A 56,291-nucleotide genomic window follows, 5' to 3' on the forward strand; every position below is an offset into this window, starting at 1 on the left:
CGGGGGACACGACGACCGCGTCGGCCATCACGCCGCGGGTCAGGTCGCGCACCAACTCGAGCGCCTCGGCCGCCGTTGCCGCGGTGTGGGTGGCCCCGAAGCGCGGGGCGGACTCGCGCTTGAATTCGTTGACGTCGACCGCGACGATGCGGGCGGCACCGTTGATGCGGGCGCCCTGGATGGCCGCGGTGCCGATGCCGCCGGCGCCGATCACGACCGCGGTGTCGCCGCCGCGCACGCCCGCGCGCCGGGCCGCCGAGCCGTATCCCGTCGGCACCGCGCAGGCCAGCAGTGCGGCGGGCACCAGCGGGACGTCCCGATCGATTTTGACGAGCGAATCCGCCGCCACCACGGTGTGTTCGGCGAACGCACCGATCTTGGACACATGCCCGAGGTCACGGCCGTCGGCGGTGTGGTGGCGAAACGTGCCGTCGGTCGGCATGCCGGGGGTCAGCGTCCCTGCCCCCTTGTCGCACAGGTACTCCATCCCCGAGGCGCACCATCGGCACTGTCCGCACACCGCGAGGAAGGACGTCACCACGTGGTCCCCCGGCGCGAAACCGGTGACGCCCGAACCCACTTCGAGGACCACGCCGGAACCCTCGTGCCCGCCGATGGTCGGCGACATGGCGGGCAGTCCCAAAGAGTTCAGCACGTCGGAGGGCGGCGCGAGCTTGCCCTGTCGGATGTGCTCGTCGGAGTGGCACAGGCCGGTGGCGGCCAGCTTCACCAGCACCTCGCCGGCGCGCGGCGGGTCGAGCTCGAACTCCTCGACCGACCACGGGCGCCCGTACTCGTAGAGAATGGCCGCGCGGCTTCGCATCGATGCTCAGCCGTTCGCGGCGGCCACCCGGGCCCGCTCCGTCATCGAGGCGGTCACGCCGCCGTCGTTGAGGATGTCGGTGCCGGTGAGGTAACCCGCTTTGTCGCTGGCGCAGAACGCCAGCAGCTCGGCCATCTCCTCCGGTTTGCCCCACCGCGGGACCGCGGCCTCGGTGACCATCGCCCCCGCCCCGGCCTGTTCCTCGAGCCTGCCCATCTCGGTGTCGATGGACCCCGGGGACACCGAGACGATGCGCAGGCCGCGCGCGTTGAACCGTTCCGCCTGCGACTGGCTGTACCACCGCACGAAGCTCTTGCTCACCGCGTAGGCGATGCCGGATCGCCCCTCTTCGGGCACGATGTCGCACGCCGCCAGCATGGCGTCCAGGAAGGCGTCGGCGTCGTGCAGCGCCAGCGGAAACTGGCTTGCGGGAATGAGTTCCGCGGGCAGCAGGTGGGCCGCCATCGACGCCACGTTGACGATCACGGCGCCCTCGCCGGCCACCGCGTGGAACACCTCGTTGACGTGCAGGGTGCCCAGCGCATTGGTCCGCATGACGTAGTCGGCCGGGCCCATGCTCGGGCTCACCCCGGCGGCGTGGATGACCGAGACGACGGTTCCGAGGCCGTTCGCGGTGTCGAACAGGTCCGCGACCGCGCGCCGGTCGGTCACGTCGCAGTTCACGAGCGTAGGTGTCACGCCGTGTTCTTGCAGCGTCGCGGCCGCGGTGGTCAGGCGGTCCTGCCTGACGTCGCAGAGCACCACGGTGTGGTCGCGGCCGACGACTGCGGCCGTGGCCAGGCCCATGCCACCCGCACCGCCTGTGATCACCGACACTCGAGTCATACGTGGACCGTATACGCCGGGGCGCTACGTCGGGAGCCGGGGTTCGGGCACCGCGTCGTGCGGGTGACCGCTGTGCCGAAGGGCGTTGGTGAAGAACGGTGCCCGCACGGTGGCGGCCAGATGGCGGCGGTTGACGGCCAGCCCGGCGAGGGCCACCACGGTGTAGACGCCGCACAGCAGCAGCCGCCCGTGCGTCGAGGCGATCGGGAACTGGACGACGAACAACACCAGCAGCGCCCACGCCGTGGCCCGGTGGAAGCGCAGCCCCATGAGCAGCGCCACCCCCATCATGGTCTGCGTGGCGGTGAGCAGGATTTCCTCGACCTGCCGCGGGTCGAGGGCCAGCGAGGGTCCGCCGCCGCCGAGCAGGTGGGCGAGCGGCAACGACCCGATCAGCAGGGACCACTGGTTCACCTTCGCCGAGATCAGCATGGCGATGGCGGCCGTGCCCTTGCCGCGCGCGGCGAGGATGGTCGCGATGATGAACTCCGGGGCTTCGGAGGCCAGGGGCGCGAGCCACTGCACCAGCAGGAACCGGTCGATCCCCAGTTCACCGCCGGCGGCGACCAGGTTGTCGGCGAACGGTTTGGCGCACAACAGGATCACCGCGCCCGACGTCGCGAACAGGCAGACGACGGCCAGGTGGCGGCGGCGATCGGGCAGCTCGCCCAGGGCGGCGGCGGTGCCGATCAGCGCGGGCTCCTCGACGTCGCCGTGGCTGACCTTGTAGAGGTAGAAGCCGAACCAGGCCAGCAGCGCCACCCCGGAGGCCAGGTGGATCTGCGAGCTCGCCGGGATGACGAACGCGAACACGCCGGCGATCAGCAGGAAGCCGAGTTCGACGCGGTTGGCCGGCTGCAGCGCCAGCCCGCCGGGTCTGTCGGCGCCGGCCCGGCGCGCCACGAGGATGCCGATCAGCACGACGACGGGCCAGCCCAGCCCCATCAACAGCCGGTTGGACCCGGTCATGTTGGCCGAGGCGTACTGGGTGTACTCGGGGTGGTGGCCGGACACGTACGCGTAGTAGAGGTCGACGGCGTATTCGGGCAGCACCGCGATCAGAGCGAGCACCGCCGTCGCCAGCCCGCTGGAGACGTCGATCTGGGCGGCCTCGGCCGCCCAGGCCAGCAGGAAGCTGGCCGAGACCACCGCGGCCCCGAAGATCAGGAGGGCGGCCACCGGGTCCGGATGCAGGCCGGCCACGGCCACGACGACCGCGGGGGCGATGAACGTCGCCGTGATCAGCGCCGAGCGGCTCAGGGTGCGACGCCTGTGACGCGAGGCCCCGGCGGCCGCGGGCCTGTCTGTGGCGAGCATCGTCATCCTTCGAACTCTTCGAGCGCGGCTACCGTAGCGAATCCTTACCTAAGCTACCCGCCGAGTCGGTGGTCAGCAATGCGGCGCGCGACCCAAGCGTCAGTGGGTCGCCTTTTCCCACAAGGGGATCCGAAAGTTCGGGTGGGCCAACTCACAACTTAGGCAAACCCCTGCTGTCGCGTTGGCCCACACTTGAGTCCGACGGGCCGGCGGCCCGCATGGTTCCGTCCGGCCCGGGCGTCCGTGCGCGGCCTACTCGGGCCGATCGGCGCCCATCGCCGCGGCGCTGGCCTGCGCCATGAGCCGCACCAGTTGGTTGCGCGTCAGCGATCCCATCATCTGCGTCGCCGCGCGCAGGTCCTCACCCACGAACCAGGTCGGGCCGTTGGCCAGGTTCTCGAACGCCTCCGCGATCACGTCGTCCACGGCGGCGGCGCCGGGGGGCACGTCGTCCGGCGAGTCGATCTGGCCGCGGCTGTGTTCGAGCCGCCGCAGCGCGGGCGTGTCGGTCTTGCCCAGGATCAGGCCCAGGACGTCGACGCCCTTGTCGTGCAGTTCGGCCCACAGCGCCTCGGCGAAGACCATGTCGAACGCCTTGGAAGCGCCGTAGGCGACCATGTTGGGCCCGCCGGCCAGCCCGGCACCCGACCCGAAGATGACGATCCCGCCGCGGGCGCGCGCGACCATCGCCGGCGCGAAGTGGTGGCACAGCTGCATCGGCACCATGCAGTTGCGCTGCACCATCGCCTCGGCGGCCGCGAGCGGGCCGGCCAGGAACGGCTTGAAGTCGGGGTCGGCGCCCGCGCAGTACACGAGGAACCCGATCTCCAGATCGCCGGTGCCCTCGGCGATCGCCGCCGCGGCGCCCGGCTGCGCGAGATCGATTGCCAGGGTGCGCGTCTGGGCCGACGTGCGGGACGCTATCCCGGCGGCGACCTCATCCAGCACGTCCTGGCGCCGGGCCAGCAGCACCACGTTGACGCCGCGCTCGGCGAGTCCCGTGGCGAAGGCGGCGCCCACCCCGTCCGACGCGCCCGCGACGAGCGCCCACGGCCCGTAGGTGTCCGCGAACGTCATCTAAGCGTTCCCGACCGTCGCGACGCGCACCGCGGTGAACCGGCGCCGGGCGATGCGCCACCCGTCGGGGGTCCGCACGATCTCGTCGTCGTAGAAGCCGATCCCGTTGGCTCCGGATTGGTTGTCGCCGAACATGATCAGCGCATCGACGTAGGTTCGCGCCATGGCCTTGTCGCCGTCGAGGGTGATGGCCTGGTTGGTGAGGCGGTGCAGCGTGTGGCCCGCCGGGGCGTGCACCCGCTCCATGAAATCGGTGACGGCCTCCACCCCGCTCCATGCGCCGATCTCGCCGTAGTCGAGTTCGCAGTCGTCGGTGAACACGGTGCGGAACAGCGGCCAGTCGCGGCGGTCGATCCCGGTGGCATAGCGCACCAACAGATCGGAGATGTCCTGGCGATCTTGCTGGTCGGTCATGGGGCGTCTCCGTTCGGATGGACCACGATCGGGGCGGGCCGGGCGAAACGCAGTTTCTCGAATAATCGATATTAAATCTCGAATGTTCGGGATAACCTTACGAAGGCCGGAACAAGGGAGTCAAGCGATTCGTGGGTCGACGTCCGCGCCGACCGCCCGGGTGCTCGATGTGGTGGAGCTCCTGACGCGGTCGGCGAATACGCGCCTGCGCTTCTCCGACGTCGTGCGCGAGCTCGACCTCACGCAGGCGACGGCGCACGCCATCCTCAAGACGTTGTGCGACCGGGGCTGGGCCACCCGCGACCCCGTGACGAAGACGTTCGCGCTCGGGCCCGCGCTGGCCGTGGTTGCCGCCCGCACGGACACCGCCCGGCCGTTGGCGAACGCGGCCCGTTCCGCGTCGCTGCGGTTGTCCAAGAGGGTCGGCTACGCCAGTTCCGTGGTCGAGCGGTTCGGTGATTCACTGGTGGTGACCGCTTTCGAGAACGAAGCCGCCACCGCGCCGGCGGGAATCCCGGGCGACCGGATCCCCTATGCGCCGCCGTTCGGTGTGGCTTTCGCCGCCTGGGACACCGACGAGGAACAACGCGCGTGGATCCGCCGCGGTGCCGGCGACAACCCGGAACGCACCCACCGGCTCGAGCAGGTGCTGGCACACACGCGCGAGCGTGGCTTCGACGTCGACTGGACCACGCCCACGCTGGCCCAAGCCGTGCAGGCCGTAGCCACCCTGGACAGCGACGAAATGCCGTCGTCGGTGCGCCCCATCGTCGACCAGTTGCTCGTCGAGTTCACCGCCATAGGTTTTCTCTCCGACGACAACCCCGGACGCCGCAAGCAGCCGGTGGTGACCATCTCCGCACCGGTCTTCGACCATCGCCACCACGTCGGCCTGATGGTCGCCGTGCATCCCCTGTGCCCGCTCAGCGCCCGCCAGGTCCGGACGATCGGCAAGCAGCTCACCGACGAGACGACGGCCATCAGCGAGTCCCCGCCGCCGGGCGCCGTCGAGCGGGCCGGTTGAGACGACCCGATTCGGTCGTGGCGGACCTCGCCGACTTCGTGGTCGGCGCACAGCAGCCGGACCGGTGCGGTTCCCGCTCGCGCGTGTCGACGTCACACCCGCCGCCGACCTGACCGCCGGCTACCCGCAGCGCACCGCCGCACGCGTGCGCGTGGTGACGCGCGAAGACCGCGAATTCGGTTGCGAGCGAGGAGAATACGAGGGGTCTCCCAACCGGCCGATGTCCTGGGCACGCGTGGTGGGCAAGTCCCACTGGCTCGCCGAACCCTGCTGCGGCGAGGCGCCGCGCGCCGAGATCGTCGACGCGGTCGACCACCTGGACGACATACCCGTCGCCGGGCTGACGGCCCTGCTGGGCGAGGCGAGCCCGGTACCGGTGCGCCCACGCGGCAAGCGGCGCTTCTGACCGCCCCGCGCGCCCTCTTGCGTCTTTTGCCGACCGCCCTGGATGATCGGTGGTCATGCACGTAGATCGCGGTGGCGACCGTTGGGAGTTGGTGACCTGCGGCCTCGCGGGGCACGCCACCTTCGTGCCGGACGACGAGGCGCTGGCCGACCGGCTGCGCGGCGACACGGCCGTGGGACCGGTGTGGCGCTGCCTGCGCTGCGGGGAGTTCGTTCTCGGCGAGCCGCGCCGCCGCGGCGCCACCACGGACGCCCCGACGGTCTTGCGCGGCAAGGCTTTGCGCCAGGCGATCATCGTCCGGGCCCTCGGGGCCGAACGCCTGCTGCGGGCGCTGCTGATCGCGCTGGCGGCCTACGCCGTGTGGAAGTTCCGCGGTGCGCGCGGATCCATCCAGGCCACGCTGGACCGCGACCTGCCCCTGTTGCGCGCCAGCGGATTCCAGGTCGACCAGATGACGGCGGTGCACGAACTGGAGAAGGCGCTGGCGGCCAAGGCATCCACGCTGACCCTGCTCACCGTGGCGCTGACCGTCTACGCCCTGGTGGAGGTCGTCGAAGGGGTCGGGCTGTGGTTGTTGCAACGCTGGGGCGAGTACTTCGCGGTGGTCGCCACCTCGGTGTTCCTGCCGCTGGAGATCTCCGAGCTGGCCAAGGGGGTCACGACGACCCGGGCGGTCACCTTCACAATCAACGTGGCCGCCGTCGTCTACCTCGTCGCGTCGAAACGGCTGTTCGGGGTCCGGGGCGGCCGCACGGCCTACGCGGAGGAGCGGCGTGGCGAGCAGCTCCTCGACGTGGAGCGGGCGGCGACGAGGGCCGCGGCATGAGCGAGAACTCGCGCGTCGTGGCCTGCCCCCACTGCGGGAGGAAGAATCGCGTGCCGGCAGCCACTGCCGGCAAACCCCGCTGCGCGCAGTGCCGGCAGTGGCTGCCGTGGATCGTCGATGCGCGTGACGACACCTTCGCCGACGTCGCCGAGAAGGCGTCGGTGCCGGTGCTGGTCGACCTGTGGGCGACGTGGTGCGGTCCGTGCCGGACGGTCAGCCCGGCCCTCGAGCAGCTGGCGCGGGAACGGGCGGGCGGGCTGAAGCTGGTCAAGGTCGACGTCGACGCCGCACCCGCGGTGTCTCAGCGCTTCGCGGTCCGCGCGGTGCCGACGCTGCTGCTGATGCGGGACGGCCGGGTGCTGTCCCGGCAGTCCGGTGCCGCGCCGCTGCCCGCGCTGCGCGCCTGGGTCGACGACACGCTGAAGTGAGGGTCAGCCCCGGTACTGCCTGGGCAGGATGAAAACGCCCTCGGCCTCGACGGTGAGGCCGTCCTCGGCCGCGAGGTGGCCGACGGCGAAGATCTTCACCCCTTCGGTGCGCTCGATACGCGCCTCCGCGCGCAGCGGCCGCTCCAGCGGCGTCGGCCGTCGGTAACGCAGGGTCAGCGTGCCGGTGAAGGCGGGCCTGTCCGGTTGGTGGGCCACCGCGCCGAGCACATGGTCGAGCACCAGGGCACACACGCCGCCGTGGACCTTGCCCGGCGGTCCCTCGTAGGCCACGCCCAGTACGAACTCCGACCACACCAGCCCGTCCGGGTCGTGATGGATCACCAGGGGCGGCGCGACGGGGTTGCGCACACCGACCACGGCGTTGCCGCATGCGATGGTCTGGCCGTCGGGCATCCGGTGCACACCGAACGGCCCCGGCCGCAGCGCCCGGCTCAATTCGTCTGCGGCACTGTCGATCCGGGCCTTGGCGGCCGCCACCTCCGCCGCGCCCGCCTCGGTGCGGATGCTGACGTCGATGAGCCGGCGGATCGACTCGGCCAGCGGCACATGGTCCGACTCGAGCCGGCCGGGGTCGACGCAGGGCATCTGGTTGTGCATCCCCGCAACCTAACAGTGGGGCCCCGGCGGCATACTTCCCCTGGCAGGAACGGAGATTTCATGGGCACTTACGCGATCACCGGATCGGCGTCCGGGATGGGCCGCGAGACCGTGCAGCGGCTGCACGGCGACGGCCACACCGTGATCGGCGTCGACGTCAAAGACGCCGACATAATCGCCGACCTGTCGACGCCGCACGGGCGCCGGGAGGCCGCCGACGCCGTCCTGGCGGCCGCGGGCGGCAGGCTCGACGGCGCGGTGCTGGCGGCGGGTCTGGGTCCGAGCCCAGGCCGGGACCGGGTGCGCCAGATCGCCCAGGTCAATTACCTGGGGGTCGTCGAGCCCCTGGTCGCCTGGCGGCCGGCGCTGGCCGCGGCCGGGCGCGCCAAGGTCGTCGTCGTCGCCAGCAACTCCACGACGACCGTGCCCGCGGTCCCCGGCCGGGCCGTGCGGGCCCTGCTGGCCCACGACGCCGACAAGGCGGTACGGGCGGTGCGGTTCTACGGGCCGGGCGCACCGACGATGATGTACGCGGCGTCCAAGATCGCGGTCAGCCGCTGGGTGCGCCGGCACGCCGTGCTGCCGGAGTGGGCGGGGGCCGGGGTGCGCCTGAACGCGCTGGCTCCCGGTGCCATCATGACTCCGCTACTGCAAGAACAGCTTTCGACGCCGCGGCAGGCCAAGGCGGTGCGGTCGTTCCCGGTTCCGCTGGGCGGGTTCGGCGAGGCCGGGCACATGGCCGACTGGATGTGTTTCATGCTGTCGGACTCTGCGGATTTCCTCTGTGGCAGCGTCGTGTTCGTCGACGGCGGATCGGACGCGTACTTCCGTGCCGACGACTGGCCTACGGCGATCCCGGCGCACCGCCTGGTCGGCTACCTGCGCCGGTTCCGCGCGCGAACCGCCGGCCCGGTGTGACGGGGCCGGCGCGGTGCCCGCGATTGTGTCCGACACCACAACCGGCTTCTCGCGCCGTTTACCCGGTCGCCGTGCGACCGTAAAACGACCGCGGTGCAATTCAGTGAGGTCAAGCGGCCGAACAGATTTAAGGGGAGGCACCCATGCCTACGCTGCAGGACTGGATCCCTCAGGACCCCACCAGCCTCGATGTCGTCGCGCCCCTCAGGGCGCGGGCCTGCGACGCGTTGCAGGCCGTGCTGAAGAGAAGGCGGCGCCCGGCCCCGGGCCCCGCCGACGCGCGCCTGATGCGCAGGGGCGCCGAACGCTGCTGAGGGCGCGGACCGGTCGAGGCGCTTCGGGCGGGGTGAGTCGCGACGTGTTTGGATAGCGGTATGTCCGACTTCGAGGAACGCATCGTCAGCGCCACCCGCGTCATCTCGGCCCGCGCCGAGCGAATCTTCGAACTGATCGCCGACCCGTCGCGGCAGCCGAGCTGGGACGGCAACGACAACCTCGCCTCGGCTGCCCCCGGACAGCGCGTGCGCCAGGTCGGCGACATCTTCAGGACGACGCTGACCAACGGCGCCGTGCGGGAGAACCACGTCGTGGAGTTCATCGAGGGCAGTCAGATCGCCTGGCTCCCGGCAGAAAAGGGCAAGCAGCCGCCCGGCCACCTGTGGCGCTGGCAGCTCGAGGCGCTCGCCGGTGACCTCACCAGCGTGACCCACACCTACGACTGGACCGCGCTGACCGACCAGAGCCGCCTCGAGCGGGCCCGGTCGACCACGCCCGAGCGGTTGCGGGCGTCGCTGGACCGGCTCGCCGAGCTGGCGCGGGAAGCCTGAGCCCGGCGAGCCGGTGTCCTCAGCGCCGGCTCAGCCCTTCTTGCCGCGCACCCATTGCAGCGTCCCGAGGTTCGTGACGCGCACGCTGGCGAACCCGTTGTCCTCCAGGATGTCGCCGATCTCGTCGTCGCCGAACGCGCGCACCCCGATGTTGGGCAGCATCTGCCACAGCCGCGCGGCGCGTCCGGCTGTCGGGACCATGACGGCCAGCCTGCCGCCGGGGCGCAGCACCCGGGCCATCTCGGCCAGGGCGGCCGCCGGATCCGGGATCAGCTGCAGCACCGCGATCGAGGCGACCGCATCGACGGTGTTGTCGCGCAACGGAAGTCGCTGAGCGTCGGCGCGGATGAAGCCGACCTGCGAGCCCGCCTCGTTGCGCACGGCCCGCGCCAGCATCGCCTCGGAGATGTCGACACCCAGCGCCAGCCCGTCCGGGCCGGCCGCGCGCGCCAGCGACGAGGTGACGTTGCCCGGGCCCGAGCCGACGTCGAGCGCCGTGCCCCCGGCCGGGATGTTCAGCCACTCGACGGGGTGGCGCCAGGCGCTGATCAGCCGCCGCGACAGGGCCTGGGCGTTGTCGTAGAGCATCGACCCGATCGGCGATGCCCACGCGGCCTGGATCGGGCCGGTGTTCTTGGCGACGCCGGCGTCCCCGGCCGGTGCGGTGCCGAGCAGATCCAGATATCCCCTGCTGACGTCCGGGTCGGCCGGGGGATCGGTAAGCAGGTCCATCGCGCGGCGCAGCGCGGGCGGCAGCGAGACGTGCACATCGGTCATGGGTGCTCCTTCGATCAAATGCCAAGCTGTACGCCGCAATTGGCGCTCTCGGCTCGGATGTCCCTCATGTGTAGCCTACGCCGGGCGGTGGGCGCCGGACTGTCCGGCGAATGTGGGATGAGTTAACGCCTGACGATGGCTTGCCCGCGGGACAGGGCGTACAGGCGCCACCGACCCGGCACCCCTTTGAGCGCGCTCTCGCCGCGGTCGTCGAACCGGTGCCGCGACCCGGTGACGATGTCGCGCACCGTGGAGGACACCAGCACCTCGCCCGGGCCGGCCAGTGCGCCCACCCGCGCGCCGATGTGCACGGCCATGCCGGCGACGTCGTCCTTCGCGGCGCCACGCACCTCGACCTCGCCCGCGTGAATCCCGACCCGCACCTCGACGCCCAGCACCCGGACGGCGTCCACGAGGGCGTCGGCGCAGGCCAGCGCGGCACTGGGACTGCTGAACGTCACGACGAATCCGTCGCCGGCCGTGTTGACCTCGCGGCCACCGAACCGCTGCAACTCGTGGCGCACGATGGCGTCGTGGTTGTCCAGCAGGTCGCGCCACCGGCGGTCGCCGAGCGCGGCGGCCCGCTCGGTGGAGCCGACGATGTCGGTGAACACGATGGTGGTGAGCAGCCGCTCGGCGTCGGAGCCGCCGCGCACCCCGGTGGCGAACTCCTCGATCTCGTCGAGCATCGGGCCGGTGTCGCCGACCCAGTACAGGGCGTCCCCGCCGGCGAGTTCGACCAGGCGCGATCCGGGGATGCGCTCGGCGAGGTAGTGGGCGTGCGCCACGGGGCTGAACGCCGGATTGTCGCGGTGCAGGATCAGCGTCGGCACGGCGATGCGGCCGAGGCGGTCGCGCACGTCGCCCTCCCTGATCTTGCGGACGAAGGCGCGCGCCATGCTCGGTGACGCCGCCCGGTTGCCGGCCATGTCCCACCAGGCGCGGAAGGCGTCGTCGTCGGCGACGCTGGGCGCGATGATGCCGAGGAGGTCGAAGCCCTGCTCGACGGCGTCCGGCTCCATGGCGGTCGTCGTGTACGGGTCGGCCGCGCTCAGGTCGGAGCCCATCGGGTAGTCCGGGGCGCGCAGCGTGCGCGCCGCGCCGTTGACGGTTACCAGGCCGCTCACCCGGTCGGGGTGATCGGCGGCCAGGACGATGCCGGCCAGCGACGTGAAGCTGGGTGCCAGCACCGTCGCGCGCTCGCACCCGGCCGCGTTCATGACCGCGATCGCGTCGTTCGCCCAGGACTCCGGTCCGATCATGTCCGGCGACGGGACCCGCGAGGACAGTCCGATCCCGCGGTGGTCGAAGCGGATCACCCGGGCGAACGAGGCCAGCCGCCGATGGAAGCGGTACATCGACGGCTCGTCGTCGACGCAGTCGATCGGGATGAACGGCCCCGGCAGCACGAGCAGGTCGACCGGGCCGCCGCCGAAGACCTGATAGGCGATGTCGATCTCGCCGCAGCTGACGTACCTGGTCCGCGTTACCGGCACCACGCGTCCAGGCTAATCCAGGTCGCCGACGGGGTCTGCCCTTTGCCGACCGCCGATGATCGGGACCAGGTAGCGGGCGGCGTAGGCGCGCACGGCGGCCGGGTCGGCGGTGTCGAGTCGGTCGGTGGGGAACACGATGATGCCGAGGGCGACCCGCAGCAGGATGTCGGCGACGTCGGCCAGCTCGGGGTCGGGCAGATCGGCGCCGCAGCGCCGCAGCGTGTGGGCGATCCCGTCGGCGAACTGCCGGATCGGGAAGACCTCGGAACGCGAGAACAGCCCGAACAACTCCGGTTCGCTCTCGGCGATCCGGGAGTACAGCGGTGAGTCCTGCACCAGGCGCACCCCCAGGGCGAACGCCTCTACCACGGCCTGCTGCGGGGTGCATCCGGCGGTGGCCCGGTCCAGCGTGGCGAAGAAGTGGCCGGCTTCGCGGCGGACCACCTTCTCGAACAGGGCGTCTTTGCTGGGAAAGCGCCGGTAGATGGTGCTGCGGCTGACCCCGGCGCGGGCGGCGACGTCCTCGATGTTCGCCCGGCGCACGCCGTAGGTTTCGAACACCGCCCGCGCGGTGTCCAGGATGACCCGGTCGACGTCGGCTTTCGCGGCTTTCTCGGCCTTGTGGGCCTTCTCGCCGAGGTCGCCGCCAGGGTTGTCAAACCGCATGGATCACGACCCCCACTGCAATCTCGACGTAGAAATGTTAGCCTGACACAAAGACACTATTTTGTGTCAATGAATCACGCAGGGCACGCGCCGACGAGGGGTGAGCATGACCGCCGGATCCCGGTTCGACCGTGATGTTCGCGAAGCGGTGCCCGTGCTGGTCGACGACGGCCCCGACGCGACACCGCGGCTGGGGCCCGACTCGCTGATCTGGAAGTTCTACGGCGATCACCGCACGCAGTTCTTCGGCTTCCAGCGCACGGCCGGGGTCGAGAACTGCATCGAGCAACTCGCCCAGGGCGTGCTCGACCACTCGGTGGTGTTCAGCGACACGCTGGGCCGGGCGCGGCGCACCGCGCCGCCCCTGATGGAGACCGTCTACTCCGGCGACCCGCACACGTGGGGCCGCAAGGTCCGCGACTTCCACAGGCCCATCAAGGGGACCGTCAGCGACGGCTCGCGGTACCACGCGCTGAATCCCGAGCTGTTCTATTGGGCGCACGCCACTTTCGTCGACCAGGTCATCTACACGGCCGACACCTTCATCCGCCGGTTGTCCCGCGCGGAGAAGGAACAGATCTTCGACGAGGGCAAAACCTGGTACGGCCTCTACGGGGTCAGCGACCGCGGGCAGCCGCAGACCTACGACGAGTTCCTGGCCTACTGGGATGCGATGCTCGACCGGTTCGTCCCCCACAAGACCGTTCTGTACGGCACCGGCTACATCCGCAAGGGGATACCGGGTCCGCGCCGGATCCCTGCGCCGATCTGGAAGGTCCTGTCCGCGCCGCTCAACGCCTACACCCGGCTGGTCCTGGTGGGCACCCTGCCCCCGCAGATGCGTGCGGTGTGCCAGTTGGACTGGAACGACAAGAAGGAGAGGCGCTTTCAGCGGTTCGCCGCCACCATGCGGGCGCTGAACCCGCTCATCAACCGCCTGCCCCTGTCGATGGTCTATCTGCCCTGGGCGGCCAGAGCGTGGCGCCGCGTGGGGGTCGATCCGCGTGGGCTGCACAACGGCGCCTGAACAGTTGAACGGCGCGTGACCGGAAGCGAAATTCTCTGTGCCGTAAGCCAATCGGCAGCCGAAGCCATTTGCCGCGCGGGTCCTGTGACAGGATCGGTGGCATGGCCGACATCGACTTCGCGCTGCTGGACGTCCCCAGGACGGCGCCGATCGACGACCCCGAGGCCTACCTGCGGGCCGCGATCGCCTGGCATTTCGGTCCGGACACCGGTTCGGCGTTCTGGCTGCGCACGGCCGAGGCGCTGGACTTCGACCCGCGTAGCGACGTCACGACCTTCGCCGACCTGCGCCGGTTTCCCAACCTGGTCAACGAACTGCGCGCCGTGCCGGTCGAGGACCTGGTTCCCCGCGGCTACGCCGCTCAGGGATACCCGGCGCCGCTGCCCCGCATCTTCGAGTCCGGCGGTACCACCGGCGCCCCAAAACGCACCGCGCAACTGCCGGATTGGTGTGCCCAGGTCGTCGAATGGCAGACCGAGGACTTCGCGACGGGCGGCTTCCTGCCCGGGCGCGGCTTCCTGTGCCTGATGCCCAGCGGGCCGCACGGGGTGGGCTACTTCTCGCGCCTGGTCTCCGAGCGGCTGGGGTCGGTGTTCCACCCGATCGACATCGACCCGCGCTGGGTCAAGAAGCTCACCGCCCGCAACGCCGCCGCCGAGGTGGCGGCCTACGTCGAGCACGTCATCGAACAGGCCGTCTTCGTCCTGCAGACGCAGGACGTCGCGAACCTGCACGCCACGCCGCCGCTGGTGCAGGCGATGGCCCGCGACGACCGCGTGGTGGACCTGGTGAACGCCAAGATCCGCTACCTGTTGCTCAGCGGCGCGCACGTGGACGCCGACACGCTCGACCTGCTGCGCGACATCTTCCCGGCCACGACCATCACGATGGCCTTCGGCAGCACCATGGTGCTGTCCCAGGCGGTCACCCGGACCGCCGACGACGGCACGTTCGTCTTCGACCCGCGCAGCCCCTACGTCGTGTTCCGGGTCGTCGACCCCGACACCGGCGCGGAAGTGCCCTACGGCGAACTCGGCCGGGTCGTGATGAACCACGTCAGCAAGGGGATGTTCATCCCGAACAACCTGGAACGCGACCTGGCCGTCCGCATGCCGGGACCGGCGGGTCAGGTCGGCGACTCGGTCAGCGCGGTGCGGCCGGTGAGCACCTTCGAGGGCGAGGCCGTCATCGAAGGCGTGTACTGAAAGGCGATCTGGTGCACATCGATGCGCTCGGCCCGCAAGGCGAGTACCGCACCCGAAACCGCGAAACCCTCCCCGGCGCGGCCGGCGACGCGGTGACCGAGCTGAGCATCGTTCCGCCGCTGTATGTTTCGCGAACCCTCACCGCGCAGCGCAAGGCCCGGCCGCTGCCGTTCGCGCAACGCGAGGCCGCGCTGGCCGAAGCGGCGCAGGTCTTCGCCGCCGCGACCATCGCGGGACTGGACTTCGAGGGCTATGTCGCTGCGGCGAGCCGGATCTCGGGGCTGCCGATCGCGGTCACCCGCGCCGGGGCGCGCGGAGTGGCCGGCGCGGTCGGCGGCGCGTTCGCCGCGGTGCGCCCGGCCCGTCCCGTCGGCGCGGCGCCGGACTGGCGCGACGAGCGGATCCGCGGCGGGGGCGCGGTGTGGGTGCGCCGCGGCGAGGTGTTCGCCGTGCACGCCGCCGGCAACGGCCCCGGTGTGCACGGCCTGTGGCCGCAGGCGCTCGCGCTGGGCTACCGGGTGGCGGTGCGTCCGTCGCGGCGCGAGCCGCTGACCGCGCACCGCCTGGTCACCGCGCTGCGCCGGGCGGGGTTCCGCAACGAGGACGCCGCCTACCTGCCGACCGATCACGGCGGGGCGGACGAGTTGATCCGCGCGGCCGACCTCGCGATGGTCTACGGCGGGCAGGACGTCGTCGACAAGTACGCCGCCGACCCCACGGTGGTGGTCAACGGGCCGGGACGGGCGAAGATCCTGATCACCGCCGACCGCGACTGGCGCGAGCACCTCGACGTCATCGTCGACTCGATCGCCAACCTGGGCGGCATGGCCTGCGTCAACACCACCGCGGTGCTCTGCGAGGGCGACCCCGCGCCGCTGGCCGCGGCGATCGCCGAACGCCTGGCCACCATCGAACCCCTGCCGAGCGGGGACGAGCGGGCCGTCCTGCCCACCCAGCCGCTCGAGAAGGCGCACGCGCTGGCGAGCCACCTGGCGGCCCGGGCCGCCGGGACCACCCCACTGCTCGGCGCCGACCAGGTGGTGGCCGAGGTGGGCGACGGGTGCGCCGCCCTGCGCCCGGCCGTGCACCTGTTGGCCGGGCCCGGCGCGGGCCGGCTCACCGACACGCTCAACACCGAACTGCCGTTTCCGTGCGTGTGGGTGTCGCCCTGGTCGCCCGCTGCGGGCGTGGCGCCGCTGCGGCATTCCCTGGTCATCACCGCGATCACCGGCGACGACGCGCTGATCGACGCGCTGCTCGCCGAACCGACCGTGAGTAACGTCTACCGTGGCCGCCACCCGACCTTCCAGGGGGCGCCCGAGATCCCGCACGACGGTTTCCTGGCCGACGTCCTGATGCGCAACAAGGGCTTCATCGACGACTGACCGGGGCCGCCGAAAGGCGTTCGCGACGCCGTGTGGTCTGCTAGCTGTAGAACGGTCGAGGCGCACGGTTGAGCCAGAGCCACCCCTCGGCGTGCACTCCAGCGGATGCGGCAGTCAAAGGTGAACGTGATAGCGCAGGCCCTTCAAGCGGCCACCGACCGATTGGCCAACCCGGCGCGGATCTCCGATCCGGACCGGCTTCGCGGCGCCGTTTCCGGCAAGACCGCCCTGGTGACGGGCGCGTCGTACGGGATCGGGGAGGCGACCGCGCGCAGGCTGGCCGCGGCCGGGGCGACGGTGCTGGTGGTCGCCCGGTCGGCCGACCGGCTCGACGACCTCGCGGCGTCGATCAACGCGGGCGGCGGGCAGGCCGTCGCCTACCCCACCGATCTCACCGACGAGGCCGCCGTCCGCGCGCTGACCAAGCAGATCATCGACGACCACGGCCCGCTCGACGTGGTGGTCAGCAATGCCGGCAAGTCGTTGCGCCGCTCGCTGCACCAGCAGTACGACCGGCCGCACGACTTCCGGCGCACCATCGACATCAACTACCTGGGGCCGATCTGGCTGCTGCTGGGGCTGCTGCCGGCGATGCGCGAGAACGGCGGCGGGCACATCGTGAACGTCTCCAGCGTCGGCGTGCGGGTGGTGCCCGGCCCGCAGTGGGGCGCCTACCAGGCCTCCAAGGGGGCCTTCGATCGCTGGCTGCGCAGCGTCGCACCGGAACTGCACGCCGACGGCGTGACCGTCACGTCGGTCTACTTCGCGCTGGTCCGCACCCGGATGATCGAGCCCACGCCGGTGCTGGGCAGGCTTCCCGGCCTGTCGCCGGACGGCGCCGCCGACGCGATCGCCAAGGCGGTCATCGAACGCCCGCGCTCCGTCGAACCGCCCTGGGTGTGGCCGGCCGAGCTCGCCTCGGTGCTGCTGGCCGGACCGGCCGACCAGGCGGCCCGGCTGTGGTACCGCCGGTTCTTCACCGAGACCGACACCGACGAGGCCGCGCGATGACCGACGGCGTGCTCACCACCGCCACCCGGGCGCTGCTGCGCTCCGGGCTGCTCAGCCCGCTGTCCCCGGCCGCCGCGTACCGGCTCCTGCACGAGGCGGGGCGCAGCCGCACCAACCCCTACACCCTGCTGGCGATCACGGCGGCCCGCTGGCCACGCCGGTCCGCCATCGTCGACGACGACGGCGCCCTGAGCTACCGCGACCTGCAGCGGGGGGCCGAGGCGCTGGCGCGCCGGCTGGCCGGCGAGGGCGCCGGCCCCGGCGGGGCGGTCGGGGTCATGTGCCGCAACGGCCGGGGCTTCGTCGAGGGGTTCTTCGCCGCCGCCCTCCTCGGCGCAGACGTGGTGCTGGTCAACACAGAGTTCCGCACCGACGCGCTGGCGGCCGCGCTCAAAGGTCACCGGATCACCGCGATGGTCGCCGACGACGAGTTCACCGAGCGGGTGCGCGCCGCCGACCGGTCGGTGGCCGTCGTCGACCCGGCGACGGCCACGGTGCACGACGGCGACCCGCGGCCACGGGTGGCCGCGCCGGGCCGCATCGTCCTGCTCACCTCGGGCACCACCGGAACGCCCAAAGGCGTGCCGCGCACCCCGCAGCTGCGTTCGGCGGTGGGTGTGTGGGTGACGATCCTGGACCGCACCCGGCTGCACACGGGATCGCGAATCTCGGTGGCGATGCCCATGTTCCACGGGCTGGGCCTGGGCATGCTGATGATCACGGTGGCCCTGGGCGGCACCGTGCTCACCCAGCGCCACTTCGACGCCGAGGCCGCCCTCGCGCAGGCGTCGCTGCATCGCGCCGACGCGTTCACGTCGGTGCCGGTGGTGCTCGCGCGCATCCTCGACCTGCCCGAGCGCGTCCGGGCGCGCAACCCGGTGCCGCACCTGCGGGTCGTGATGTCCAGCGGGGACCGGCTCGATCCCACGCTCGGGCAGCGGTTCATGGACACCTACGGCGACATCCTCTACAACGGCTACGGCTCCACCGAGGTCGGCATCGGCGCGCTGGCGACGCCGGCCGACCTGCGCGACGCCCCCGAGACCGTCGGGAAACCGGTCGCGGGCACCCTGGTGCGCATCCTCGACAAGCACGACCGGCCGGTCGGGCCGCGCGTCACCGGCCGCATCTTCGTCGGCGGCGACCTGGCCGGCGAGGGCTACACCGGCGGGGGAACGAAAGCGGTGGTCGACGGCATGACCAGCACCGGGGACATGGGTTATCTCGACAACGCGGGCCGGCTCTACATCGTCGGCCGCGAGGACGACATGATCATCTCCGGGGGGGAGAACGTCTACCCGCGCGCGGTGCAGAACGCGCTCGCCCAACACCCCGACGTCGCCGACAACGCGGTCGTCGGGGTGCCCGACGAGCGGTTCGGCCATCGGCTGGCCGCCTTCGTCGTGCTCCAGCCGGGCCGCGCCACCGACATCGCGGCGTTGCGCGAGTACCTGAAAGACCGGGTTTCTCGCTTCGAACAGCCCCGCGACATCCAGATCGTCGCGAGCATCCCGCGCAACGCCGCGGGCAAGGTCGTGCGCAGGGAACTGCCCATCTGAGGTGCCGTGCGCGGTGCACCGGCGCCGCGGATCGAGGACCTTGAGCCGCGGTATCGGGGACCAAAGACCCTGCGACGCCGACCGGTGGTCGGGGATTCTCGAAGGCGTGAACAAGCGAATCGTCATCCTCGGCGGCGGAACGGGTGGCACGTTGATGGCGAACCGGTTGCGCCGCATGCTCTCCGACGCCGTCATCACGGTCGTGGACCGTGATGACGCGCACGTGTATCAGCCCGGGTTGCTGTTCGTGCCGTTCGGGTTGATCGGCCCCGAGAAACTCGTCAAGTCCCGGGCCCGCCAACTGCACTCCGGTATTCGCTACGTTCAGCGCGATATCGACCGCGTCGACATCGAGGGCGACCGGGTCCATCTCAGCGACGGAACCGTGCTGGAGTACGACGTGCTCGTCATCGCCACCGGTGCCGTGCTGCTGCCCGAGGAGACCGAGGGCATGACCGGGCCCGGGTGGATGCGCAACGTCTTCACGTTCTTCAACCTCGAGGGTGCAAAGGGGCTGCACGACGCGCTGGCCGCGTTCGACCACGGCCGCATCGCGGTGAACGTCGTCGACATGCCGGTCAAGTGCCCGGTCGCGCCGCTGGAATTCTGTTTCCTCGCCGACGCATATTTCCGGCGCCGGGGCATCCGGGACCGGGTCGAACTGGTCTACGTGACGCCGCTGGACGGCGCGTTCACCAAGCCGGTGGCCGCCCACGAACTGGGTAACCTGCTGCAGCGCAGAGGCATCGAGCTGGTCACCGAGTTCAACACCGGAGAGGTCGACGGCGAGGCGGGCCGGCTGATCTCCTACGACGAGCGAACGGTCGACTTCGACCTCGCGGTCATGATCCCGGTGCACGGCGGGGCAGGGTTCATCGGCCGCTCCGCCGGCCTGGGCGACGAGCTGAACTTCGTGCTGACCGACCAGCACACCCTGCAGTCGAAGGCACGGCCGAACATCTTCGCGATCGGCGACACGACCAACGTGCCCACCTCCAAGGCGGGTTCGGTCGCCCACTTCGAGGGCGACGTGCTGGCCCACAACATCGTGCAGTTCCTCGCCGGCCGGCCACTCGATGCGCACTTCGACGGGCACACGAACTGCTTCATCGAGAGCGGGGACCAGAAGGCGCTGCTCATCGACTTCGACTACGACACCCAGCCGTTGCCCGGGCACTTCCCGCTGGCGGTGGGGATGCCGCTGCTGCGCGAGTCCCGGCTCAACCACCTGGGAAAGCTCGCCTTCCGCTGGCTGTACTGGAACGTGTTGCTGCGCGGCCGTGACATTCCCGGCATCGCCAGCCGGATGCCGCGCTCCGGCAAACGATTCGACACCGTGGCACAACAAGAGGAGCAGGTGACATGACGACAAAGGTCTACGCGGGTACCGAGGTGACCGTGAACGACGAGGGATTCTTCACCGACCCCACGCAGTGGAACGCCGACATGGCCCCTGAAATCGCCCAGGAGTGGGGCGTTCCCACGCTGACCGACCAGCATTGGCAGGTCGTCAAACAGATGCGCCACGAATACGAGCAGAGCGGCAGCGGACCGTCGGTGCGCGCGCTGAGCAAAAGCTCCGGCGTCAGCATCAAGGACCTCTACCAGTTGTTCCCGAAGGGACCCGCGAAGGTGGCCGCGCGAATCGCCGGCATTCCCAAGCCGATCGGCTGCATTTAACAAGGACGGAGCATCACATGGACGACGCGATCGAAAAGGTCTCCATCGTCATCTCCCAGGGCTCGCTGGAGGGTATCTACCCCGGCCTGATCATGGCCAACGGCGCCCGCGCCGAGGGCATGGAGGCGAACCTGTTCTTCACGTTCTTCGGCCTGGACGCCGTTCACAAGAGCAGGCAGAAGCGCGTCAAGCTCGCCTCCGTCGGCAACCCGGGCCTGCACATCCCCACGTGGATCGGCGGCCTGCCCGGCGTTTCCGGGCTGATGACGCGCTACATGGAAGACCGGATGGCCAAGCTCGACATCCCGTCGGTACCCGAGTTCGTCGAGATGATCGGCGACACCGGAGCCGGCTTGTACGCCTGCAAGGCGTCGGTGGATCTGTTCGGTCTCGGCCCGGACGACTTCATCGAGCCGGTGCAGGACAAGATCATCACGGTCGGCGACTTCTACCAGTTGGCCGCGGGCGGGCAGATCGTCTTCACCTGACCGCGGGCGAGGCCGAGGCCTCCGCGAAGAGCACCGGCAGGCGCGATCGCACGAGCCCACTTCGGATGCGGGCGCGCAGCACCGCGTTTTCGGCCAGCAGGTCTCCGGCGCACACGACGACGTCGGTGGGCTGGGCGCGGAGCAGTCGCGCGAGCGCGTCGGCGACGAAGTCCCCGAACGATTCGAAGACCGAGTTGGCCAGCAGGGGCGCGGGCGCGTCGGCGATCCGGTAGCTCATCAGGCTGCGCAGCAGGCGCCGCCCGTCGAACATGTTCCGTCCGTCCCGGTCGATCACGATCGTGTCCACCTTGACCCCGCCGGAGGTGTGGTTGGCCGCGGCGAGGTCGGCGTCGTCGAGGGACAGGACGAGACCGCGCCGGCCGTCCTGTTGGAACCGGGCACGCTGGCGCCGGGCTCCTGGGTGCTGATCCACCTCGGCCTGGCGATGTACGAGATCGACGAGGCCGACGCGAAGGCGACGCTGGCCTTCCTCGACGCCGATCCGGCGTGACGATTGCCCCTATTCGGGCTTCGGGCCGCCGTTCCAGACGCCGGGAATCTGCGCGGCGATCTCGGCGGCCTTGGGCTCCAGGGCCGCGACCCGCCTGGCCAGCCAGTTGGGTGCCAGCACCGAGACGGCGGTCGCGCCGGCCGTGGCGCCGATGACACCGCTCCAGGCCACCGGTCCCAGCGGGGTGCACCCGAAGAAGTGGCTGACGCCGGGGGTCTGCACGATGGCCACCAGCACGCCCGCGCTGCCCAGCGCCGTGCCCAGCACCAGCGGACTGTGGCGGCGCGTCAACAGGGTCTGCGCCAGCTGCGTCGTCACCAGTGCGGTCAAACCCATTGTGGCCGTGCGTTTTTCGGTGCCGAAGGTGTAGCGCCCGATGCCCCAGGCCGCCGTCGCACCGGCGGCGGTCACGGCGCCGCGGGTGACGATCTGGCGCAGCAGCGGCGCGTCGAGCGACGGCGCCGGCCCCGCGAGGGCGGCCCGCTGGAAGGCGCGATGCAGTTCTTCGGCGTCGGCGTCGGCCACGGTGCCGGCCGCTTCGTCGGTCTCGTCGGGCTGCGGGTATTGCGGGGTGACGGCCACCGCGAGCGCGGGGAACATGTCGGTGAGCAGGTTGACCAGCAACAGCTGCCGGGTGCCCACCGGCGCCCGGCCGGTACCCAGCGCCGTGCCGATGATGGTGAACAGGACCTCGCCCACGTTGCCGCCGACCAGGATGCCCACCGCGTCCCGGACGCCGCCCCACATGCCGCGCCCCTCGACCAGCGCGTCGAGCAACACGCCCAGGTCGCTCTCGGTCAGCACGATGTCGGCGGCCCCGCGGGCGGCCGAGGACCCCCGCCCGCTCACCCCGATGCCCACATCGGCCATCCGGATGGCGGCGGCGTCGTTGGCGCCGTCACCGACCATCGCGGTGACCTGCCCGCACGCCTGCAGCGCCGACACGATCTGCACCTTCTGTTCGGGGCTGACGCGGGCGAAGACCTGCACGTCGGCGGCGACCTTGGCCCTGGCCTCCTCGTCGAGGGCGGCGAGTTCGGCGCCGGTGATCTCCCGCGCGTCCGACGGCAGCCCCAGCTGGCGGGCGATCGCCCGCGCGGTCACCGGATGGTCACCGGTGATCAGCACCACCCGGCGGCGGGCGGCGATCAGCGCCTCGATCAACGGCCGCGCGGATTCGCGCGCGGTGTCGGCCAGGCCGACGTAGCCGACCATCTCGAGGTCGCGGGCGGCGGCGTCGACCGCGTCGGCGTCGGTGTCGTCCTCGGCAAGCCCGTGCTCCCAACGGCGCTGCGCCACCGCCAGCACGCGCAGACCCTGCTCGGCCAGGCGCAGCACCAGGGCCTCGGCGTGCTCGCGGCCGGCGTCGGCGTCGGCGAAGCGGCAGCGCGGCAGGATCTCCTCGGGGGCGCCCTTGACCACGAGCGTCGGCACCTCGCCGGCTCCGGCGGTGCCGATCGCGGCGGCATAGCCGCGGCTGGACTCGAACGGCACCTCGGCGAGCAGCGTCCACCCCGAATCGCCTTGCCCGTTCAGGGAATTCGCCGCGGTGAGGATGGCCTCGTCGGTGGCGTGCGCGTGCCCCTGCCCGTTCTGCGGCTGGGTGCTGCTGCGTGCGGCCGCACGCAGCACTGCCGCCGCCCGCGGGTCCGTCGCCGCGGGCAGCTCGGCGTCGACGGCGGTTTCGTGGGGGACGCTGCGCACCACCCGCAGATGGTTCTCGGTGAGCGTGCCGGTCTTGTCGAAGCACACCGTCTGGACCCGGCCCAGCGCCTCGACCGCGCGCGGGGTGCGCACCAGCGCCCCGCGCCGGGACAACCGCTGGGCGGCGGCCAGCTGGGCGAGGGTGGCCACCAGCGGCAGGCCCTCGGGGACCGCGGCCACCGCGATCGCGACGCCGTCGGCGACGGCCTGACGCAGCGATCCCTTGTGCACCAACGCCAAACCCGTCACCGCCGCGCCGCCGGCCAGCGTCAGCGGCAGCACCTTGCTGGTCAACTCCCGCAACCGCGCCTGCACCCCGGCCGCCGACTCGACGTCGGCGATGGCCGAGATCGCGCGTTGCGCCGCGGTGCCGGCGCCGGTGGCGACCACGATCGCCCGCGCGCGCCCGGCGACGATGGTGCTGCCCTCGAACAGCATGCTGGCGCGGTCGGGGTCGGTGACGGCGACGGGATCGACCTGCTTGTCGACCGGCAGCGACTCACCGGTGAGGAAGGACTCGTCGACCTCGAGGTCCTCGGCCACCAGCAGGCGCGCGTCGGCCGGCACCACCTCCGGCGCCACCAGGTCGATGACGTCGCCCGGGCGCAGCGACTTGGCGCTCACCGTGGCCGTGCGCGGCGCGGAGCGGGCCGCCTCGAGCCGCCGCTGCGAGGTCGCCATGGTGGGAAGGACGACGCGGCGCGCGAGTTGGTCCTGCTCGGCGAACAGCTCGGCCACGGCCGCCTCGGCCCGCAACCGTTGCATCCCACCGACGATCGCGTTGGCGGTCATCACGCCCGCCACCAGCAGCGCGTCGATGTTGCTGCCGACGATCGCCGAGGCCGCCGCCCCCACCGCCAGGATCGGTGTCAGTGGGTCGGCGAGCTCGGCCCGGGTGGCGGACAGCAGCCGTCCCAGCTGGGCCGCCGGCGCCCGCAGCGGCGCCAGCGCCGGGTTGTAGGACAGGTCGTCCAGGACGCGTTGCCACGGCGCGATGCCCGGCTCGACGGCCAGCGGCCGGGTGCGGCTGGACAGGCGGGAGTAGACGATCTCGGGATCCAGTGCGTGCCAGGCGGTCAGCGGCTGGGGGGTGGGCACGGGCTGGCGCAGCACGCGGGTGGCCGAGAACGCCCCCTGCACCAGCGCGGCCGCAGCGGCTGCGTTGACCGGGTTGAGCCAGCGCTGCAGGGCCAGGGGGTTCGCGGTGGCCCCCGGGTCGCCGGTCACCAGCAGCAGCCCGGCCAGCGTGCTGCCGCCCTTGGCGAGGCGCACCGACGACTCGGTGGCCTCCCGGGCGACCGGCAACGCGGACAGGATTCGCACCGCCGCGGCCAGATCGGTGCCCGTGATGATGTCGGCGGTCCACGGCGTCGCGGCGTGGGGATCGTCGAGCGCGACACCGACGTCGGCGACGGCCAGCGCCGCCAGCGTGTCGGTCGAGGCGAAGTCGGGGTGCAGCGCGGTGATCAGCAACACCGGCCCGCGGTCGGTCCGCAGGTCGCGCACCAGCTGCAGCAACGGCGTGCCCGGCGGGTGGGTCACCGCGACGCTGGCCGCGAGGTCCTCGGTGCCCGCGACGTGGCGCAGCACCACCCGGGCGCCGGTGCGGTGTGCGGTCTGCAGCAGCGGGATCGCGAAGGGATCGACCTCCCAGCCCACGTCGACGCTGCCCACGACCTCGCCGTCGACGACGAGATCGGCGTGCTCGAGGCCCTGGGCCGGCGCCGCCGACGGGCCCTGCGCGGGCACCCGGCGCAGGCGCGCCCCGGTGGCCGGCAACTCGTCGGCGTCGGGCTCGGGCGGTTGCTCGGCGTGCAGCAGCGCGTCGGCAACCTCATAGACCCGGTCGTCGTCCCAGCCGGGCATGTCCCCGTGCGCGCGCAACACCGCGCGGTGGTCGCCGCGCAGGGCCGCCCCGTCGATGACGACCACCTTGACCCGGTCCAGCCGGCGCAGGGCCCCGGGGTCCAGGATCAGCTGCCCGGCGTTGGCCAGGCCGCGGCCCAGCACCGCGGCGAACGTCTGGCGGCCCATGTGGGCGGCTCTGGGTACCCCGGCCAGCAGGGCGCCGGCGGCGTCCTCGGTGCCGCCGCCGGCCAGCAACGCGGTGGCCGCGGCGATCAGCGACGCGTTGGCGGCCTGGTCGGCGTACTCCTCCACGGGCCCGGCCATCGACCCCTTCGCGGTGTCGATGGCGGCATGGACGGCCCCGCCGACCATGACGTGGGACGCCTCACCGGCCGCCGCGGCCGCCGAGTTGTGCCGCAGGGCCTGCGATTTGGGCCCGGCCGACGAGATGACGGGCACCACCGGGGCCTGCGGCCGCCGCGGCGAGGCGAGCTCCGGTTCGCGCTCGCGCCATCGTTGCCGGTGCGCCGCCGCCTCGGAGATCTGCAGGCTGCGCTGCGCCAGGTCGAGCATCGGTGTGCCGATCGCCTGGGTCAGCCCGTTGGAGACCGCCGCCGAGGCGCTGAGCAGCACGTCGGTGCCGACCCGGCCCAGCCGCGACTCCAGGACCGAGACGATCCTCGGCTGATGGTTCAGCAGGGCCGACGCCGCGCGCGCGCTGCGCGGCGCGACGGGCAGCCGGCCCACCCAGCCGGTGACCGCGGCGCCGATCGCCGCGACGTCCATCGCCGCGGCCGTCAGCGGCACCAGGATCGCCAGCGGGTTGCCCGGGTCGGCGAACGGTGCGGTGCGGGTGGCCGGGCGCGCCCCGGCCAGTGCCAGGTCCTCGGCCACCCGGGAGACCGTCCGGCGCACCTCGCCCAGGACCGCGTCGCAGTCGGCCTCGCCGTCCAGTTCGACCACCAGCCGGCCCAGGGCCCCCTCCACGTGGGCCGTGGCCACGCCGGGAATCCGGCGCACCGGCTCCTCGACGACCGGCGCATGCTCGTGCCAGCTGGGGAACGGCAGCAGCGGGTCGAGGTCCAGGTGCACCCGCCGCCCGCTCTGCCAGCGCACCTGCGGCATGACGTGGTTCGCCGAACCGTTGGAGGAGGCACTGCCGATGCCGATCGCCCGGCCCGTCGTCTGCGCCATCGACTGCATCACGGGACCGGCCAGCTCGGTGACCGGACTGGTCAGCATCTGCACCGCGCCCACGGCGCCGGCTGCGGTGGATACGCCGGCTCGGAGGACCTCCGCGGCACCGCCGGTCACACCGGCGATGACGCCGGCCACACCGGGAATCCTCATTCCGTCACCCTATCGATCACGTCTACCGCGCCTAATGGTCCTGGCGTGCCGGGAGCCTGTCCACAGGTGCGCGGTACCAAGGCCGAGCGATGACAAGGGAAAACGCGGCGGCCCGGGAAATCGCGCGGTTACCGGCGTGTCGAATCGCTTCACTGCCGTAAATCGTACCGGGTTCGCCGGAGGGCGAAACGTGGAGCACGGGCGCGCGGCGGGCGACGGGCCGGCCCCGATGGCGCGATCGTGTCCTGAAATGTTTTGGGCGTCAAAGGGAACGGAGTGGGTGCGAGCAATGCGGCCCGCCGCTGCCCGGCCCGGGAAATCGGGCCTACAGATACCGGTGGTTCGAGCGTCCGACCTGGTAGCCCGCCGGGAAGGTCTTCTCGATGACCTGCAGGTGATGGTCCACCCTGGACTCCAGCTCGAGGACCACGCAACTGTCGCCGAGGGCTTTGGATTCGAGAACGATGTAACGCTGACCACAATCGATGATCGGGTCGCCCGAGTGCAATTTCTCGACCGGTACCGACTCCGGAGTTCCGTCTGGCTCCATCCATGACACGTTAGGTCAATTCCTCGGGTGAGGGAATATGCCGGCGTCGGCGCGAACCTTCGCGGCGCGGCGGCCTTCGCGCTTGCCGGGCGTCCGCGTCGGGCTAGGTTGTCACCCATGAGTTGGTGGTTCGCCCATGCCGAGCGGACGCTGTCCGAACAGGTGCCCGCCGCGCCGGATCGGGTCCACGACTTCTACGTCGACCTGGACAACATCAAGGTGGTGCATCCGTTGATCGTGTCCGTGGCGGCCGGGCCCCGCGTCGACACCCCCGACGGCTACCGCCAGGGCTATCGCGTGGTCGATCGGATCCCGCTGGGGCCGTTGACGTTGCGGATCACCTACCGGGCGACGCTGCACGTGCCGGCCCACGGCGACGTGCGGACCGAGGCCGACCAGTCCCCGGGGGTCCGGCTGCGGGGAACGGTGAGCTTCGCGCCGGCCGCCGGCGGCACCCGGCTTACCGAGCACATCCGCATCACGGCGCCGCGGCCGCTGGCCCCGGTGACGACGCGCGAAGCGGTCAAAGCGCACACCGCGATGCTGGCCGGCATCCGGCGCCACTTCGAATCCGCTTGAGCAACAGCCGTTCTCGCCAGGCCTACCGGGCGGATTTGTCGGGCGCGTAGCCCAGGATGCTCTTGACCTCCAGGTACTCGTGGAACCCGAACGAGCTCCACTCCCGGCCGTTGCCGCTGCGCTTGTAGCCGCCGAACGGCGCATTCAGGTCGAAGGCGTGGTTGATGGTCACCCACCCTGCCCGGATCTTGCGCGCCACGGCGCGCGCCTTGTCGAGGTCGGCCCCCGAGACGTAGCCGGCCAGGCCGTAGTCGGTGTCGTTGGCCAGCGCGACGGCGTGGTCGAGGTCGTCGTAGCCGAGCATGCACAGCACCGGACCGAAGATCTCCTCGCGGGCGATCGTCATGTCGTTGGTGACGCCCGCGAAGACGGTGGGCCGCACGTAGTAGCCCGCGCCGAGGCCGTCGGGCCGGCCGGGGCCGCCGGCGACGACCGTCGCGCCCTCGTCGACGCCGGTCTGGATCAGCCGCTGCACCTTGTCGAACTGCGCCCGCGACGCCACGGGCCCGATCGCGGTCTTGTCGTCGGGGTCGCCTACCCGCACCTGCTCGGCGGTCTCGCGCGCGATGGCGACGGCCTCGTCCATGCGCGAGTTCGGCACCAGCATGCGCGACGGCGCGTTACAGCTCTGCCCGGAATTGGGCATCATGTTGGCCACCCCGGCGCGCACGCCGTCGGCGAAGCCCGCGTCGTCGAGCACGATGTTGGGGCTCTTGCCGCCGAGCTCCTGGGTCACCCGCTTGACCGTGGGGGCGGCGGCCTTGGCGACCTCGACGCCGGCGCGCGTCGACCCGGTGAAGGACACCATGTCGATGTCGGGATGGCCGGCCAGCGCCATGCCCACGCCCGGCCCGTCGCCGTTGACCAGGTTGAACACCCCGGCCGGCACGCCGGCGGCATCCAGGATCTCGGCGAAGACGCGGGCCGAGAACGGCGCGACCTCCGACGGTTTGAGGACCATCGTGCAGCCCGTCGCCAACGCCGGGTACACCTTGACCGCGATCTGGTTGAGCGGCCAGTTCCACGGCGTGATCAGCCCGCAGACGCCGATGGGCTCCCGGGCCAGCAGCGTGGCGCCGTGTTGTTCGGAGAACGGGAAGTTCTTCAGCACGTCGATGGCGGTGGCCAGGTGCGCGAGCCCGAGCCCGACCTGCGGACCCGCCGCCAGCGACGGCGGTGCGCCGATCTCCTCGGTGACCGCGTCGGCGAGATCGCCCGCACGCATTTGGTATTCGGCGAGGATGGCCTCCAGCAGCTCGAGGCGCTGCTGCCGACTGGTCTGCGACCAGCCGGCGAAGGCGCGACGGGCCGCGGTGACCGCCACGTCCACGTCGGCGGCCGAGCCGAGCGAGATCTTCCCGGCGACCCGCTCGGTCGCCGGGTTCTCGACGTCGAACGGGTTGGGCCGCACCGGTCCGACCCACCGGCCGTCGATGTAGAAATCCAGGTATTCGCGCATCAGATCCTCCTCGTCCTACTGGGTGCTCCTACTGGGTGCCTTCGGCGTACCAGGTGCGGAATTCGTCGTACTTGGGCATCTCCTCGGAATTGGCCTTGGGGTCGATGCAGACGTGGACGACGGCGGTCTTGCCGCTCGCGTACGCCCGCTCGATCGCCGGGCCGATCTCCTCCTCCTTCTCCACGTACTCGCCGTGGCAGCCGAACCCCTCGGCGACCTTGTCGAGGCGGACGTCCTTGCTCCAGTGCACACCCGGCTGCGGCGACGGCTGGGTGAACGTGCGCTTGTAGACCCCGACCTCCAGACCCCACTGGTGGTCGACACCCACCACGCACACCAGCGGAAGATGCAGCCGCGCCGCCGTTTCCAACTCGGCGATGTGGAAGAGGAACGCCGAATCGCTGGTCAGCAGCATCACCGGACGCTTGCCGCCCTCGGCGACCGACGCACCGACCGCATAGGGCAACCCGGTGCCGAGATGGCCGAAGTTCTGGTTCCAGATGACGTCGCGCGGCTTGGCCTGCGAGTAGGTCCAGCCGAAGATCACGGTCGCGCCGCCGTCGCGGACCATGATGCCGTCTTTGGGAAATGCGTTGGTGGCCTCGACGATGAACCGCGCCGGGTGGATCGGCGTCCGGCCCGTCGGGGCGCTCTCGGCGAGCTGCGCCAGCTCCGCCGCGTCCTGGTTGATCCAGCGGTCCAGGTCGGCCGACGGCGTGCGCGGGCTGTCCCGCAGCGCGTCGACCAGCTGGGGCACCACACCGCGAAGGTCGCCGACCAGGGGAACGTCGATGGGCCGGTTGACCCCGATGGCCGCTGGATCCTGTTCGACCAGAATCCATTTGCGCTTCGCGTCGTTCTGCGCCCAGTGGCGGGTCCTGCCGTAGTGGCTCGGTTCGCCGAGCTCCGTGCCGAGCGCGACGCACAGGTCGGAGGTCACCACCGCCTCGACGGCCGCCGGCGAGAATCCGTAGGCGAAGGTGCGGTCCTGCAGACCGTCGATGAACGACGTGCCACCGGAGGTCTGGATCACCGGGCAGGCCATCAGGTCGGCCAGCTCCCGGACCGCCGCACCGGTGCGTGACGTGTGGACCCCGTGCCCGACCAGCAGGATCGGGCTCTGCGCAGTCCGGATCAGCTTGGCCGCCTCAGCCACCTCGCGCTCACCGGCGGTCTGGTCGACGAGGCGGTACCGCTGCGGCGGCAGCGGATCCGGCACGTCGAGCTCTTCGAGGATGACGTGCGAGGGGTACTCGATGTAGGCCGGACCGGGTGTGCCCGACATGGCCCGGCGGATCGCCTCGTGAACGATCTCGTCGGTCTGGTCGGCGTACTCGATGGAGGCGCTGTACTTGACCGACGGCGCGAAGAGCGGTTCCTGCCGGACGAATTGGATGCGACCGCGCCGGACCCGGCGCTCGGTGATGCGGGCCCGCTGACCGCCGAGGAAGATCACCGGCGAGTTCTCCACCTTCGCGCACTGGATCGCCCCCGCGATGTTGGCCATTCCCGGGCCGAGCGTGCCGACGCACAGGCCGGGCCTGCCCGTCATTCGCGATGCCGCCTCGGCCATGAAGCCCGCGCTCAGTTCGTGGTGCGGTGCGACCACCGACCACCCGCGGGAGTCGGCCTCGGCGAACATGTGCACGAAGTTCGGGTCCGGGATTCCGAACAATGTGTTGACGCCCTCGGCCTCGAAGAGGTCGAGGATGCGCTGGTAGACGGGCACACCCATGGTCACAACTCCTTTCCCTGGCGAGCAGACGCAGAATCGCGCTGTGGCGACGAGTTTCGTGCGATTCTGCGACTGCTCGCGCCGATTTCGGCGAGCACTTCCTCGGTGTCGGCACCGAGCTCCGGCGCGGGCCCCGCCACGCGGCCCGGTGTCCGGGAGAACCAGGCCGGCACGCCCGGGAATCGCACCGGCCCGTGCGGGGTCTGCACGGTCTCGAACATGCCGACGGCGTTGAGGTGCGGGTTGTCGTACAGCGCACCGGGGGTGTTCAGCGGCGCCGCGGGGATCTCGAGCTCGCGGAACAGCGTCAGCCACTCCCCGGTCGTGCGCTCCTTCATCGTCTCGGCCAGCAGGCCGTAGACGGCGTCGATCTCGCGTGCGCGCTGTTCCAGCGTGGCGTAGCGCTCACCGGCCCACGGCGGCCGCACGGCGTCGACGAACGCGTTCCAGTGCTTGTCGTTGTAGATCAGGGCGGCGATGTGGCCGTCGCTGGTGCGGTACGGACGGCGGTTGGGCGCCACGGTGCGCGGATACACCGCGGGCCCCAGCGGCGGGTCGAACAGCGCACCGTTGGCGTGTTCGACGAGCATGAACGAGGCCATCGTCTCGAACATGGCGACCTCGACCTCCTGGCCCTCCCCGGTGCGCTCGCGGTGGAACAACGCCATCGTCGTCGCGTACAGCGCGGTCAGGCCGGCGACCTTGTCGGCCATGATCGTTCCCACGTAGTCGGCCTCTCCGGTCAGTTGCTGCTGCACCGCCGGCAGGCCGCATTCGGCCTGGATCGTGTCGTCGTAGGCGGGCCGGTCCCGGTCGGGTCCGCGACGGCCGTACCCGTAGCAGTTGGTGTAGACGATCGCCGGGTTGATCGCGGCGACGTCGTCGTAGCCGAAGCCGAGCCGGGCGATCGCCTTGGCGCGCATGGAGTGGATGAACACGTCCGCGGTCTCCAGGAGCAACCGCAGCGCGCGCGCTCCGTCTACGGTCTGCAGGTCCAGCACGATGCCGCGCTTGCCGCGGTTGACGTTGACGAACACCCCGCTCATGCCCGGCGCCGGGCCGACCGAGACGTAGCGGGTGTCGTCCCCTTGGGGCGGTTCGACTTTGATCACGTCGGCACCCATGTCGGCCATGATCTGGGTGCAGTAGGGGCCCATCACCATGGCGGTCAGGTCGATCACCCGCACCCCGGCCAGCGGGCCCGCCGGCGGGCTAGGCATGCAACGCCCCCTGACCGCGGTGCGCCAGGTCGAAGCTGTAGCGGATGTGGTCGCCGTGGCCGTCGGGCAGGACCGGGAAGATCAGCGGCGCCTCCGCGCGCCGGATCGCTTCCAGATGCTCGCCGACGTCCTCGACCGTCCACGACGGGCGGTACACGCCCGGGGTTTCGGCGATCACCGCGCGCGCCACCCGGCCCGCCAGGGCGACGAAGATCTCGCCGCTGACCGAGCACGATTCGTGCGCGAGCCAACCCACCACGGGCGCAACGAGTTCGGGGTCCATCGGCGGGTAGGCCGAGACGTCGATGCCGGCGGCCATCCGGGTCACCGCGGCCGGGACGATCACGTTGGACGTGACGCCCTGCGCGGCGCCCTCGAGCGCCGCGACGCTGGACAGCCCGACCACCCCGGCCTTGGCGGCCGCGTAGTTGGCCACCCCGTGGTTGCCGTACAGGCCGCCGATCGACGAGGTGAGCACGATCCGTCCGTACCCGGCGTCGCACATGCGGGGAAACGCCGGCCGCACCACGTGGAACGCGCCGCGCAGATGCACGTCGAGCACGGCGTCGAAGTCTTCGTAGCTCAGCTCCTTCAGCGAGCCGCGACGGACGTTGCCGGCGTTGTGCACCAGGATGTCGAGGCGGCCGTAGGTGTCGAGCGCCGCGTCCACGATCGCCTTGCCGCCGGCGGCGGTGGCCACCGAGTCGGTGCTGGCGACCGCCTGACCGCCGGCGGCGCGGATCTCACGCACCACCTCGTCGGCCGGAGCGGCGTCGGCGCCGTCACCGGTGAGGCTGCCCCCGGGATCGTTGACGACAACCTTCGCGCCTCGCGACGCGAGCAACATCGCGTAGGAGCGGCCGAGCCCGCGACCGCCCCCGGTGACGACCGCCACCCTGCCCTCGAAGTCCAAGGATCTCAAGTCAGTCATCTGCGTTCTCGAGCACCAGACCGTCCAAGTCGCCCTTGGCGCGCCATTCCCTGAGCAGGTCGTCGAACGCGTAGAAGCCCGGCATGTAGGGATCGCCGATGGCCGAGCGGATGCCCTCGCCGCCACCGCCGCCCTCGTTGTTGTAATAGCCGGGCGTGCAGGAAATCGCGAATTCCGTTCCGTCTATCGAGGTTTCGCGGATCGTCTTGGTCCAGTTGTCCTGGGCTTCCCGGCTCGGCTCGACGGTACTCGCGCGGCGCGCCACCGCCTGGGCGATGATGTAGGCGATGTGTTCGGCCTGCTGCTCGAGCATCGCGGTGGTGTTGCCCGCGACGCCGCCCTGGATGAAGCCGGTGAAGAACTGGTTGGGGAAGCCCCGGCTGGTCATCCCATGCAGTGATTTGTAGCTGTCGCGCCAGTGCTCGAAGAGCGACAGGCCCCCGCGGCCCTCGATCACCTCGACCGCGTACCGGCGACTGATATCGGTGGTGATCTCGAAACCGCTCGCGAAGATGATGCAATCGACCGGGTACTCGATGCCGCCCGCGACGATCCCGTTCTCGGTGAGCCGTTCCACGCCTCTGGATTCCGACACGTCGACCAGGGTGACGTTCGGGCGGTTGAACGTCGGCAGGTATTCGTCGTTGCTGCAGGGCCGCTTGCACATGAACCGGTAGTACGGTTTGAGCGCCTCGGCGGTCTCCGGGTCCTCGACGACGGCGGCGACGCGTCGCCGCAGCCGCTCCATCACCTTGTAATCCTCCTCTTCGCGCATCGCCATGATCTGCTCGACGGTCAGGGCTGCGGGATCGTCGGCAGCCGCTACCCGCGCGGTCAGGTTGCGCCCCAGTTCGGTCCAGAAGTCGCAGACCATGTCCGGCTCGTCGAACACCACCCCGTCACCCAACGGTGACCAGCGGTGAAAATTGCGCTTGCGTTCCTCCTGCCAGCCCGGCCGCAGGGCAGCCGCCCACTGCGGATCCGTCGGCTCGTTGCCGCGTAGGTCCACCGATGACGGCGTGCGCTGAAAAACATAGAGGTGCCGGGAGTCTCGCCCCAGGTGGGGAACCAGCTGCACGCCGGTCGCCCCGGTACCGACGAGCGCGACCCGCTTGTCACCCAGCTTGTGCAGTCCGCCGTTGGCATCCCCGCCCGTGTAGGCGTAATCCCAGCGCGCGGAATGGAACATGTGTCCCTTGAAGTCTTTGATGCCGGGAATGCCGGGCAGTTTCGGCCGGTTGAACGAGCCCTGCGCCATCACCACGAACCGGGCCCGAATGTCGTCACCGCGGTTGGTGCTCAGACGCCAGCGCTTCATCCGCTCATCCCATCGCGCCGTGCGAACCTGGGTCGACAGGATCGCGCCGTCATAGAGCCCGAAATGCTTTGCGATGCGACGGCAGTGCTCGTAGATCTCGGACCCGTCGGCGAACTTCTTCGACGGGATGTAGTCGAGTTCTTCCAACATCGGGATGTAGCAGTAGGCGTCGTTGTCACACTGGATTCCCGGGAAGCGATTCCAGTACCAGACCCCGCCGAAGTCCCCGCCCATCTCGATGACGTGCACGTCATCGACGCCTGCCTTCTTCAGATACGCGCCGGCCAGCAGCCCGCTGAAGCCGCCGCCGAGGACGGCCACCTCGATGTTCTCGTCGATCGGCATGCGCGGCGTCACCGGAGTGTGGGGATCCACCTCGGCGAATTCCGCGTAGTCGTCCTTGAGTTCGAGATACTGCTTCGAGCCCTCCGGGCGCAGCCGCTTGTCGCGCTCGTGCCGGTATTTCTCGCGCAGCGCGTCGATGTCGATGTCGTCGGGCGTCTGGGTGGGGCCGCACCGGTTGTCGGGAGTGGTCATGCCGGTGGGCGCTCCTCGTCGGAAAGGGCCTGGGGCGCACCGGTGCCCATGTACCTCGACAATTGGTAGTGCAGGTTCACGGTGCTGCGTTCGCGGTAGGGATTGGGTTTGGTGCCGCCGAAGCCGAGGGACTTCATGCCCTGCTGCACGGCGGCCATGTTGGAGAAGTCTTGCGGCAGCACCGACAGCCACCGCGGGTCGTCGGGCGGAGTGTACTGCCACTGCGTCTGCGGCTCTTCGCCTTTCGGGTACAACTCGAACACCGAAACCTCGAAGATGCATTTGTTCGGGTCGTAGCCGGGGTGCGGGCGCGCGCTGTAGCACAGCGCGACCGTCAGACCCTGACCGATCTGGAAGTTCGGGAAGACCTGCCACGCGGTGCCGGCCTGCCCGAGGATGTCGGCCGGAATCGTCGGCCAGATCACGCCGCGGGCCTCGTCGTCGCGGCGCGCCGACGCCAGCCAGTGCTCGAGGACCTTGTCGGCCGGTGTGCCCTCGGGCAGCTCGTCGACCAACCGTTTGGCGGCGTTCACCAGCGTCTCGGTGGTGGAGGTGTTGGTCTCCTCCATCGTGTAGATCTGCATCTGGGCGGTCGAGACACGGGGATCGGCGCCCGTGCCGAGGCGGATCTTGGACTTGGTGGCCGCGAGGTCGTCGGGGGCGTCGTAGCCGATGTTGCTGTGCCTGCCCTGCGCCTTGGCCCAGCCCTTGAACTCGCCGAACTTGTTGAACTCGGGGTGGGTGGTGAAGACGTGGTAGGTCTCGTTGAAGGCCTCCAGCGCGACCTTCCAGTTGCAGTCGAATTCGAGCCATCTGCGCCACTTGTAGCGCATGTTCTCACACCCGAACGGGTCGAGGATCTTCGCGGCCGGGAACAGGTAGTCGGCCAGCGGCTCGCAGTCGGGGTCCATGTTGATCCACAACCAGCCGCCCCAGGTGTCGACGTGGACCGGCCGCAGCCGGGTGTTGTCGGGGGTGAGGGCCCCCTTCCAGTCGTCTTGTTCCCGGATGTGCGTGCAGGCCCCGTCCAGGCCGTAGGTCCAGCCGTGGAAACCGCAGACGAACGATTTGCGGGTGCGCCCGCACGCGTTCTTGGCGCCCTCGGGAGTATCGATCAGCCGGCGACCGCGGTGCATGCAGACGTTGTGGTGGGCGGCGAATTCGTTCGGCCCGGTGCGCACCACGATGATCGAGTCGTCGAGGATGTCGTAGGTCAGGTAGCTGCCCACGTCGGGGATCTCCTCGACGCGGCCGACCTGTTGCCACACCTTGCGCCACAGCTTGTCGCGCTCGGCGCGCGCGTAGTCCGCGCTGACGTAGGCCTCCACGCCGATCGTCATCGGCTGCGAAAGTTCTTCGGCCGCAGCGGTATTGTTGGCGAGATCGGTCATCACATCCTCCTGATGGCGGCGCGGAAGGACTCGTCCTTGAGGAACAGCGAGGTGTTGTCGGCGCCCAGATGGCTCCATTTGAGGTCGAGCCCGCCGTCGACGAGCAGCGTCTGGCCGGTGATGTAGCTGGACATCTCCGAAAGCAGGAACAGGATCGCGCGGGCCTGTTCCTCGGGCCGCCCGCGCCTGCCCATCGCGATCGCCTGCCGATCCCGCTCCGGGTCCTCGTCGACGTAGGTGCGCGAGGCCGCGGTCTCGGTGACGCCCGGCGCCACCGCGTTCACCCGGATCCCCGCCTGGGCCAGCTCGAGCGCCATGGTGCGGGTCATCGCGGCGATGGCGGCCTTGGCGGTGCCGTAGGCGATGTGAAACGGCGCGGTGTTCATGCCGCTGATCGAGGAGATCGACACGATCGACCCGGGCCGCTGCTGCGCGACGAGTTCGGCGGCCACCGCGCGGCTCATGAAGAACGCCGTCTCGAGGTTGTCGGTGAAGATCTTGCGCCAGTCGCCGCGGTCCACCCGCGTCGACGGCATCCACGTCGACGGAGCGGCGCCGCCGGCGACGTTGACCAAACCGTAGAGGTCGCCGTCTGCGGCCCGCGTCCGGTCGATGGCGGTGGCGATGCCCTCGTCGGTGGACGCGTCGGCCGCGACGGGCACGACGGGCAGGCCGTGGCGCGCCAGGGGGACGACGTGCTCGTCGAGGTTTTCCTTCGAGCGGCTCACCGCGATCACGGTTGCGCCCGCGCGGGCGGCGAGCTCCGTGACGGTCGTGCCGATGCCGCCGCCGCCGGCGCCGGACACCACCACGATGCGACCGTCGAGCCCGAGAAGATCCGCCATGACCTGCTTTCCCCGGCCGCGGACGCCGTTACCGCCCGCGACGCGATGCTCAACTATTTTGTCCGGACAACATATTGGGTTCTGCCCGTTGGAGAACACTATTCCCATCGGGATACTGCGCTGTCAAGGCTGATCGGCGGGCCGGCGACAGCTATTGTCTGGACTAGCACGACTTGATAGCGTCCAGCCCGAACAGGCATTTGCGGGTCGAGGGAAAGGATCCCGGCGAGACCATGACCATCGCGGCGCAGCCATCGCGGTACGCCCCCCTCGATGCCGGACCTCACCCGGCCGGCGTCGCGGAGGGCTGGCGACTCGAGCGGGTCACCGCCGCCAGCCGCCTGTTCGGCGCCAACGGCCTGCGCACCGGCCCGGACGGCCGTGTCTACATCGCGCAGGTGACCGGGAGCCAGATCAGCGCGCTGAACCCCCGCACCGGCCAACTGGCGACCGTGAGCGCCAGGGGCGGCGACATCGTCGCGCCCGACGACGTCGCCTTCGACGCCGACGGCAACCTCTACGCCACCGAGGTCATGGACGGCCGGGTCAGCATGCTCGGCACCGCCGGCCGCACCCGGGTGCTGCGCGACGACATCCCGTCGGCCAACGGCATCACCGTCCATCGGGGCCGGTTGTTCGTCGGAGAATGCCGCGAGGGCGGTCGCCTGCTGGAACTCGACCTCCGCGGCGGGCCACCGCGGGTGCTGCTGGAGAACGTGCCGTCGCCCAACGCGATGGAGGTGGGCCCGGACGGGCTGCTGTACTTCCCAGTGATGGGCGCCAACGCGATCTGGCGCGTCGATCCCGAGGGTGGCGAACCGCAATGTGTCGCGGCCGACCTCGGTGTTCCCGACGCGGTGAAGTTCGACCCGCGGGGCCAGATCGTCTCCACGCAGGTCGCCAGCGGTCAGGTGCTGCGCATCGATCCCCGCACCGGCGAGCGTCGGCTGCTGGCCCAGCTGACCCCGGGCCTGGACAACTGCACGCTGGTCGGCGAGAAGGTGCTGACGTCCAACTTCACCGGCGAGATCACCGAGATCGCACCGGACGGCGCGACGCGGACGGTGCTGCCCGGCGGGCTCAACTGGCCGCTGGACCTGACCGTCGGGCACGACGGGCGGCTCTATGTCGCCGACGGCACGTATTTCTACGTCGTCCAGCCGGACGGATCCCCGCAGACGGTGGGGATGCTGTTCAGCCCCGGCTACCCCGGCTTCGTGCGCGGCGTCGTGGCGAGCGGTCCGGGCGAGTTCGTGGTGACGACCTCGGGCGGTCAGGTAAGCCGCTACCGGCCCGCCGCCAGCGAAACCGAGGTGCTGGCCGACGGTTTCGACCAGCTGTACGGTGTCGCGCTCGGCCCCGGCGCGGTGGTGTTCGCCGAGTTGGGCACCGGAAGGGTGCTGGCGTCGGCCTCGGGTCGCGTCGAGGTGCTGGCGGCCGGCCTGCGTGACCCGGTCGGCGTCGCGATCGACCCGGACGGTGCGTGCCTGGTCGCGGAATCCGGCGCCGGACGCGTGGTGCGGGCCAACGGGTCCGGCACCGTCGTCGCCGACCTTCAGCGCCCCCAAGGCCTTTCGGTGCGCGACGGTGTGCTCTACATCGTCGACGCCGGAAGCAAGGAGGTGATCGCGTTCGACCTGCACACCCGGGTTCGCCGCACCCTCGCCTCCGGGCTGCCGATCGGCCCTCCCGCCGGGGTGGAACCCAAGCCGCTCAAGGGCATGCCGCCGTTCTCCGGACCGCAGGGCCCGTTCGCCGGCATCGCCGCCGCGGCCGACGGCACGCTGTTCGTCTCGGCCGACGGCGACGGCAGCATCCTGGCCCTGCGCCCGTCCCGGGACGTCCGCTGATGCCGCAAGCCGTCTCGAACGACCACCGCTACCTGCAGATCGCGCGCACGCTGCGCAAGGAGATCGTCGACGGGGTGTACCCGGTGGGCTCGCAGCTGCCGACCGAACACCAGCTCTGTGAGCGGTTCGCGGTGAGCCGCTACACCGTTCGCGAGGCCATACGCCGGTTGCGTGAGGACAACCTGGTGGCGTCGCGGCCGCGGGCGGGCACCCGCGTCGTTCCCCGGCCGGCGTCGAGTTCCTATGCGCAGGACGCGATGTCGATCGACGACCTGCTCGCGTTCGCGTCCGGTGCGCACCTGAGCATCGAGTCCAACGCCATGGTGACGATCGACGACGACCTCGCCGCCCGGACCGGGCTCGACGCCGGCACGCAGTGGCTGTCGGTGCGCGGCTACCGGCGGGCCGACGGCGCGTCGGCGCCCCTGTGCCGCACGGAGTACTACATCAGCCGCGACTTCGCCGCGGTCGGCCGGCTGCTGCAGCGCCACACCGGGCCGATCTTTCCGCTGATCGAGGACCTGTTCGGGGTGAGCGTCGCCGAGTTGCACCAGGAGATCGCCGCGGTGCTGCTCTCGCCCGAGCAGGCCGACGGCCTCGGGGTCGAGGCGGGCACCGCGGCGCTGCAGATGCGGCGCACCTACCGGACCTCCGAGGGGGACGTCGCCCAGGTGACGATCAACACCCACCTGTCGTCGAAGTTCCGCTACGCGATCACCATGCGTCGTGTGGACGGCCAGGCCGGCTGAGGTGCGGCGACGGTGATCACCCCCGCCCGCCGCGACCCGGCCCGCGCGGCCGACGCCTACCGGCGCGGCCTGTGGGTGCACACCACCCTCGCCGATGCGCTGCGCGCGGCCGCGGACACCTCACCGGGCCGAACGGTCCTGGTGGACAACGGCGTACGGGTGGACTGCGGCACGCTGCAGGCACGGGCCGCCGGGCTGGCGGCCGCCCTGCTGGAGCGCGCGCCGGTGGGCAGTGTGGTGTCGTTCATGCTGCCGAACTGGCACGAGGCCGCCGTCGTCTACCTGGGCGCGACGCTGGCCGGGATGGTGGTGAACCCGATCCTGCCGTCGCTGCGCGACCACGAGCTGCGCTTCATCCTCGAAGACGCGGGCGCCGCGCTGGTCTTCGTGCCGCACCGCTTCGGCGGTCACGACTACGCGGAGATGCTCGACCGCGTCACCGCGGCGATGAGCGCACCGCCCGAAGTGGTGGTGCTGCGCGGCGACGCCGGCGCCCACACGCCGTTCGCGGCGCTGTCACGAACCGGCGCTGCCGAGCTGCCGGACCTCGATCCCGACGCCGTGCGCATGGTACTCTACACCTCCGGTACCACCGGGCGGCCCAAAGGCGTTCTGCACAGCCATAATTCGATCCATGCGCTGATCTGCCAGCTCCGCGACCACTGGAGCATCGACCCGGGCGACTCGTTCCTGGTGCCGTCACCGATCGCCCACATCGGCGGCTCGATCTATGCGTTCGAATGCCCGCTGCTGCTGGGCACGACGGCGGTGCTGATGGACCGGTGGGATCCGGCGGCGGCGGTGGCGCTGATGGACGCCGAGCGGTGCACCCACATGGCCGGGGCCACGCCGTTTCTGCAGCAGTTGCTGTCCGCCGCCGAGCGCGCCGGCACGCGGCTGCCCGCCCTGAAGGTGTTCGTGTGCGGCGGCGCCTCCGTGGCACCGTCGCTGATCCGGCGCGCCGCGGGCTATTTCGATCGGGCGGTGGTCACCCGGGTGTACGGGTGCACGGAAGTGCCCGTCGCGACGGTCGGCGCGCCCCGGCGGGACGAGGCCGACCGCGCCGCGGCCACCGACGGCAGGCCAGGCATCGCCGAGGTCGAGCTCGCCGCCCACGCGGTCGGCCCGGCCGGGGAGGGGGAGATCTGCGTGCGCGGACCGCAGATGCTGCTCGGGTACCGCTGCGCCGAGGACGAGGCCGGTTGCTTCGACGGCGCAGGGTTTTTCCGCACCGGTGATCTGGGGCGCTGGGTCGACGACCGGTACCTCGTCGTGACCGGTCGCGCCAAGGACGTCATCATCCGCAACGGCGAGAACATCTCGGCCAAGGAGGTCGAGGACCTGCTCGCCGACCACCCCGGCATCGCCGAGATCGCGGTCGTCGGGCTGCCCGACGAGCGCACCGGCGAGCGGGCCTGCGCGGTGATCGTGGCGGCGGGCGCCGGGCCCCCGGACGTCGCGAGCCTGCTGGCGCTGTTGGCGAGCAAGGGCGTGGCGAAATTCAAGGCGCCCGAACAGGTGGTCGTCTGGGATGCCCTGCCGAAGAACGACGCCGGAAAGATCCTCAAGCACCGGATTCGGGCGGCTTTGACGGAGGTCACACAGGATGGGTGAGATGCAGGTCGCGATCATCACGGGAGCCAGCAGCGGGATCGGCTTCGGATGTGCCACGAAACTGGCCGAAATGGGAATGGCGGTCGTCGGCACCGGCCGCGACGAGACCCGGCTGGCCGCGCTGGCCGACGCGGTCGGCGATCCCGAGCGGGTCGCGACCCTCGCCGTCGACCTTACCCGCGACGACGCGCCGCGCCGCATCGTCGACCTCGCCGTGTCCCGTTGGGGTCATGTTGATTTCCTGGTCAACAACGCCGGAGTCGGCAGCCCGAAGCCGCTGCACGAGACCGACGACGAAACACTGGACCACTTCCTGGGGCTGATGCTGCGCGCCCCGTTCCGGCTCGCGCGCGACGTGCTGCCCCACATGGGCCCCGGATCGGCGATCATCAACGTCACGTCGACGTTCGCCGTCGTCGGCGGGCTGCGCGGCGGCGCCTACTCGGCGGCCAAGGGCGGGCTGACCGCGCTGACCACCCACATCGCCTGTCAGTACGGGGCCTCCGGCATCCGCTGCAACGCCGTCGCGCCCGGTGTGACGCAGACGCCGATGGTCGAGAAACGCCTGCAGGACGAGCGTTTTCGCAAGATCAACGTCGAGATGACGCCGCATCAACGCCTGGGCAGCATCGACGACATCGCCGGCACCGTCGCGTTCCTGTGCTCGCCGGCGGGAAGCTTCATCAACGGGCAGACCATCGTCGTCGACGGCGGCTGGAGTTCCACCAAGTACCTGTCGGAGTTCGCGCTGTCGTCCCGGTGGATCGGGCGGTGAACCTCTTCGCGGTGCTCGACCAGACCGCGAACCGGTTCCCCGACCGCGGGGCGGTGTATCACGGCCAACGCCGGGTGTGCACGTGGACCGAGTTGCGCGACAGGGCATTACGACTGGCAGGGTCGCTGCGCCAACAGCACGGCGCGGGTGCCCGGGTCGCGATCGCGGCCCACAACCGGCCGGAGGTCGTCGAGCTGATGTTCGCCACCTGGGCCGCCGGATGCGTCGTCGTCCCGGTCAACTGCAAGCTGCACGAGCGCGAGATGGCGCTGATCCTCGACGACGCCGGCGCGTCGCAGGTGTTCGCCTCACCCAAGATCGGCGCCGCACTCGGCTCCGTCACCAGCAGGCCCGTCGAAACCCTTGGCTCCGAGGCCTATTCACGCCGATTCGGGGCCGCCCCGGTGGCACCGCCGCACACCGAACCGTCGACGCCGGCGTGGCTGTTCTACACCAGCGGAACCACCGGCCGGTCCAAGGGCGCGATCCTGTCGCACCGCAACCTGACTGCGATGGCCGTCGCGCACCTGGCCGACATCGACGCCCCCACCGAGAACGGCAGCCTCGTGCACGCGGCACCGATGTCGCACGGCTCGGGCCTCTACGTCGTGCCGTACGTGCTGCGCGCGGCCCGCCAGGTGGTGCCCGAGTCCGAGGGGTTCGATCCCGGCGAGTTCCTCGACCTGTGCGAGCACCACCCCGCCTGCAGCGTGTTCCTGGCGCCGACGATGGTGCAGCGCCTGGTCCGGACGGGCCGCCCCCGCCCGGCCAACCTGGCGACGATCGTCTACGGCGGCGGGCCCATGTACGTCGAGACCCTGAAGGAGGCGATGGCGGCGTTCGGGCCGGTCTTCGCGCAGATCTACGGGCAGGGCGAGTCGCCGATGACCATCACCGGCCTGCGCCGCGCCGACCACGAATCCGGCGACGACGCCGTGCTGGGCTCGGTCGGCTATGCCCGCTCGGGCATGGAGGTCGCGGTGCTGCGCGCCGACGGCCGGCCGGCGCCGGCCGGTGAGGTCGGGGAGATCGTGTGCCGCGGCGACGCCGTCATGTCCGGCTACTGGGAAGACCCCGCCGCGACCCGCGCCACGCTGCGCGACGGCTGGCTCTACACCGGCGACCTGGGCGCCTTCGACGCCCGCGGATACCTCACCCTGCGCGACCGGTCCAAGGACGTCGTGATCAGCGGCGGAACGAACATCTACCCGCGGGAGGTGGAGGAGATGCTGCTCGAGCACCCCGCGGTGTCGGAGGCGTGCGTGGTGGGCGCACCCGACGCCGAGTGGGGTGAGGTGGTGGTCGCCTTCATCGTCGGCGCGGCCGACCCCGCCGAGTTGGACGCGCATCTGCTGCGGCGCATCGCCCGCTTCAAACGGCCCAAGCGCTACGAATTCGTCGACGAGTTGCCGAAGAACAGCTACGGCAAGGTGCTCAAGCGCGAACTGCGCGCGACGCTGCGGTGACCGGCGCCGCGGCCGTCACACGGTGAGCAGGACCTTGACCGCGCGCCGCTCGTCCATCGCCTGGTACCCCGCGGCGGCCTCGGCAAGCGGCAGGCTCAGGTCGAAGACCTTGCCCGGGTCGATCTGGCCGTTCCAGATCAGCCTGATCAGCTCGGGCAGGAACCGGCGCACCGGCGCGAGCCCGCCGTGCAGGTGCACGGCGGAGAAGAACAGCTCGTCGCCGGGGAGCTTGACGTCGTGGGACAGGCCCACGAAGCCGACGTGGCCGCCGGGCCGGGTCGCCGAGATCGCCTGCGTCATCGACTGCTGGGTGCCCACCGCCTCGATGACGCTGTGGGCGCCGAGGCCGTTGGTGAGGTCCTTGATCCGGGCGACGCCCTCGTCGCCGCGTTCCTCCACGACGTCGGTCGCGCCGAATTCACGGGCCAGCGCCTGGCGATCGCGGTGGCGGCTCATCACGATGATCCGCTCGGCGCCGAGTTGTTTCGCGGCCAGCACCCCGAGCAGCCCGACCGCCCCGTCGCCGACGACGGTGACGATCCTGCCGGGGCCCGCGTCGGCGGCGACGGCGGCGAACCAGCCGGTCCCGAGCACGTCGGAGGCGGCCAGCAGGCTGGGGATCAGCGTGTCCGGCGGCGTCCCGGGGGTGGCCACCAGCGTGCCGTCGGCCAGGGGGATGCGGGCGTACTGGGCCTGTGTGCCGATGTTGCCCATCAGCTCGCCCTGCACGCAGCGACTCTGGTAGCCGGCCGCGCAGATCTCGCAGGTGTTGTCGGACGCGACGAACGACCCGACCACGAACTGGCCCGGCTTGACGGTGCGCACCTCGCTGCCGACCTCCTCGACGACGCCCACGTACTCGTGGCCCATCGGGGCGTCGTGAACCTCGTCCTCACCGCGGTAGGGCCACAGGTCGGAGCCGCAGATGCAGGTCGCCGACAGCCGGATGATGGCGTCCGTCGGGTGGACGATCCGGGGGTCGTCGCGGTCTTCGACCCGCACGTCGCCCGGGGCATGCATCACCACACCACGCATCGATTGCCTCCCGTTGAGTGATCGCTCGGTCTGGTCTCGACCCTAGTCGGGGGGCCGGCCGGCCGCCCGGCGCGGTGACGCGACGGCGGCAGGCGGCCGCTGCCGGAAAAGCGACCCGGACTCCGCGCGTGTCATCTCCGGAATCCCCGCGGGGCGAATTTAAGCTGGCTGCGATCTAGAGGAGGGGCAGCGACGTATCGGCATCAACGATGGCGCCGGGCAGCAGCGTGGGCAGGGCGCGTTAGCAGAAAGCACCGAGCCGGGCGGGACTTCCGCGCCGGCTCGTGAGGCCGGGCGGCCCCGGTGGGTCGCCCCGGTGCGCCGGGTGGGGCGGCTCGCAATCTGGGACCGCCCGGAGCGGCGCGGCGGGATTCCCGCCCTCGACGGGCTGCGCGCGATCGCCGTCGCGCTGGTGCTCGTCGGTCACGGCGGCGTCCCCGGCGTGGCCGGGGGCTTCATCGGCGTCGACGTCTTCTTCGTGCTGAGCGGGTTTTTGATCACGTCGCTGCTGCTCGACGAACTCGGGCGCACGGGCCGGATCGACCTGACCGGCTTCTGGATCCGGCGTGCGCGACGGTTGCTGCCCGCCCTGGTGTTGATGGTGCTCACGGTGGCCGCGGCCCGCGAACTGCTCCCGTACCAGGCGCTGACCGGGTTGCGCAGCGACGCGATCGCGGCATTCTGCTGGATGGCGAACTGGCGGTTCGTCGCGCAGAAGACCGACTATTTCACCCGGGGTGCGCCGCCCTCGCCGCTGCAACACACCTGGTCGCTGGGCGTGGAGGAGCAGTACTACTTCGTCTGGCCGCTGCTGCTCATCGCGGTGACGCTGCTGCTGGCCGCGCGGGCCCGGCGGCGCTCCACCCGGGCCACCGTGGGCGGGGTGCGGTTCACCGCCTTCCTGCTCGCCACGGCGGGGGCGCTCGCCTCGGCGGCGGCCGCGATCGTCTTCGTCTCCGACGGCACACGTGACCGGATCTACTTCGGCACCGACACCCGCGCGCAGGCACTGCTGGTCGGCGCCGCCGCCGCGGCTCTGCTGGTGCGGGACTGGCAGTCGCTGAACCGCGGGTGGTGCCTGATCCGCAGCCGGTGGGGGCGGCGGGTCGCCCGGGTGCTGCCGTTGCTGGGCCTGTCCGGGCTGGCCGCGGCGGTCCACTTCGCGACCGGCGCCGCCCGGGAGTTCCGGCACGGCCTGCTGATCGGGGTTGCCGTCGCGGCCGTCCTGGTGGTCGCCCCGGTGGCGCTGGAGCAGCGCGGGCTGGTGGCCCGCGTGCTGGCGCTGCGCCCGCTGGTGTGGCTGGGCACCATCTCCTACGGCGTCTATCTGTGGCACTGGCCGATCTTCCTGGCGCTCAACGGCGAACGCACCGGATGGGACGGGCTGCGGCTGTTCGCGGTCCGGTGCGCGGCCACCATCGCGGTGGCGGCCGCGTCGTGGTGGCTGATCGAGCAACCGATCCGGCGCTGGCGTCCGGCGCGGGTGCCGCTGCTGCCGCTGGCCGCGGCGACCGTGGCCAGCGCGGCCGCGGTGACGTTGCTGGTCGTCCCCGTGGGCACCGGACCAGCGCTGCGCGAGGCCGGCCTACCGCCGGGGGTCTCGGCGGTGGCGGCCGTCTCGCCGTCGCCGCCCGACGCGGGCCGCCCGGCACCGCCCAGGCCGCGAGACCCCAACCGCCCGTTCACCGTTTCGGTGTTCGGCGACTCGATCGGGTGGACCTGGATGCACTTCCTGCCGCCGACACCGGGGTTCGCCTTCCTCGACCACACCGTCATCGGCTGCAGCCTCGTGCGCGGAACGCCGTACCGCTATGTCGGCGAAACGCTGGAACAGCGTGCCGAATGCGACGGCTGGCCGATCCGCTGGGCCCGCCAGGTCAGCCAGGACCAGCCCGACGTGGCGCTGCTGATCATCGGCCGCTGGGAGACGGTGGACCGCGTCAACGAGGGGCAGTGGACCCACATCGGCGACCCGACGTTCGACTCCTACCTCAACGCGGAACTGCAACGGGCGCTTGACATCGCCGGCTCCACCGGTGCCCGCGTGGTGGTCGCCACCGTGCCCTACAGCCGCGGCGGGGAGAAGCCGGACGGCCGCCTGTACCCGGAAGACCAGCCCAACCGGGTCAACCAGTGGAACACCATGCTGCGCGCGGCGGTGAGCCGGCACCCCGGCGTCCAGATCCTCGACCTCAACAAGAAGCTCTGCCCGGACGGGGTCTACACCGCCAAGGTCGACGGCATCAAGGTGCGCAGCGACGGCGTGCACCTCACCTCCGAGGGGGTGCGGTGGCTGACGCCGTGGCTGGAGAAGTCGTTGAAGTAGCGGCGACGCTCAGGTGCGGCAGCTCAGTTCCATGCTGTCGCTTTCCCGCACACCGAAATTGAAGCTGACGTAGCAGTTGGCGGGGTCGCGCACGCGGTCGAGATAGGGCTGGGTGTCGGCGGCGCCGGTGTTGTCGGCGACGACCAGCGCACCCGTCGACAGGCGCGGTTCGAGCAGCTCGATGACGGGCAGGTACAGGTCCTTCCACCCGTCCAGCAGGACGAAGTCGACGGGCCCGTCCAGTTCGGCCAGCGTGGCCAGCGCATCACCCTCGAGGATGGTGATCACGTCGTCCAGGCCGGTGTCAGCGAACGTCTGCCGCGCGGCGGCGATCTTGGTGGCGCTCAGCTCGGTGGTCACCACGCGGCCGGAACCGTTGTCGCGCAACGCGGCAGCCAGATGCACCGCGGAGATGCCGAACGACATGCCGAACTCCACCACCGTGGTGGGACGCGTCGAGCGCACCAGCGCGTACAGCAGCCGGCCGGCCTCGGGGGTCACCGGGATGTAGAACTCGCTCATCGCCTCGGTGCGCTCCTCGGTGGTCATCGGTCGGTCGAACTCACCGCGCCGCTCCTGCAGCAGCGACATCTGGTTCCGCGATTGGGCATACATCGTCTCGAGCGTCGACGCCACTCTGGGGTCCTGCAACGTTGTGGGCATGCACTCGAGGGTATGCCTCCTCGGCGCGGCGTTTGACGGGCGGCGGGTGGCGGTGTCAGCATGGACCGGCAAGCACCTCGGTAGGTGAGGCGTCTGCACGGATACAGGCCACTGACCCCGAACGTCGAGAGACGCCCCGGGTCAGGACAGCTCTTCCCGGACCCAAGGGTTGAGCCCAAGTGGCTTCCGGACGAAGCGGGTCGCGACCCGCGGCTGAATCCCGGATACGCCGTGCAGTGCCGAAGCTCCGACGAGAGGGGTGCGGTCGGCGGTTCGCCGCCGTCATTCGTGCCTCTCCCGTTCAGGTGAATGCGACGACACCCGCGTGTGTCCCGGCCGTGAGGAGGTGAGGGCGAGATGAGCAGGACCAGTCCAGGCGATAGTCCCCATCCGAATTCCGTCTCGTCCCAATCCGGTTCCGGCCATCACTGCGCCGGCTGATCGCCGGGCGCGTCTGACGCGCTGCACGTCGTGAGCCGATCGGGCCTCCACCAGGAGAACACCATGGCTTTTGTTGCGGTACTTACCCATTGGTGCGCACGGCACCGCCCGAACCCCCAGGAGCGGGCGAACCGCTACGTGTCGCGGATGCCGATCGCCGTGCTGGCCGCTCCCGCCGCGCAGTCGTCGGACGGTGTGCACCGCCGGCGCTGATCGCTCCGCGCCCCGTCCCGTCATATCGACGGTCTCAGTTGTCCAACGCATTTGGGCGTGACTCTCGCACAGACAGTGAGAATTCGATGGCTTCACTCTCCACGCAGCAGCACGGCCTGCCCGACGCGGCCGGGCAGGCCGTGCTGGACTCCGCGCACGCCGGCGACATCGTCGGCGCGTTCGGCCGGATCCGCCACGACGGCGCCGGCGGCCGCTGGCGGCGCCTGCGCACCCTGATGGTCATCACCGGACCGGGGCTGATCGTCATGGTGGGCGACAACGACGCCGGTGGCGTCGCGACCTACGCACAGGCCGGCCAGAACTACGGGATGGCCCTGTTGTGGACGCTGGCGTTCCTGGTCCCGGTGCTGTACGTCAACCAGGAGATGGTGCTGCGGCTCGGCGCGGTCACCCGGGTGGGGCACGCGCGGTTGATATTCGAGCGGTTCGGCAAGTTCTGGGGTGCGTTCAGCGTCGGGGATCTGCTGATCCTCAACGCCTTGACGATCGTCACCGAGTTCATCGGGGTGGCCCTGGCCCTCGGTTACCTGGGCTGCCCCAAAATCGTCGCGATCCCCGCCGCCGCCGTGCTGTTGTTCGCCGTGGTGGCCGGTGGCTCGTTCCGGCGGTGGGAGGCGCTGATGTTCGTGCTGATCGCGGTGAACGTGCTGATCGTTCCGATGGTGCTGCTGGTGCATCCCACCCTGGCGGGGACGGCCGGGGGGCTGGTGCCGCGGTTCCCGGGTCGCCCGGACTCCACCGTGCTGTTGCTGATCATCGCGATCGTGGGCACCACGGTGGCGCCGTGGCAGCTTTTCTTCCAGCAGTCCAACGTGGTGGACAAGCGCATCACGGCACGCTGGATTCCGTACGCGCGCGCCGATCTGGTCATCGGGATCGTCGTGGTCATGGTCGGCGCCACCGCGTTGATGGCGGTGACCGCGTTCGGGTTGGCCGACACGGGCGAGTTCACCGACGCGGGAGCCGTCGCCTCGGGCCTGTCCCGCCACCTCGGCGGCACGGTGGGGGCGTTGTTCGCGATCATCCTGCTCGACGCGTCGCTGATCGGCGCGAATGCCATCGGGTTGGCCACCACCTACGCCGTGGGCGACGCGATGGGACGGCGACACTCCCTGCACTGGAAGGTCGGTGAGGCGCCCCTGTTCTACGGCGGCTACGCGCTGCTGCTCGCCGTGTCGGCGGCGGTCGCGTTCAGCCCCGACCACGTGCTCGGCCTGGTGACCCAGGGCGTGCAGGCGCTCGCCGGTGTCCTGCTGCCCTCGGCGACGGTGTTCTTGGTCCTGCTGTGCAATGACCGCGCGGTGCTGGGCCCGTGGGTGAACACCGTGCGGCAGAACATCATCGCGTGGACCATCGTGTGCTCGCTCGTGCTGCTGTCGCTGGCCCTGACGGCGACGACCTTCTTCCCGGGCTTGTCCACGAACACGATCGAGGCCGGCCTCGCGGGTGGCGCGGTGATCGGCGTCGCCGTCGGAGCCGCCGGGATCGTCGCCGGCCGACGGTACACCGCCCGGCGCGAGGCCGAAGCCATCGTGCGGGCGCTGGGCGGGGGCCTGGACCCCGAGCAGGTCGACCAGCTCGACGGCACCCCGCTGCTCTCGCGTGCCGAACGCCGCGCGGTGCTCCGGCAGGACCGGATGAACTGGCGGACACCCGAATTGGCCGGGCTGGACCGGCCCACCATGTCGCCGGTCCGGCGGATGGGGCTGTTCACCCTGCGCGCCTACCTGGTCGTGGCCGTCGTGCTGGTCGTCGTCAAGATCGTGCAGGTCGGCATCGTCGCACCCGCCGTGTCACTGTGAGCCACCGGGCAGCAGAACGATTTTGCCGCGGGTGTGCCGCCTCTCGAGTTCTGCGTAGGCGTCGGCGACGCGGTCCAGCGGATAGGTGGCGGCGATCTCGAAGTCGATCGCGCCGGCGGTGATCAGGCCGGCCATCTCGGCGAGCACCTCCGGTGTCGAGGCGTCCATGCTGCCCTCGGTCCGGGCGCCGATCTCGGCGGCCTTCTGGAACGAGATGATGGTCTCGATGCGCTCCGGTGCCACACCGAGGTCCACCGCCAGGTCGAGGTAGTCCGGCCCGAACAGGTCGATGAACGCGTCGATTCCGCCCGGGGCCGCCGCCCGCAACCGCTCCGCGAGGCCGTCGCCGTAGGCGATCGGGATGACGCCGTGGTCGCGCAGCCACCCCGCGTTCCCGGGCCCCGCGATCCCGAGCACGACGGCCTCCCGCAGGCCCAGCAGTTGCACGACCAGGCTGCCGACCCCGCCGGCGGCCGCCGACACGGCGACCGTCTCCCGCGGCCGCGGAGCGACCGCGCGGACGGCGGCGTACGCGGTGACACCGGCGACATACAGCGAACCCGCTACCTCCCAAGCCAATTCGGCCGGCTTGCCGATCAGTTGATGCACCGGCACCGCGGCGTGGGTGGCGTGACTGGACCGGCGCAAGCTGAAGCCCAGCACCTCGTCGCCGACGGCGAATTCGGTCACTCCGGGTCCCAGCGCGGTCACGACACCGGCGAGGTCGCTGCCCTGGCCCGAGGGGAACGTCGCGGGGAACATCTCGTGCATCGCCCCGGTGCGGATTCCGGCCTCGCCGGGATTGATCCCGGCGGCGCGGACTTCGACCACCACCTCGCCCGGCCCCGGCGAGGGCATCTCGATGTCCGCCACGTACAGGACGTCGCGGCCCCCGTAACGGTCGAACCGCACCGCGCGCGCCATCGCGCCTCCTTCCCGGCGAAACCGCCCTTTGGCGCCAGCATAGGTCGCGATCCGGCACCCACCGCCGGGCATGCCGCGTATGTTCATAAGCTGGCCGGTTCACGCCGGCGTTTCGCTGCAGCGTCAGGCGCCGCACCGACAGGGGTTTCTCGACGGGGAAGGAACGCCCATGCAGACTGCCCGCAAAGCCGCCACCGGCTGCGCACTCGCGCTCGTGGTGGGCGCGGCGGCCGCCGGCTGCGGAAACCACCGGACCACTTCGGCGCCGACGTCGTCGAGCACGACGACGTCATCGGCCGCACCGACCTCGTCGGCCCCGCCGGGCACGGTGACGAGCCCGCCGCCGGGACAACAAACGGATTACAGCGTGCTGCTCATCAAGCCGGCCGACATCGGGCCCGATTTCAGCGCTCCCCAACCTCCCTTGCTGAACCCGGACAACGGCCTCGGCGTTGCGCAGTTGTTCGTCAACGCCGACAACAGCAAGCGGGTCGGGGACTTCATCTTGATCCTGGCGGACCCCGCGGCGGCGGCGGCCGGTGTCGAGAACACCAAGAAAAACTACGCGGGCAAGGTCAGCGGCACGTGGCAGCCGGTCGACGTCGGCTCCCATGGGGCCATGATCTCCGGGGGCTCGGGCACCGCGCCCGACAGCGCCAAAGTGGTCACCGTGCTGCTGTTCACCGAGGGCAACGCGCTGGTCAACATGGAATTCGACAGCCCTCCGGACGCACCGATGGATCCGGACGCCGTGATCGACATCGGCCGCAAGCAGGACGCCGCGATCAAGGACCAGCTGCCCGGTTGACCGAGCGGCTCGGCGACGGGCGCGGTAAGGGCTTCGGCCGCAACGGCATTGGCGGGCTGAGTTTGCCGGGGCCCACCGCCCACCTCGGCCGGCCCCGCCCCCGACCCGGGTCGAACCGGGACCGCGCCGGCAAACATCGCGCCGGCCGGCGTCAGGCCACGACGGTGATCGGATCGCCGACGTTGACGGTGTTGAAATACCAGGCGGCGTTGTCGGGGCTGAGGTTGATGCAGCCGTGGCTGACGTTGGCGTAGCCCTGCGAGTCGACCGACCACGGCGCCGAATGCACGTAGACGCCGCTCCAGGTGACCCGGACCGCGTAGTAGGCGGTGATCTTGTAGCCCTCGGGGGAACTGAGCGGGATGCCGATGGTGCGCGAGTCCATCACCACGCTGCGCTGCTTTTCCAGGGCGGTGAAATGCCCGATCGGCGTGGGCCGGGTGGGCTTGCCCATGGACGCCGGCATGGTGCGCAGCACCTCGCCGTTCCTGCTGACGGTGAAGGTGTGCGCGGAGATGCTCGCGACGCCGACCACCGCGTCACCGACGTCGAAGCCCGTCGTCAGCGCCTGCACCCCCACCGAGACGTGGCTGTGGGCGGGCCAGTACCGGTCCGGCACCCACTGCACGACGTCGTCGCGGGGCCACTCGAAGTGGCCGGGCACGTTGCTCGCCGTCGACACGTGGATGGACCGCTGGGCGGCGGCACGGTCGGAAACCGGCGCGGTGAACGTCACCACCACGGGATGCGCCACCCCCACCACCGCCCCGTCGGCGGGCAAAATCGCGGCGACCCCGGGAGCCGGTTCGGGTGCCGGAACCGCGCCCACGCTGCGGGGCGCGGAGCCCACCAGGCCGGTCGCTGTGATCGCCACCATAACAAATAGATAACGAACCCATCGACGCATAGCGTCCGCCCTCCGAGATGGTGCGACCAACACAACGACATTCTAGTTGCCGACTACCCGATGCCGGTTTCAGCAAACGATGACGCATCACTGCGGTGTGCGGATCACGATCCGGTCCCCCCTCGGGCGCGATTTCGTCACCGAGCGGTGCACGGGTGTGCCGGGGCGCCGCGGGATTGGCCGACGCGCGGGCGACGCGTTAGCCTCGGCGCAGCGGTGCCCGGAGGCCAGGAGGTGCGGGTGCTCTTCCGTCAGTTGGAGTACTTCGTCGCGGTGGCGCAGCAACGCCACTTCGCCAGGGCGGCCGAGAGGTGCTACGTCTCGCAGCCCGCGTTGTCCTCGGCGATCGCCAAACTGGAGCGTGAGCTGAACGTCACGCTGATCAATCGTGGACACAGCTTCGAGGGCCTGACCCCCGAAGGCGAGCGGTTGGTCGTGTGGGCCAAACGGATTCTCGCCGAACACGACGCCTTCAAGGCCGAGGTGCACGCCGTGCGGTCGGGCATCACCGGGACGCTTCGGCTGGGCACCGTTCCGACCGCCTCGACGACCGCGTCGTTGGTGCTCTCGGCTTTCTGCTCGGCGCACCCGCTGGCCAAGGTCCAGGTGCTGTCCCGGCTGGCGGCCACGGAACTGTACCGGCGCGTGCGCGAGTTCGAGCTGGACGCCGCCATCGTGCACGCCGCGCCCGACGAAGCTCGCGACGTCGACCTGGTCCCGCTCTACGAGGAGCGCTACGTGCTGTTGTCACCCGCGGACATGTTGCCCTCCGGTGCGACGACGCTGACGTGGCCGGAGGCCGCGCAGTTGCCGCTGGCGCTGCTCACCCCGGACATGCGGGACCGGCAGATCATCGACGAAGCCTTCGCCGGCCACGCGATGGCCGTCACCCCGCAAGTCGAAACCGATTCGGTGGCTTCGCTGTTCGCGCAGGTGACCACGGGCAACTGGGCGTGCATCGTGCCGCACACCTGGCTGTGGACCTCGCCGCTGAACGCCGAGATCCGCGCGGTCGCCATGGTGGACCCGGTGGTGAAGGCCGAGATCGCGCTCGCGACCAACTCCGCCGGGCCCGGCTCGCCGATCGCGCGCGCGCTCGCCGCCTCGGCCCAGGAGCTCGCACTCGACGAGTTCTTCGACGCTCAGTTGCTGGGCCTCACGCACCGGCGCTGACCTTGGCGGCCGCCGCGGCGGCGCTGGTCGGGTTCAGGCTTGCCAGGTGCCCACTTTCGACGCCGGCCGACGGGTCGAGTTCGCAGTCGATGACCGACGGGCCGCCGGTGGCGATCGCCGCGGTCAGCGCCGAGCGCAGTTCGCCGGGGGTGGTGACGTGATGCCCATTGCCGCCGAACGCCTCTGCGATCAGCTCATGGCGCGCCCGCGCGTTGAGCACCGTGGGCGCCGGATCGCTGCCGGCCGGCGCCTCGTCGCCGCGGTAGACGCCGCCGTTGTTGAGGATGACCACGGTCACCGGAAGCCGGTAGCGGCAGATGGTCTCGACCTCCATGCCGGAGAAGCCGAATGCGCTGTCACCCTCGATCGCGACCACCGGCCTGCCCGTCTCGACCGCGGCCGCGATGGCATAACCCATGCCGACGCCCATCACGCCCCAGGTTCCGGTGTCGAGCCGGTGGCGCGGTGCCTCCATGTCGATGACGTTGCGGGCCAGGTCCAACGCGTTGGCACCCTCGTTCACCACGTACACGTCCGAGTTCTCCTGCAGGACCGCGCGGATCGCGCCCAACGCGTTGTAAAACCGCATGGGGTGCGGGTTTTCGGCCAGGCGCTCGCGCATCGTCGCCTCGTTGCGCGATTTACGCTCGGCCAGCTCCTCGACCCATTCCGCCGGCGCGGTGATCGGGCGCGCGAGCGCACCGTCGCGCAGCGCCGACACCACCGAACCGATGTCGCCCGCCAGTGGCGCCGCGATCGGCTGGTTGCTGTCGAACTCCGAGGCCTCGATGTCGACCTGGATGAAGGCGGCATCGGCCGACCACTGCGGCGACGCGCCGTGGCCCAGCAGCCAGTTCAGCCGGGCGCCGACGAGCAGCACCGTGTCCGCGCGCGAGATCGCCAGCGAGCGGGCCGGCGCGGCGGACTGCGGGTGCGAGTCCGGCAGCAGCCCCTTGGCCATCGACATCGGCAGGAACGGAATCCCCGTGCCCTCCACAAACTTCCGGATCGCCTCGTCGGCCTGGGCGTACGCTGCGCCCTTGCCGAGCACGATCAGCGGGCGCCGGGCCCGCGCGAGCAGGTCCAGAGCGCGCTCGACCGCGTCCGGCGCCGGGAGCTGGCGCGGCGCCGGGTCCACGACCCGCCACACGGTTTGCGCGGCGGCGGCCGCGTCCATCGCCTGGCCCAGCACCTCACCGGGGATGTCGAGGTACACCCCGCCCGGCCGGCCGGAAACCGCGGTGCGGACGGCGCGCGCGATCCCACGGCCGATGTCCTCGACGCGGGAGATCCGGTACGTCGCCTTCGCGAAAGGCTTTGCGGCGCTGAGCTGGTCGAGATCCTGGTAGTCGCCGCGCTGCAGATCGACCAGCGCGCGATTGCTGGAACCCGAGATCTGGATCATCGGGAAGCAGTTCGTCGTGGCGTTGGCGAGTGCGGGCAGGCCGTTGAGGAAACCGGGCCCGGACGTCGTCAGGCAGACACCCGGACGCCGGGTGAGGAACCCGGCCGCGGCGGCGGCGTTGCCGGCCGAGGTCTCCTGGCGGAAGCCGATGTAGCGGATCCCGGACGCCTGCGCGACGCGGGCCAGGTCGGTGATCGGGATGCCGACGATCCCGTAGACGGTGTCGATGTCGTTGGCCCTGAGCGCGTCGACGACGAGATGGAAGCCGTGGGTCGAACGCGTCGACTCCGGAGGTGCCGAATCGGTGGTCATGGTGGCGACTCCTCGTGTCCTGGTGGTCGATGGGATCCGTGATCACTGTGTTCCGCGGTGCCGGAGGTGTCCAACACTAAGCCGCTATGCAGCGATTCACGCAATTTATCGACGGCGTTGGCGGGCCGGTCATCCCCGCTCGATAGCCATCGGTTATCAATTGTGAGGGCATCGGTATTGGACGGCCGTCGCGGCGGCGCGGCAGGGTGCGAGCAGGAGTTTTGCGGCCCGGCAAGGGCCCCGAGGAAGGGACATGGCGATGGGGACTGAGTCGACCGCGGCGTCCGCGAGCCCGCGCATCGCCGACCTGGTCGCGACGGCGGCGGCCGCGCACCCGGAGGCGCCGGCGCTCGTCGTCACCGGGGACCGCATCCGGGTCAGCTACCGCGACCTGGTCGGACTGGTCGACGACCTGGCCGGCCGCCTCAGCGCGGCCGGGCTGGCGGCCGGTGACCGGGTCGCGCTGCGCGCGGGGAGCAACGCCGAATTCGTCGTCGGCCTGCTGGCGGCGTCGCGCGCGGAGCTGGTCGCCGTCCCGCTGGACCCGGCCCTGCCCGTCGGCGAGCAGCGGCGGCGCAGCGAGACCGTGGGCGCCCGGGTGGTCCTCGTCGACGGGGACGTGCCCGACGAGCAGGAGCCGGCGCCGGGGTGGTGGCCGATCGCGGTGACCGTCGGCCCCGACCGCGGCCCGACGGTCGACCTGGACGCCGCGCAGGCTTGCGGCTCGCCTGCGCCGGCGCCCGAGGGGCTGCGGGACGACGACGCCATGATCATGTTCACCGGGGGAACCACCGGCCTGCCGAAGATGGTCCCGTGGACGAACGCCAACCTCGCGGCCTCGGTGCGCGCGATCGTCGCCGGCTACGGCTTCGGGCCCGACGATGCGACCGTCGCGGTGATGCCGCTCTACCACGGTCACGGGCTGCTCGCCGCGCTGCTGTCGACACTGGCGTCCGGGGGTGCGGTGTTACTGCCGGCGCGCGGGCGGTTCTCGGCGCACACGTTCTGGGA

The 56,291-nt window shown here is 71.0% G+C and carries 51 protein-coding genes and 1 riboswitch (2 of these 52 running past the window's edge); of the genes, 27 read left to right on the forward strand and 24 right to left on the reverse strand.

Annotation, left to right across the window (positions count from 1 at the left end; genetic code table 11):
• From ACJ512_RS00860 to ACJ512_RS00880, 5 genes are all read right to left on the reverse strand, one after another.
• Positions 1–823: the 5' portion of a Zn-dependent alcohol dehydrogenase gene (locus ACJ512_RS00860; RefSeq protein WP_407684995.1), read on the reverse strand. 335 nt of this gene lie to the left of the window's left edge; the window shows 823 of its 1,158 coding nt (coding positions 1–823); the start codon lies at positions 821–823; the stop codon falls past the left edge of the window.
• A 6-nt stretch (positions 824–829) separates the two neighbouring features.
• Complete coding sequence (locus tag ACJ512_RS00865; RefSeq protein ID WP_407684994.1) at positions 830–1,669, reverse strand: SDR family oxidoreductase; 840 nt, start codon at positions 1,667–1,669, stop codon at positions 830–832.
• 24 nt (positions 1,670–1,693) lie between these two features.
• On the reverse strand, positions 1,694–2,992 hold the full coding sequence (locus ACJ512_RS00870; RefSeq protein ID WP_407684993.1) for a sodium:proton exchanger: 1,299 nt from the start codon (positions 2,990–2,992) through the stop codon (positions 1,694–1,696).
• 246 nt (positions 2,993–3,238) lie between these two features.
• Positions 3,239–4,063 carry an SDR family NAD(P)-dependent oxidoreductase gene (locus ACJ512_RS00875; RefSeq protein WP_407684992.1) on the reverse strand — a complete coding sequence of 275 codons (825 nt, stop codon included), beginning with the start codon at positions 4,061–4,063 and terminating at the stop codon, positions 3,239–3,241.
• Complete coding sequence (locus tag ACJ512_RS00880) at positions 4,064–4,477, reverse strand: nuclear transport factor 2 family protein (RefSeq protein ID WP_369741267.1); 414 nt, start codon at positions 4,475–4,477, stop codon at positions 4,064–4,066.
• Positions 4,478–4,637: 160 nt separating this feature from the next.
• On the opposite strand from ACJ512_RS00880, the gene ACJ512_RS00885 reads away from it, so the two are divergent.
• From ACJ512_RS00885 to trxA, 4 genes are all read left to right on the forward strand, one after another.
• Positions 4,638–5,501, forward strand: a complete 864-nt coding sequence (locus ACJ512_RS00885; RefSeq protein WP_407684991.1) for a helix-turn-helix domain-containing protein — start codon at positions 4,638–4,640, stop codon at positions 5,499–5,501.
• Positions 5,502–5,565: 64 nt separating this feature from the next.
• Positions 5,566–5,907 carry an MmgE/PrpD family protein gene (locus ACJ512_RS00890; protein ID WP_369741265.1) on the forward strand — a complete coding sequence of 114 codons (342 nt, stop codon included), beginning with the start codon at positions 5,566–5,568 and terminating at the stop codon, positions 5,905–5,907.
• 55 nt (positions 5,908–5,962) lie between these two features.
• Positions 5,963–6,733, forward strand: a complete 771-nt coding sequence (locus ACJ512_RS00895; protein WP_369741264.1) for a DUF2127 domain-containing protein — start codon at positions 5,963–5,965, stop codon at positions 6,731–6,733.
• Positions 6,730–7,161: a thioredoxin gene (gene trxA / locus ACJ512_RS00900; protein ID WP_369741263.1), complete on the forward strand. Its 432-nt coding sequence runs from the start codon at positions 6,730–6,732 to the stop codon at positions 7,159–7,161. The genes ACJ512_RS00895 and trxA overlap by 4 nt, the downstream gene beginning before the upstream one ends.
• Before the next feature lie 3 nt (positions 7,162–7,164).
• Here trxA and ACJ512_RS00905 read toward each other — a convergent pair whose 3' ends face one another.
• On the reverse strand, positions 7,165–7,779 hold the full coding sequence (locus ACJ512_RS00905) for a PaaI family thioesterase (protein ID WP_369741261.1): 615 nt from the start codon (positions 7,777–7,779) through the stop codon (positions 7,165–7,167).
• A 60-nt stretch (positions 7,780–7,839) separates the two neighbouring features.
• On the opposite strand from ACJ512_RS00905, the gene ACJ512_RS00910 reads away from it, so the two are divergent.
• The 3 genes from ACJ512_RS00910 to ACJ512_RS00920 all read left to right on the forward strand — a co-directional run bounded on the left by ACJ512_RS00910 (position 7,840) and on the right by ACJ512_RS00920 (position 9,524).
• Positions 7,840–8,697: an SDR family oxidoreductase gene (locus ACJ512_RS00910; protein WP_369741260.1), complete on the forward strand. Its 858-nt coding sequence runs from the start codon at positions 7,840–7,842 to the stop codon at positions 8,695–8,697.
• A 143-nt stretch (positions 8,698–8,840) separates the two neighbouring features.
• Entirely contained in the window at positions 8,841–9,011 is a 171-nt protein-coding gene (locus ACJ512_RS00915) for a hypothetical protein (RefSeq protein ID WP_369741259.1), read from the forward strand.
• A gap of 60 nt (positions 9,012–9,071) precedes the next feature.
• Positions 9,072–9,524 (forward strand): SRPBCC family protein, encoded by a 453-nt coding sequence (locus ACJ512_RS00920; RefSeq protein WP_369741258.1) that lies wholly within the window; start codon positions 9,072–9,074, stop codon positions 9,522–9,524.
• 30 nt (positions 9,525–9,554) lie between these two features.
• On the opposite strand, the gene ACJ512_RS00925 is transcribed toward ACJ512_RS00920, so the two are convergent.
• The 3 genes from ACJ512_RS00925 to ACJ512_RS00935 all read right to left on the reverse strand — a co-directional run bounded on the left by ACJ512_RS00925 (position 9,555) and on the right by ACJ512_RS00935 (position 12,463).
• Positions 9,555–10,301, reverse strand: coding sequence for a class I SAM-dependent methyltransferase (locus tag ACJ512_RS00925; RefSeq protein ID WP_369741257.1), 747 nt, complete (start codon positions 10,299–10,301; stop codon positions 9,555–9,557).
• A gap of 122 nt (positions 10,302–10,423) precedes the next feature.
• Positions 10,424–11,800, reverse strand: coding sequence for an adenylate/guanylate cyclase domain-containing protein (locus ACJ512_RS00930; protein ID WP_369741256.1), 1,377 nt, complete (start codon positions 11,798–11,800; stop codon positions 10,424–10,426).
• Positions 11,801–11,809: 9 nt separating this feature from the next.
• Positions 11,810–12,463: a TetR/AcrR family transcriptional regulator gene (locus ACJ512_RS00935; protein ID WP_369741255.1), complete on the reverse strand. Its 654-nt coding sequence runs from the start codon at positions 12,461–12,463 to the stop codon at positions 11,810–11,812.
• Positions 12,464–12,569: 106 nt separating this feature from the next.
• Between ACJ512_RS00935 and ACJ512_RS00940 the strand changes: the two genes are divergently transcribed.
• The 8 genes from ACJ512_RS00940 (at position 12,570) to ACJ512_RS00975 (ending at position 20,818) form a co-directional block, all read left to right on the forward strand.
• Complete coding sequence (locus ACJ512_RS00940) at positions 12,570–13,490, forward strand: oxygenase MpaB family protein (RefSeq protein WP_369741254.1); 921 nt, start codon at positions 12,570–12,572, stop codon at positions 13,488–13,490.
• Between the two features lie 101 nt (positions 13,491–13,591).
• Entirely contained in the window at positions 13,592–14,695 is a 1,104-nt protein-coding gene (locus ACJ512_RS00945) for an acyl-CoA synthetase family protein (RefSeq protein WP_369741253.1), read from the forward strand.
• 8 nt (positions 14,696–14,703) lie between these two features.
• Complete coding sequence (locus ACJ512_RS00950) at positions 14,704–16,080, forward strand: aldehyde dehydrogenase family protein (RefSeq protein ID WP_369741813.1); 1,377 nt, start codon at positions 14,704–14,706, stop codon at positions 16,078–16,080.
• A 105-nt stretch (positions 16,081–16,185) separates the two neighbouring features.
• Positions 16,186–17,091, forward strand: a complete 906-nt coding sequence (locus tag ACJ512_RS00955) for an SDR family NAD(P)-dependent oxidoreductase (protein ID WP_369741252.1) — start codon at positions 16,186–16,188, stop codon at positions 17,089–17,091.
• Positions 17,088–18,650 (forward strand): AMP-binding protein, encoded by a 1,563-nt coding sequence (locus ACJ512_RS00960; protein WP_407684990.1) that lies wholly within the window; start codon positions 17,088–17,090, stop codon positions 18,648–18,650. Before ACJ512_RS00955 ends, ACJ512_RS00960 begins: the two co-directional genes overlap by 4 nt.
• 106 nt (positions 18,651–18,756) lie before the next feature.
• The gene (sqr, locus tag ACJ512_RS00965; RefSeq protein ID WP_407684989.1) at positions 18,757–20,016 is read left to right on the forward strand and encodes a type III sulfide quinone reductase, selenoprotein subtype; all 1,260 of its coding nucleotides are present in this window, start codon (positions 18,757–18,759) and stop codon (positions 20,014–20,016) included.
• Positions 20,013–20,330, forward strand: a complete 318-nt coding sequence (locus tag ACJ512_RS00970) for a TusE/DsrC/DsvC family sulfur relay protein (protein ID WP_407684988.1) — start codon at positions 20,013–20,015, stop codon at positions 20,328–20,330. Before sqr ends, ACJ512_RS00970 begins: the two co-directional genes overlap by 4 nt.
• A 17-nt stretch (positions 20,331–20,347) precedes the next feature.
• Positions 20,348–20,818: a DsrE/DsrF/DrsH-like family protein gene (locus ACJ512_RS00975; RefSeq protein ID WP_407684987.1), complete on the forward strand. Its 471-nt coding sequence runs from the start codon at positions 20,348–20,350 to the stop codon at positions 20,816–20,818.
• On the opposite strand, the gene ACJ512_RS00980 is transcribed toward ACJ512_RS00975, so the two are convergent.
• Positions 20,811–21,113 carry a hypothetical protein gene (locus tag ACJ512_RS00980; RefSeq protein WP_407684986.1) on the reverse strand — a complete coding sequence of 101 codons (303 nt, stop codon included), beginning with the start codon at positions 21,111–21,113 and terminating at the stop codon, positions 20,811–20,813. The genes ACJ512_RS00975 and ACJ512_RS00980 overlap by 8 nt on opposite strands.
• Before the next feature lie 30 nt (positions 21,114–21,143).
• Here ACJ512_RS00980 and ACJ512_RS00985 point away from each other — a divergent pair, with 30 nt between their 5' ends.
• Positions 21,144–21,329 (forward strand): HypC/HybG/HupF family hydrogenase formation chaperone, encoded by a 186-nt coding sequence (locus ACJ512_RS00985; protein ID WP_407684985.1) that lies wholly within the window; start codon positions 21,144–21,146, stop codon positions 21,327–21,329.
• A 9-nt stretch (positions 21,330–21,338) separates the two neighbouring features.
• On the opposite strand, the gene ACJ512_RS00990 is transcribed toward ACJ512_RS00985, so the two are convergent.
• Both ACJ512_RS00990 and ACJ512_RS00995 read right to left on the reverse strand, forming a co-directional pair.
• A complete protein-coding gene (locus ACJ512_RS00990; RefSeq protein WP_407684984.1) occupies positions 21,339–26,231 on the reverse strand; it encodes a cation-translocating P-type ATPase in 4,893 nt (1,630 codons plus the stop codon).
• A gap of 325 nt (positions 26,232–26,556) precedes the next feature.
• Positions 26,557–26,781: a hypothetical protein gene (locus ACJ512_RS00995; protein ID WP_407684983.1), complete on the reverse strand. Its 225-nt coding sequence runs from the start codon at positions 26,779–26,781 to the stop codon at positions 26,557–26,559.
• A 117-nt stretch (positions 26,782–26,898) separates the two neighbouring features.
• Here ACJ512_RS00995 and ACJ512_RS01000 point away from each other — a divergent pair, with 117 nt between their 5' ends.
• Positions 26,899–27,360, forward strand: coding sequence for an SRPBCC family protein (locus tag ACJ512_RS01000; RefSeq protein ID WP_407684982.1), 462 nt, complete (start codon positions 26,899–26,901; stop codon positions 27,358–27,360).
• A gap of 22 nt (positions 27,361–27,382) precedes the next feature.
• On the opposite strand, the gene ACJ512_RS01005 is transcribed toward ACJ512_RS01000, so the two are convergent.
• Genes ACJ512_RS01005 through ACJ512_RS01035 form a run of 7 tightly spaced genes read right to left on the reverse strand, consistent with a single transcriptional unit; the run spans position 27,383 to position 36,796 of the window.
• The gene (locus ACJ512_RS01005) at positions 27,383–28,819 is read right to left on the reverse strand and encodes an aldehyde dehydrogenase family protein (protein ID WP_407684981.1); all 1,437 of its coding nucleotides are present in this window, start codon (positions 28,817–28,819) and stop codon (positions 27,383–27,385) included.
• 28 nt (positions 28,820–28,847) lie between these two features.
• Positions 28,848–30,554, reverse strand: a complete 1,707-nt coding sequence (locus ACJ512_RS01010; RefSeq protein WP_407684980.1) for a thiamine pyrophosphate-binding protein — start codon at positions 30,552–30,554, stop codon at positions 28,848–28,850.
• Positions 30,555–30,556: 2 nt separating this feature from the next.
• Entirely contained in the window at positions 30,557–31,750 is a 1,194-nt protein-coding gene (locus ACJ512_RS01015) for a CaiB/BaiF CoA transferase family protein (RefSeq protein WP_407685012.1), read from the reverse strand.
• A 16-nt stretch (positions 31,751–31,766) separates the two neighbouring features.
• A complete protein-coding gene (locus ACJ512_RS01020) occupies positions 31,767–32,705 on the reverse strand; it encodes an SDR family NAD(P)-dependent oxidoreductase (protein ID WP_407684979.1) in 939 nt (312 codons plus the stop codon).
• Positions 32,698–34,560 (reverse strand): flavin-containing monooxygenase, encoded by a 1,863-nt coding sequence (locus tag ACJ512_RS01025; protein ID WP_407684978.1) that lies wholly within the window; start codon positions 34,558–34,560, stop codon positions 32,698–32,700. The genes ACJ512_RS01020 and ACJ512_RS01025 overlap by 8 nt, the downstream gene beginning before the upstream one ends.
• Positions 34,557–35,951 (reverse strand): aromatic ring-hydroxylating oxygenase subunit alpha, encoded by a 1,395-nt coding sequence (locus ACJ512_RS01030; RefSeq protein WP_407684977.1) that lies wholly within the window; start codon positions 35,949–35,951, stop codon positions 34,557–34,559. Before ACJ512_RS01030 ends, ACJ512_RS01025 begins: the two co-directional genes overlap by 4 nt.
• On the reverse strand, positions 35,951–36,796 hold the full coding sequence (locus tag ACJ512_RS01035) for an SDR family NAD(P)-dependent oxidoreductase (protein WP_407684976.1): 846 nt from the start codon (positions 36,794–36,796) through the stop codon (positions 35,951–35,953). The genes ACJ512_RS01030 and ACJ512_RS01035 overlap by 1 nt, the downstream gene beginning before the upstream one ends.
• A 233-nt stretch (positions 36,797–37,029) precedes the next feature.
• Between ACJ512_RS01035 and ACJ512_RS01040 the strand changes: the two genes are divergently transcribed.
• Genes ACJ512_RS01040 through ACJ512_RS01060 form a run of 5 tightly spaced genes read left to right on the forward strand, consistent with a single transcriptional unit; the run spans position 37,030 to position 43,250 of the window.
• Entirely contained in the window at positions 37,030–38,646 is a 1,617-nt protein-coding gene (locus ACJ512_RS01040; RefSeq protein ID WP_407684975.1) for a Vgb family protein, read from the forward strand.
• Positions 38,646–39,395, forward strand: a complete 750-nt coding sequence (locus ACJ512_RS01045; protein ID WP_407684974.1) for a GntR family transcriptional regulator — start codon at positions 38,646–38,648, stop codon at positions 39,393–39,395. Before ACJ512_RS01040 ends, ACJ512_RS01045 begins: the two co-directional genes overlap by 1 nt.
• A 15-nt stretch (positions 39,396–39,410) precedes the next feature.
• On the forward strand, positions 39,411–41,009 hold the full coding sequence (locus ACJ512_RS01050) for an AMP-binding protein (protein WP_407685011.1): 1,599 nt from the start codon (positions 39,411–39,413) through the stop codon (positions 41,007–41,009).
• Entirely contained in the window at positions 41,002–41,784 is a 783-nt protein-coding gene (locus tag ACJ512_RS01055; protein WP_407684973.1) for an SDR family NAD(P)-dependent oxidoreductase, read from the forward strand. The genes ACJ512_RS01050 and ACJ512_RS01055 overlap by 8 nt, the downstream gene beginning before the upstream one ends.
• Positions 41,769–43,250, forward strand: coding sequence for an AMP-binding protein (locus ACJ512_RS01060; protein WP_407684972.1), 1,482 nt, complete (start codon positions 41,769–41,771; stop codon positions 43,248–43,250). The genes ACJ512_RS01055 and ACJ512_RS01060 overlap by 16 nt, the downstream gene beginning before the upstream one ends.
• A 15-nt stretch (positions 43,251–43,265) precedes the next feature.
• Here ACJ512_RS01060 and ACJ512_RS01065 read toward each other — a convergent pair whose 3' ends face one another.
• Positions 43,266–44,285 carry a zinc-dependent alcohol dehydrogenase family protein gene (locus ACJ512_RS01065; protein ID WP_407684971.1) on the reverse strand — a complete coding sequence of 340 codons (1,020 nt, stop codon included), beginning with the start codon at positions 44,283–44,285 and terminating at the stop codon, positions 43,266–43,268.
• 316 nt (positions 44,286–44,601) lie between these two features.
• Between ACJ512_RS01065 and ACJ512_RS01070 the strand changes: the two genes are divergently transcribed.
• Entirely contained in the window at positions 44,602–46,611 is a 2,010-nt protein-coding gene (locus ACJ512_RS01070) for a DUF459 domain-containing protein (RefSeq protein WP_407684970.1), read from the forward strand.
• A 9-nt stretch (positions 46,612–46,620) separates the two neighbouring features.
• Here the strand turns inward: ACJ512_RS01070 and ACJ512_RS01075 are convergent, their stop codons facing one another.
• Positions 46,621–47,274, reverse strand: coding sequence for a class I SAM-dependent methyltransferase (locus ACJ512_RS01075; protein WP_407684969.1), 654 nt, complete (start codon positions 47,272–47,274; stop codon positions 46,621–46,623).
• 69 nt (positions 47,275–47,343) lie between these two features.
• Positions 47,344–47,540, forward strand: a riboswitch (M-box (ykoK) riboswitch).
• A 474-nt stretch (positions 47,541–48,014) separates the two neighbouring features.
• Between ACJ512_RS01075 and ACJ512_RS01080 the strand changes: the two genes are divergently transcribed.
• The gene (locus ACJ512_RS01080) at positions 48,015–49,751 is read left to right on the forward strand and encodes an NRAMP family divalent metal transporter (protein ID WP_407684967.1); all 1,737 of its coding nucleotides are present in this window, start codon (positions 48,015–48,017) and stop codon (positions 49,749–49,751) included.
• On the opposite strand, the gene ACJ512_RS01085 is transcribed toward ACJ512_RS01080, so the two are convergent.
• Positions 49,743–50,675, reverse strand: coding sequence for an NADP-dependent oxidoreductase (locus ACJ512_RS01085; RefSeq protein ID WP_407684966.1), 933 nt, complete (start codon positions 50,673–50,675; stop codon positions 49,743–49,745). The genes ACJ512_RS01080 and ACJ512_RS01085 overlap by 9 nt on opposite strands.
• Before the next feature lie 169 nt (positions 50,676–50,844).
• Between ACJ512_RS01085 and ACJ512_RS01090 the strand changes: the two genes are divergently transcribed.
• Complete coding sequence (locus ACJ512_RS01090) at positions 50,845–51,483, forward strand: hypothetical protein (protein ID WP_407684965.1); 639 nt, start codon at positions 50,845–50,847, stop codon at positions 51,481–51,483.
• Between the two features lie 151 nt (positions 51,484–51,634).
• Here ACJ512_RS01090 and ACJ512_RS01095 read toward each other — a convergent pair whose 3' ends face one another.
• Positions 51,635–52,390 (reverse strand): L,D-transpeptidase, encoded by a 756-nt coding sequence (locus ACJ512_RS01095; protein WP_407684964.1) that lies wholly within the window; start codon positions 52,388–52,390, stop codon positions 51,635–51,637.
• A 240-nt stretch (positions 52,391–52,630) separates the two neighbouring features.
• Between ACJ512_RS01095 and ACJ512_RS01100 the strand changes: the two genes are divergently transcribed.
• Positions 52,631–53,563 carry a LysR family transcriptional regulator gene (locus ACJ512_RS01100; protein ID WP_407685010.1) on the forward strand — a complete coding sequence of 311 codons (933 nt, stop codon included), beginning with the start codon at positions 52,631–52,633 and terminating at the stop codon, positions 53,561–53,563.
• Here ACJ512_RS01100 and oxc read toward each other — a convergent pair.
• Positions 53,547–55,280, reverse strand: coding sequence for an oxalyl-CoA decarboxylase (gene oxc, locus ACJ512_RS01105; protein ID WP_407684963.1), 1,734 nt, complete (start codon positions 55,278–55,280; stop codon positions 53,547–53,549). The two genes, ACJ512_RS01100 and oxc, sit on opposite strands and share 17 nt — an antisense overlap.
• Positions 55,281–55,533: 253 nt before the next feature.
• On the opposite strand from oxc, the gene ACJ512_RS01110 reads away from it, so the two are divergent.
• A protein-coding gene (locus ACJ512_RS01110) for a FadD7 family fatty acid--CoA ligase (protein WP_407684962.1) crosses the window boundary here: on the forward strand, positions 55,534–56,291 show its 5' portion. It continues 817 nt past the right edge of the window; the window shows 758 of its 1,575 coding nt (coding positions 1–758); its start codon is at positions 55,534–55,536; its stop codon lies beyond the right edge, outside the window.

The sequence above is a fragment of the Mycobacterium cajalii genome, from assembly GCF_045809005.2.
GTDB lineage: Bacteria > Actinomycetota > Actinomycetes > Mycobacteriales > Mycobacteriaceae > Mycobacterium.

What these genes read in the sequence shown, in the direction of transcription:
- ACJ512_RS00865 (WP_407684994.1), bottom strand. Translation starts at nt 1,669, where the DNA reads ATGACTCGAGTGTCGGTGATCACAGGCGGTGCGGGTGGCATGGGCCTG.
- ACJ512_RS00870 (WP_407684993.1), bottom strand. Translation starts at nt 2,992, where the DNA reads ATGACGATGCTCGCCACAGACAGGCCCGCGGCCGCCGGGGCCTCGCGT.
- ACJ512_RS00875 (WP_407684992.1), bottom strand. Translation starts at nt 4,063, where the DNA reads ATGACGTTCGCGGACACCTACGGGCCGTGGGCGCTCGTCGCGGGCGCG.
- ACJ512_RS00880 (WP_369741267.1), bottom strand. Translation starts at nt 4,477, where the DNA reads ATGACCGACCAGCAAGATCGCCAGGACATCTCCGATCTGTTGGTGCGC.
- ACJ512_RS00895 (WP_369741264.1), top strand. Translation starts at nt 5,963, where the DNA reads ATGCACGTAGATCGCGGTGGCGACCGTTGGGAGTTGGTGACCTGCGGC.
- trxA (WP_369741263.1), top strand. Translation starts at nt 6,730, where the DNA reads ATGAGCGAGAACTCGCGCGTCGTGGCCTGCCCCCACTGCGGGAGGAAG.
- ACJ512_RS00905 (WP_369741261.1), bottom strand. Translation starts at nt 7,779, where the DNA reads ATGCACAACCAGATGCCCTGCGTCGACCCCGGCCGGCTCGAGTCGGAC.
- ACJ512_RS00910 (WP_369741260.1), top strand. Translation starts at nt 7,840, where the DNA reads ATGGGCACTTACGCGATCACCGGATCGGCGTCCGGGATGGGCCGCGAG.
- ACJ512_RS00915 (WP_369741259.1), top strand. Translation starts at nt 8,841, where the DNA reads ATGCCTACGCTGCAGGACTGGATCCCTCAGGACCCCACCAGCCTCGAT.
- ACJ512_RS00920 (WP_369741258.1), top strand. Translation starts at nt 9,072, where the DNA reads ATGTCCGACTTCGAGGAACGCATCGTCAGCGCCACCCGCGTCATCTCG.
- ACJ512_RS00925 (WP_369741257.1), bottom strand. Translation starts at nt 10,301, where the DNA reads ATGACCGATGTGCACGTCTCGCTGCCGCCCGCGCTGCGCCGCGCGATG.
- ACJ512_RS00935 (WP_369741255.1), bottom strand. Translation starts at nt 12,463, where the DNA reads ATGCGGTTTGACAACCCTGGCGGCGACCTCGGCGAGAAGGCCCACAAG.
- ACJ512_RS00940 (WP_369741254.1), top strand. Translation starts at nt 12,570, where the DNA reads ATGACCGCCGGATCCCGGTTCGACCGTGATGTTCGCGAAGCGGTGCCC.
- ACJ512_RS00945 (WP_369741253.1), top strand. Translation starts at nt 13,592, where the DNA reads ATGGCCGACATCGACTTCGCGCTGCTGGACGTCCCCAGGACGGCGCCG.
- ACJ512_RS00955 (WP_369741252.1), top strand. Translation starts at nt 16,186, where the DNA reads ATGCGGCAGTCAAAGGTGAACGTGATAGCGCAGGCCCTTCAAGCGGCC.
- ACJ512_RS00960 (WP_407684990.1), top strand. Translation starts at nt 17,088, where the DNA reads ATGACCGACGGCGTGCTCACCACCGCCACCCGGGCGCTGCTGCGCTCC.
- ACJ512_RS00970 (WP_407684988.1), top strand. Translation starts at nt 20,013, where the DNA reads ATGACGACAAAGGTCTACGCGGGTACCGAGGTGACCGTGAACGACGAG.
- ACJ512_RS00975 (WP_407684987.1), top strand. Translation starts at nt 20,348, where the DNA reads ATGGACGACGCGATCGAAAAGGTCTCCATCGTCATCTCCCAGGGCTCG.
- ACJ512_RS00990 (WP_407684984.1), bottom strand. Translation starts at nt 26,231, where the DNA reads ATGAGGATTCCCGGTGTGGCCGGCGTCATCGCCGGTGTGACCGGCGGT.
- ACJ512_RS00995 (WP_407684983.1), bottom strand. Translation starts at nt 26,781, where the DNA reads ATGGAGCCAGACGGAACTCCGGAGTCGGTACCGGTCGAGAAATTGCAC.
- ACJ512_RS01000 (WP_407684982.1), top strand. Translation starts at nt 26,899, where the DNA reads ATGAGTTGGTGGTTCGCCCATGCCGAGCGGACGCTGTCCGAACAGGTG.
- ACJ512_RS01005 (WP_407684981.1), bottom strand. Translation starts at nt 28,819, where the DNA reads ATGCGCGAATACCTGGATTTCTACATCGACGGCCGGTGGGTCGGACCG.
- ACJ512_RS01010 (WP_407684980.1), bottom strand. Translation starts at nt 30,554, where the DNA reads ATGGGTGTGCCCGTCTACCAGCGCATCCTCGACCTCTTCGAGGCCGAG.
- ACJ512_RS01020 (WP_407684979.1), bottom strand. Translation starts at nt 32,705, where the DNA reads ATGACTGACTTGAGATCCTTGGACTTCGAGGGCAGGGTGGCGGTCGTC.
- ACJ512_RS01025 (WP_407684978.1), bottom strand. Translation starts at nt 34,560, where the DNA reads ATGACCACTCCCGACAACCGGTGCGGCCCCACCCAGACGCCCGACGAC.
- ACJ512_RS01030 (WP_407684977.1), bottom strand. Translation starts at nt 35,951, where the DNA reads ATGACCGATCTCGCCAACAATACCGCTGCGGCCGAAGAACTTTCGCAG.
- ACJ512_RS01035 (WP_407684976.1), bottom strand. Translation starts at nt 36,796, where the DNA reads ATGGCGGATCTTCTCGGGCTCGACGGTCGCATCGTGGTGGTGTCCGGC.
- ACJ512_RS01040 (WP_407684975.1), top strand. Translation starts at nt 37,030, where the DNA reads ATGACCATCGCGGCGCAGCCATCGCGGTACGCCCCCCTCGATGCCGGA.
- ACJ512_RS01045 (WP_407684974.1), top strand. Translation starts at nt 38,646, where the DNA reads ATGCCGCAAGCCGTCTCGAACGACCACCGCTACCTGCAGATCGCGCGC.
- ACJ512_RS01055 (WP_407684973.1), top strand. Translation starts at nt 41,002, where the DNA reads ATGGGTGAGATGCAGGTCGCGATCATCACGGGAGCCAGCAGCGGGATC.
- ACJ512_RS01065 (WP_407684971.1), bottom strand. Translation starts at nt 44,285, where the DNA reads ATGCGTGGTGTGGTGATGCATGCCCCGGGCGACGTGCGGGTCGAAGAC.
- ACJ512_RS01075 (WP_407684969.1), bottom strand. Translation starts at nt 47,274, where the DNA reads ATGCCCACAACGTTGCAGGACCCCAGAGTGGCGTCGACGCTCGAGACG.
- ACJ512_RS01080 (WP_407684967.1), top strand. Translation starts at nt 48,015, where the DNA reads ATGGCTTCACTCTCCACGCAGCAGCACGGCCTGCCCGACGCGGCCGGG.
- ACJ512_RS01085 (WP_407684966.1), bottom strand. Translation starts at nt 50,675, where the DNA reads ATGGCGCGCGCGGTGCGGTTCGACCGTTACGGGGGCCGCGACGTCCTG.
- ACJ512_RS01090 (WP_407684965.1), top strand. Translation starts at nt 50,845, where the DNA reads ATGCAGACTGCCCGCAAAGCCGCCACCGGCTGCGCACTCGCGCTCGTG.
- ACJ512_RS01095 (WP_407684964.1), bottom strand. Translation starts at nt 52,390, where the DNA reads ATGCGTCGATGGGTTCGTTATCTATTTGTTATGGTGGCGATCACAGCG.
- oxc (WP_407684963.1), bottom strand. Translation starts at nt 55,280, where the DNA reads ATGACCACCGATTCGGCACCTCCGGAGTCGACGCGTTCGACCCACGGC.